The organism is Streptomyces sp. OZ13, from assembly GCF_052068155.1.
GTDB lineage: Bacteria > Actinomycetota > Actinomycetes > Streptomycetales > Streptomycetaceae > Streptomyces.
The window spans coordinates 1-55,545 of record NZ_JBQHCZ010000019.1 but is presented as its reverse complement, the minus strand read 5'-3'; the positions used below and the strand labels follow the sequence as shown (position 1 = coordinate 55,545).

At 72.5% G+C, this 55,545-nt stretch carries 49 protein-coding genes and 1 riboswitch (1 of these 50 only partly in view); of the genes, 24 read left to right on the top strand and 25 right to left on the bottom strand.

Features of this window, described 5'->3' with window-relative positions; genetic code table 11:
- Together ACTMTU_RS31095 and ACTMTU_RS31090 are read right to left on the bottom strand one after the other, a co-directional pair.
- Positions 1 to 482, bottom strand: the start of a protein-coding gene (locus tag ACTMTU_RS31095; RefSeq protein ID WP_441266760.1) for a zinc-binding dehydrogenase. Its footprint begins 514 nt before the window's first position; only the first 482 of its 996 coding nucleotides appear in the window; it begins with the start codon at positions 480 to 482; its stop codon lies off the left edge, out of view.
- Positions 483 to 528: 46 nt separating this feature from the next.
- On the bottom strand, positions 529 to 1,725 hold the full coding sequence (locus ACTMTU_RS31090; protein WP_441266759.1) for an FAD-dependent oxidoreductase: 1,197 nt from the start codon (positions 1,723 to 1,725) through the stop codon (positions 529 to 531).
- Positions 1,726 to 1,845: 120 nt separating this feature from the next.
- On the opposite strand from ACTMTU_RS31090, the gene ACTMTU_RS31085 reads away from it, so the two are divergent.
- Positions 1,846 to 2,514 (top strand): pentapeptide repeat-containing protein, encoded by a 669-nt coding sequence (locus ACTMTU_RS31085; RefSeq protein WP_441266758.1) that lies wholly within the window; start codon positions 1,846 to 1,848, stop codon positions 2,512 to 2,514.
- A 17-nt stretch (positions 2,515 to 2,531) separates the two neighbouring features.
- On the opposite strand, the gene ACTMTU_RS31080 is transcribed toward ACTMTU_RS31085, so the two are convergent.
- From ACTMTU_RS31080 to ACTMTU_RS31065, 4 genes are all read right to left on the bottom strand, one after another.
- The gene (locus tag ACTMTU_RS31080) at positions 2,532 to 3,032 is read right to left on the bottom strand and encodes a hypothetical protein (protein WP_441266757.1); all 501 of its coding nucleotides are present in this window, start codon (positions 3,030 to 3,032) and stop codon (positions 2,532 to 2,534) included.
- Between the two features lie 13 nt (positions 3,033 to 3,045).
- Positions 3,046 to 3,564 (bottom strand): hypothetical protein, encoded by a 519-nt coding sequence (locus ACTMTU_RS31075; protein WP_441266756.1) that lies wholly within the window; start codon positions 3,562 to 3,564, stop codon positions 3,046 to 3,048.
- A gap of 402 nt (positions 3,565 to 3,966) precedes the next feature.
- Positions 3,967 to 4,590, bottom strand: a complete 624-nt coding sequence (locus ACTMTU_RS31070; RefSeq protein WP_441266755.1) for a response regulator — start codon at positions 4,588 to 4,590, stop codon at positions 3,967 to 3,969.
- Positions 4,587 to 5,720 carry a sensor histidine kinase gene (locus ACTMTU_RS31065; protein WP_441266848.1) on the bottom strand — a complete coding sequence of 378 codons (1,134 nt, stop codon included), beginning with the start codon at positions 5,718 to 5,720 and terminating at the stop codon, positions 4,587 to 4,589. Before ACTMTU_RS31065 ends, ACTMTU_RS31070 begins: the two co-directional genes overlap by 4 nt.
- Before the next feature lie 369 nt (positions 5,721 to 6,089).
- Between ACTMTU_RS31065 and ACTMTU_RS31060 the strand changes: the two genes are divergently transcribed.
- Together ACTMTU_RS31060 and ACTMTU_RS31055 are read left to right on the top strand one after the other, a co-directional pair.
- The gene (locus ACTMTU_RS31060) at positions 6,090 to 6,629 is read left to right on the top strand and encodes a GlcG/HbpS family heme-binding protein (RefSeq protein ID WP_441266754.1); all 540 of its coding nucleotides are present in this window, start codon (positions 6,090 to 6,092) and stop codon (positions 6,627 to 6,629) included.
- 70 nt (positions 6,630 to 6,699) lie between these two features.
- A complete protein-coding gene (locus ACTMTU_RS31055; protein WP_441266753.1) occupies positions 6,700 to 8,109 on the top strand; it encodes a M1 family metallopeptidase in 1,410 nt (469 codons plus the stop codon).
- Positions 8,110 to 8,199: 90 nt separating this feature from the next.
- Here the strand turns inward: ACTMTU_RS31055 and ACTMTU_RS31050 are convergent, their stop codons facing one another.
- The gene (locus tag ACTMTU_RS31050; RefSeq protein ID WP_441266752.1) at positions 8,200 to 8,775 is read right to left on the bottom strand and encodes a TerD family protein; all 576 of its coding nucleotides are present in this window, start codon (positions 8,773 to 8,775) and stop codon (positions 8,200 to 8,202) included.
- Positions 8,776 to 8,971: 196 nt separating this feature from the next.
- Between ACTMTU_RS31050 and arfB the strand changes: the two genes are divergently transcribed.
- Positions 8,972 to 9,406, top strand: a complete 435-nt coding sequence (arfB, locus tag ACTMTU_RS31045; RefSeq protein WP_307707111.1) for an alternative ribosome rescue aminoacyl-tRNA hydrolase ArfB — start codon at positions 8,972 to 8,974, stop codon at positions 9,404 to 9,406.
- Positions 9,407 to 9,449: 43 nt separating this feature from the next.
- Here the strand turns inward: arfB and ACTMTU_RS31040 are convergent, their stop codons facing one another.
- Positions 9,450 to 9,950 carry a flavin reductase family protein gene (locus tag ACTMTU_RS31040; RefSeq protein ID WP_441266751.1) on the bottom strand — a complete coding sequence of 167 codons (501 nt, stop codon included), beginning with the start codon at positions 9,948 to 9,950 and terminating at the stop codon, positions 9,450 to 9,452.
- Between the two features lie 384 nt (positions 9,951 to 10,334).
- Here ACTMTU_RS31040 and cdgB point away from each other — a divergent pair, with 384 nt between their 5' ends.
- Positions 10,335 to 11,972 carry a diguanylate cyclase CdgB gene (gene cdgB / locus ACTMTU_RS31035; protein ID WP_441266750.1) on the top strand — a complete coding sequence of 546 codons (1,638 nt, stop codon included), beginning with the start codon at positions 10,335 to 10,337 and terminating at the stop codon, positions 11,970 to 11,972.
- Between the two features lie 163 nt (positions 11,973 to 12,135).
- Entirely contained in the window at positions 12,136 to 13,110 is a 975-nt protein-coding gene (locus ACTMTU_RS31030) for a carbohydrate-binding protein (RefSeq protein WP_441266749.1), read from the top strand.
- 94 nt (positions 13,111 to 13,204) lie between these two features.
- Here the strand turns inward: ACTMTU_RS31030 and ACTMTU_RS31025 are convergent, their stop codons facing one another.
- From ACTMTU_RS31025 to ACTMTU_RS31015, 3 genes are all read right to left on the bottom strand, one after another.
- Positions 13,205 to 14,140 carry a 1-phosphofructokinase family hexose kinase gene (locus tag ACTMTU_RS31025; protein ID WP_441266748.1) on the bottom strand — a complete coding sequence of 312 codons (936 nt, stop codon included), beginning with the start codon at positions 14,138 to 14,140 and terminating at the stop codon, positions 13,205 to 13,207.
- Positions 14,141 to 14,257: 117 nt separating this feature from the next.
- Positions 14,258 to 15,460, bottom strand: a complete 1,203-nt coding sequence (nagA, locus tag ACTMTU_RS31020; protein WP_441266747.1) for an N-acetylglucosamine-6-phosphate deacetylase — start codon at positions 15,458 to 15,460, stop codon at positions 14,258 to 14,260.
- The gene (locus ACTMTU_RS31015; protein ID WP_441266746.1) at positions 15,460 to 16,392 is read right to left on the bottom strand and encodes an ROK family protein; all 933 of its coding nucleotides are present in this window, start codon (positions 16,390 to 16,392) and stop codon (positions 15,460 to 15,462) included. Before ACTMTU_RS31015 ends, nagA begins: the two co-directional genes overlap by 1 nt.
- A gap of 333 nt (positions 16,393 to 16,725) precedes the next feature.
- On the opposite strand from ACTMTU_RS31015, the gene ACTMTU_RS31010 reads away from it, so the two are divergent.
- From ACTMTU_RS31010 to otsB, 3 genes are all read left to right on the top strand, one after another.
- Positions 16,726 to 17,952 carry an extracellular solute-binding protein gene (locus ACTMTU_RS31010; RefSeq protein WP_441266745.1) on the top strand — a complete coding sequence of 409 codons (1,227 nt, stop codon included), beginning with the start codon at positions 16,726 to 16,728 and terminating at the stop codon, positions 17,950 to 17,952.
- Between the two features lie 66 nt (positions 17,953 to 18,018).
- Positions 18,019 to 18,297, top strand: coding sequence for a DUF3263 domain-containing protein (locus ACTMTU_RS31005; RefSeq protein ID WP_441266744.1), 279 nt, complete (start codon positions 18,019 to 18,021; stop codon positions 18,295 to 18,297).
- A gap of 10 nt (positions 18,298 to 18,307) precedes the next feature.
- On the top strand, positions 18,308 to 19,162 hold the full coding sequence (gene otsB, locus ACTMTU_RS31000) for a trehalose-phosphatase (RefSeq protein WP_441266743.1): 855 nt from the start codon (positions 18,308 to 18,310) through the stop codon (positions 19,160 to 19,162).
- Positions 19,163 to 19,379: 217 nt separating this feature from the next.
- On the opposite strand, the gene ACTMTU_RS30995 is transcribed toward otsB, so the two are convergent.
- The 3 genes from ACTMTU_RS30995 to ACTMTU_RS30985 are packed head-to-tail and all read right to left on the bottom strand — an operon-like array spanning position 19,380 to position 22,384.
- Positions 19,380 to 20,837, bottom strand: coding sequence for an alpha,alpha-trehalose-phosphate synthase (UDP-forming) (locus tag ACTMTU_RS30995; protein ID WP_441266742.1), 1,458 nt, complete (start codon positions 20,835 to 20,837; stop codon positions 19,380 to 19,382).
- Positions 20,838 to 20,894: 57 nt separating this feature from the next.
- Entirely contained in the window at positions 20,895 to 21,377 is a 483-nt protein-coding gene (locus ACTMTU_RS30990; protein WP_441266741.1) for a hypothetical protein, read from the bottom strand.
- 38 nt (positions 21,378 to 21,415) lie between these two features.
- Positions 21,416 to 22,384, bottom strand: coding sequence for a glucosyl-3-phosphoglycerate synthase (locus ACTMTU_RS30985; RefSeq protein ID WP_441266740.1), 969 nt, complete (start codon positions 22,382 to 22,384; stop codon positions 21,416 to 21,418).
- Positions 22,385 to 22,557: 173 nt separating this feature from the next.
- Positions 22,558 to 22,685: riboswitch (SAM riboswitch) on the top strand.
- A 17-nt stretch (positions 22,686 to 22,702) separates the two neighbouring features.
- On the opposite strand from ACTMTU_RS30985, the gene thrC reads away from it, so the two are divergent.
- The 5 genes from thrC to ACTMTU_RS30960 all read left to right on the top strand — a co-directional run bounded on the left by thrC (position 22,703) and on the right by ACTMTU_RS30960 (position 28,720).
- A complete protein-coding gene (gene thrC / locus ACTMTU_RS30980) occupies positions 22,703 to 24,010 on the top strand; it encodes a threonine synthase (RefSeq protein ID WP_441266739.1) in 1,308 nt (435 codons plus the stop codon).
- Positions 24,011 to 24,059: 49 nt separating this feature from the next.
- A complete protein-coding gene (locus ACTMTU_RS30975) occupies positions 24,060 to 24,335 on the top strand; it encodes a MoaD/ThiS family protein (protein ID WP_441266738.1) in 276 nt (91 codons plus the stop codon).
- A gap of 436 nt (positions 24,336 to 24,771) precedes the next feature.
- On the top strand, positions 24,772 to 24,975 hold the full coding sequence (locus ACTMTU_RS30970) for a cold-shock protein (protein WP_005315736.1): 204 nt from the start codon (positions 24,772 to 24,774) through the stop codon (positions 24,973 to 24,975).
- Between the two features lie 387 nt (positions 24,976 to 25,362).
- The gene (groL, locus tag ACTMTU_RS30965) at positions 25,363 to 26,985 is read left to right on the top strand and encodes a chaperonin GroEL (RefSeq protein WP_005315739.1); all 1,623 of its coding nucleotides are present in this window, start codon (positions 25,363 to 25,365) and stop codon (positions 26,983 to 26,985) included.
- Positions 26,986 to 27,208: 223 nt separating this feature from the next.
- Positions 27,209 to 28,720 carry an alpha/beta hydrolase gene (locus ACTMTU_RS30960; protein WP_441266737.1) on the top strand — a complete coding sequence of 504 codons (1,512 nt, stop codon included), beginning with the start codon at positions 27,209 to 27,211 and terminating at the stop codon, positions 28,718 to 28,720.
- Here the strand turns inward: ACTMTU_RS30960 and ACTMTU_RS30955 are convergent.
- Positions 28,705 to 29,934: an MFS transporter gene (locus ACTMTU_RS30955; RefSeq protein ID WP_441266736.1), complete on the bottom strand. Its 1,230-nt coding sequence runs from the start codon at positions 29,932 to 29,934 to the stop codon at positions 28,705 to 28,707. The genes ACTMTU_RS30960 and ACTMTU_RS30955 overlap by 16 nt on opposite strands.
- A gap of 250 nt (positions 29,935 to 30,184) precedes the next feature.
- Here ACTMTU_RS30955 and ACTMTU_RS30950 point away from each other — a divergent pair, with 250 nt between their 5' ends.
- Both ACTMTU_RS30950 and ACTMTU_RS30945 read left to right on the top strand, forming a co-directional pair.
- The gene (locus ACTMTU_RS30950; protein WP_441266735.1) at positions 30,185 to 30,394 is read left to right on the top strand and encodes a hypothetical protein; all 210 of its coding nucleotides are present in this window, start codon (positions 30,185 to 30,187) and stop codon (positions 30,392 to 30,394) included.
- A gap of 270 nt (positions 30,395 to 30,664) precedes the next feature.
- Positions 30,665 to 31,450, top strand: coding sequence for a hypothetical protein (locus tag ACTMTU_RS30945; protein ID WP_441266734.1), 786 nt, complete (start codon positions 30,665 to 30,667; stop codon positions 31,448 to 31,450).
- A 2,311-nt stretch (positions 31,451 to 33,761) separates the two neighbouring features.
- Here the strand turns inward: ACTMTU_RS30945 and ACTMTU_RS30940 are convergent.
- Complete coding sequence (locus ACTMTU_RS30940; RefSeq protein WP_441266733.1) at positions 33,762 to 35,210, bottom strand: MFS transporter; 1,449 nt, start codon at positions 35,208 to 35,210, stop codon at positions 33,762 to 33,764.
- The gene (locus ACTMTU_RS30935; protein ID WP_441266732.1) at positions 35,207 to 35,884 is read right to left on the bottom strand and encodes a helix-turn-helix domain-containing protein; all 678 of its coding nucleotides are present in this window, start codon (positions 35,882 to 35,884) and stop codon (positions 35,207 to 35,209) included. Before ACTMTU_RS30935 ends, ACTMTU_RS30940 begins: the two co-directional genes overlap by 4 nt.
- Positions 35,885 to 36,146: 262 nt before the next feature.
- On the opposite strand from ACTMTU_RS30935, the gene ACTMTU_RS30930 reads away from it, so the two are divergent.
- Positions 36,147 to 37,607 carry an ABC transporter permease gene (locus ACTMTU_RS30930; RefSeq protein WP_441266731.1) on the top strand — a complete coding sequence of 487 codons (1,461 nt, stop codon included), beginning with the start codon at positions 36,147 to 36,149 and terminating at the stop codon, positions 37,605 to 37,607.
- A 49-nt stretch (positions 37,608 to 37,656) separates the two neighbouring features.
- Complete coding sequence (locus ACTMTU_RS30925) at positions 37,657 to 38,349, top strand: ABC transporter ATP-binding protein (RefSeq protein WP_441266730.1); 693 nt, start codon at positions 37,657 to 37,659, stop codon at positions 38,347 to 38,349.
- A gap of 390 nt (positions 38,350 to 38,739) precedes the next feature.
- Here the strand turns inward: ACTMTU_RS30925 and murQ are convergent, their stop codons facing one another.
- Both murQ and ACTMTU_RS30915 read right to left on the bottom strand, forming a co-directional pair.
- Positions 38,740 to 39,672 (bottom strand): N-acetylmuramic acid 6-phosphate etherase, encoded by a 933-nt coding sequence (gene murQ, locus ACTMTU_RS30920; RefSeq protein ID WP_441266729.1) that lies wholly within the window; start codon positions 39,670 to 39,672, stop codon positions 38,740 to 38,742.
- Between the two features lie 39 nt (positions 39,673 to 39,711).
- On the bottom strand, positions 39,712 to 40,626 hold the full coding sequence (locus tag ACTMTU_RS30915; protein ID WP_441266728.1) for a MurR/RpiR family transcriptional regulator: 915 nt from the start codon (positions 40,624 to 40,626) through the stop codon (positions 39,712 to 39,714).
- A gap of 56 nt (positions 40,627 to 40,682) precedes the next feature.
- Between ACTMTU_RS30915 and ACTMTU_RS30910 the strand changes: the two genes are divergently transcribed.
- Both ACTMTU_RS30910 and ACTMTU_RS30905 read left to right on the top strand, forming a co-directional pair.
- On the top strand, positions 40,683 to 41,039 hold the full coding sequence (locus ACTMTU_RS30910; RefSeq protein WP_441266727.1) for a hypothetical protein: 357 nt from the start codon (positions 40,683 to 40,685) through the stop codon (positions 41,037 to 41,039).
- Positions 41,036 to 41,302 (top strand): DUF4031 domain-containing protein, encoded by a 267-nt coding sequence (locus ACTMTU_RS30905; RefSeq protein WP_441266726.1) that lies wholly within the window; start codon positions 41,036 to 41,038, stop codon positions 41,300 to 41,302. Before ACTMTU_RS30910 ends, ACTMTU_RS30905 begins: the two co-directional genes overlap by 4 nt.
- Positions 41,303 to 41,414: 112 nt before the next feature.
- On the opposite strand, the gene ACTMTU_RS30900 is transcribed toward ACTMTU_RS30905, so the two are convergent.
- From ACTMTU_RS30900 to ACTMTU_RS30890, 3 genes are all read right to left on the bottom strand, one after another.
- The gene (locus tag ACTMTU_RS30900) at positions 41,415 to 42,617 is read right to left on the bottom strand and encodes a Cmx/CmrA family chloramphenicol efflux MFS transporter (RefSeq protein WP_441266847.1); all 1,203 of its coding nucleotides are present in this window, start codon (positions 42,615 to 42,617) and stop codon (positions 41,415 to 41,417) included.
- A gap of 89 nt (positions 42,618 to 42,706) precedes the next feature.
- On the bottom strand, positions 42,707 to 43,357 hold the full coding sequence (locus tag ACTMTU_RS30895; RefSeq protein WP_441266725.1) for an HD domain-containing protein: 651 nt from the start codon (positions 43,355 to 43,357) through the stop codon (positions 42,707 to 42,709).
- Between the two features lie 66 nt (positions 43,358 to 43,423).
- A complete protein-coding gene (locus ACTMTU_RS30890) occupies positions 43,424 to 45,682 on the bottom strand; it encodes a heavy metal translocating P-type ATPase (protein ID WP_441266724.1) in 2,259 nt (752 codons plus the stop codon).
- A 186-nt stretch (positions 45,683 to 45,868) separates the two neighbouring features.
- On the opposite strand from ACTMTU_RS30890, the gene ACTMTU_RS30885 reads away from it, so the two are divergent.
- Positions 45,869 to 46,567, top strand: a complete 699-nt coding sequence (locus ACTMTU_RS30885; protein ID WP_441266723.1) for a copper homeostasis protein CutC — start codon at positions 45,869 to 45,871, stop codon at positions 46,565 to 46,567.
- Positions 46,568 to 46,773: 206 nt separating this feature from the next.
- Here ACTMTU_RS30885 and ACTMTU_RS30880 read toward each other — a convergent pair whose 3' ends face one another.
- A complete protein-coding gene (locus tag ACTMTU_RS30880) occupies positions 46,774 to 48,804 on the bottom strand; it encodes a HelD family protein (protein ID WP_441266722.1) in 2,031 nt (676 codons plus the stop codon).
- A gap of 337 nt (positions 48,805 to 49,141) precedes the next feature.
- Here ACTMTU_RS30880 and ACTMTU_RS30875 point away from each other — a divergent pair, with 337 nt between their 5' ends.
- Positions 49,142 to 49,324, top strand: a complete 183-nt coding sequence (locus tag ACTMTU_RS30875; protein WP_441266721.1) for a hypothetical protein — start codon at positions 49,142 to 49,144, stop codon at positions 49,322 to 49,324.
- 189 nt (positions 49,325 to 49,513) lie between these two features.
- Here the strand turns inward: ACTMTU_RS30875 and ACTMTU_RS30870 are convergent, their stop codons facing one another.
- Positions 49,514 to 51,169, bottom strand: coding sequence for a DNA repair helicase XPB (locus ACTMTU_RS30870; protein WP_441266720.1), 1,656 nt, complete (start codon positions 51,167 to 51,169; stop codon positions 49,514 to 49,516).
- Between the two features lie 107 nt (positions 51,170 to 51,276).
- On the opposite strand from ACTMTU_RS30870, the gene ACTMTU_RS30865 reads away from it, so the two are divergent.
- Positions 51,277 to 51,840, top strand: coding sequence for a VanZ family protein (locus ACTMTU_RS30865; protein ID WP_441266719.1), 564 nt, complete (start codon positions 51,277 to 51,279; stop codon positions 51,838 to 51,840).
- Here the strand turns inward: ACTMTU_RS30865 and ACTMTU_RS30860 are convergent.
- Positions 51,806 to 54,265, bottom strand: coding sequence for a helicase-associated domain-containing protein (locus tag ACTMTU_RS30860; RefSeq protein ID WP_441266846.1), 2,460 nt, complete (start codon positions 54,263 to 54,265; stop codon positions 51,806 to 51,808). The two genes, ACTMTU_RS30865 and ACTMTU_RS30860, sit on opposite strands and share 35 nt — an antisense overlap.
- 149 nt (positions 54,266 to 54,414) lie before the next feature.
- Between ACTMTU_RS30860 and ACTMTU_RS30855 the strand changes: the two genes are divergently transcribed.
- Positions 54,415 to 55,452, top strand: a complete 1,038-nt coding sequence (locus ACTMTU_RS30855; RefSeq protein ID WP_441266718.1) for a hypothetical protein — start codon at positions 54,415 to 54,417, stop codon at positions 55,450 to 55,452.
- The last annotated feature ends 93 nt before the right edge of the window (positions 55,453 to 55,545 follow it).

Sequence of the window (55,545 nt, the reverse complement as noted above, 5' to 3'; positions counted from 1 at the left end):
ACGATCAGCGTGCCGATGCCGCCCGCGGCGGCGGGGACGATCACGATGTCGTCGGGCCCGAGGTCGGTGTACTGGAGGATGCCGAGCGCGGTCCTTCCGGTGCCGATCATGGCGACGGCCGCCGCCTCGTCGAGTTCTCCGGGGATCTCGTGGAGTCGGTCCGCGCCGGTGACGGCGAGTTCGGCGTAGCCCCCGGGCGCCATGCCGAGGTGGGCGACGACGCGCTTGCCGAGCCAGGCGGGGTCGGTGCCCTCGCCGAGGGACTCGACGACGCCGGCGACTTCGCGGCCGGGGATCGTCGGCAGTTCCACGGCGACCGGGTACGGGCCTTGCGCGCCCTCGCGCAGCGCGGTGTCGAGGAGATGGACACCGGCGGCGGCGACGGCGATCCGTACCTGGCCGGGGCCGGGTACGGGGTCGTCGGCCGTCTCGTAGGTCAGGTTCTCCGCGGGGCCGAAGGCGTGCAGGCGGACGGCGTGCATGGTGTGGGCTCCCTTGTGGTGGGGTCGTCGGGCCCACTCTTCAACCTCAAGCGCGCTTGACGTCAAGGCGGTTGCGGGTCGACCGGTGCGCGCTGCCGCTGCCGCTGCCGCGCAGCGCGAGCGAGACCGCCTCCAGCGCGCTGTTGAAGGACACCTCCGAGAGCAGCCCCGGCGCTGCCACCTGGTCCCCGGCGAGGTAGACGCCGTCACCGCGGTCGATGGCGGGACGGTCGCGCCAGGTGGTGCCGGGCAGGTCGACGGCGCCGGTACGGCCGTTGGCGAGCGCTTCGCGCCGCCACACGGTCCGCTCCCGCCAGCCGGGGAACCCGAGGTCGAGGAGGGCCTCCGCGTGGGCGGTTCCGTCGGCCTTGGACGCGTCGGGGGCGATGGGGAGCTGTCCCTGCACCAGCTGCTGCCCGGCAGGGGCGAGGGTCGGGTCCTGGGCGGTGAAGCGTTCAAGCCAACCGGGGGCGTCGAGGTCGGAGACCACGAACGCGTCGCCGCGCCGGGTCCGCAGCGCCAGGTCGACCAGGGTGGTGCGGCCGCTGGTCCAGCGCAGCGTGTCGTCGCCGAGGATGCGGCGGGCCGCGTCGAGGGTGGTGGCGACGATGACGGGGCCGTGCCCTTCGGGCAGGGCGTCGACGCGTGACGTGGTCTCGATGCGTACGCCCAGGTCCCAGGCGCGGGCGGCCATCCGCTCGACGACCTGCCCCCAGCCGCCGCGCGGGTAGTGGGCCTCCGGCGGCAGGGCCGTGGCACGTCGGAGGCGTTCGTGGACGAACGCGGCGGAGAGCGAGCCGGGGTCGTGGTGGAAGAGGGCGACGCCCATGTAGTGGGCGGCCGCCCGGGCGGCGTGCTCGTCCGCGACGGTCGTCGCCCAGGTCAGGAAGTCGGTGTCGACGGGGGCCGAGCAGGCGGGACGGCGGGCGAGCCTGAGCATTCCGAGGGGCGGGGTCCTGCGCAGCGCGCCGTCGCGGCGGAAGCGGAAGCGTGCTCCTTCGAGGGGAGGCAGGGGCGCGAGGGGGCCGAGCAGGTTGCGCTGCTTCAGCCAGGTCCAGTGAGGGCCGCGGTTGTAGAGGGCGTGGGGGCCGTCATTGGTCCGGTAGGGGCCGTCGCTGGTGCGGGCGCGTCCCCCGAGGGTGTGGTGGGCCTCGTACAGGGACACACGGGCGCCGGACTCGGCGGCGGTGATGGCCGCGGTGAGGCCGGCGAAGCCGCCGCCGATGACGGTGATCTCATGCATGGCTGTCTCTCCCGGGATGTTCGGCTCGTCGCTCTCACGGCTGCGACGGATCGGGGGCCGGGGGATGTGACATCGGACGGGCGCGAAGCCGTTGTCAGTGGCGCACGTCACCATGGGGGAATGGCGAAGGCGCGGAGAGCGGCAGTGGCGGCGGCGAGGGTGACCGAGGTGCGGCTGCCGCGGCTCGAGGAGTTCGGCGGCGGCGCACTGGAGCCGGACGGGGATTACGACGGGCTGCGGTTCGAGGGACTGGACCTGGGCGGTCAGCAGGGGGCGGGGGCCCGCTTCATCGACTGCGCGCTGACGGACTGCGTCCTGGACGGGACGCAGTTGACGCAGGCCCGTTTCGTGGACTGCGTGCTCGAAGGGGTCCGCGGGGTGGGGGCGGATCTCGCCGGGGCCTCGCTGCGTGACGTGGAGGTGCGTGAAGCGCGGCTGGGCGGGGCGCAGCTGCACGGGGCGTCGCTGACGGGGGTGGTGCTGCGCGGCGGCAAGATCGACTATCTGAATCTTCGGGAGGCGGGACTGACGGACGTCGTGTTCCACGGCTGCGTGCTGTCGGAGGCGGACTTCGGGGGCGCGCGGCTGGAGCGGGTGGAGTTCCGGGACTGCGTGCTGCGGCGGGTCGATCTGACCGGGGTGCGGATGAAGGACGTCGACCTGCGCGGGGCGGCGGAGCTGGACATCGCACGCGGGGTGGAGCGGCTGGCGGGGGCGGTGATCAGCCCGGGGCAACTGCTGGAGCTGGCACCCGCGTTCGCGGCGCAGATCGGTGTGCGGGTGGAGTAGCGGCCGGGCCCGGCCGGTCAGGCCGTGCGGGGGAAGCGGGCCTGGAGGTCCCAGATCACCGGGTTGTCGCCGAGGCCCTCGTGCATGTCGGTGAGGTCGGCGATCAGGTCGTGCAGGAAGTCGCGGGCCTCACGGCGGAGTTCGGCGTGGCTGAAGGTGATCGGCGGCTCGTCGCCGGGCATCCAGTCGGCCTCGACGTCGACCCATCCGAAGCGGCGCTCGAAGAGCATCCGGTCGCTGGACTCCGTGAAGTCCAGCTCGGCGTACCGGGGCTTCGACGCGCGGCTGCCGAGCGGGTCGCGGTCGAGCTGCTCGACGATGTCGCACAGGGCCCAGGCGAAGTCGAGTACCGGGACCCATCCCCAGGCTGTGGATACCTCCCGGTCCTTCTCGGTGTCGGCGAGATAGACGTCACCGCAGAAGAGGTCGTGGCGCAGCGCCTGTACGTCCGCGCGCCGGTAGTCGGTCTGCGGCGGGTCGGGGAAGCGGCGCGAGAGGGAGTAGCCGATGTCGAGCACGTGGTCGATGGTGTCATGCCCGGCGGCGCCTGCTGTACGACCAGGTGACGGCGGTCAGCAGGAAGGGGACGGCGGCGAGCGGCCCGAAGAAGAAGGCCCAGACGGTCTCGGCGGTGCCCGACATGTAGGTCCGGCTCTCCACGGTGAACAGGACCACCACCTGCCACAGCGCGAAGAGGACCGTCAGGGCGGACGCGGTCCAGGCGAGGGCGGCGAGAGTACGGGGGCGCAGCGGCTGCCACCGGTCGCTGACCAGGAGCAGGGGGAACAGGGCGGCGAGCTCGGAGACGACGGCGAGGCCGACGACGTAGGCGATGCCCCAGCCGGGGATGCCGAAGGCGTCGCGCAGGACCTGGTCGCTGTAGCCGACGTAGACACCGCTCGCCATGGCGATGCGCCACAGACCGGAGGGCAGGGCGCACAGGGCGATGGCGTGGGCGGCACGGCGCGCCCAGCGAGGAGCGGGGGCGAGCGCCGGCACGGTGGCGGTGGGCGGGTCCGACGGGCGGCAGGATGCGGTCGAAGCGGTCATGACAACCACGATGGCCGCGGGGGTTGAGGTGACGCTTCCTCCTGCGCGGCGGACCGTCTCCGCCGCACGGCGGAGACGACGGGGGCGGGGGTCGCAGCCGCGGCCGGTCCGGGGCCGGTTCCGGTGTCACCGCGGCGGTCGCAGCCGCGTCCGGTCCGGGGCCGCCACGCAGCCGCAGGCAGACCCGGAGTCGGAGCCGCAGCCGGCCGGAGTCGGCCAAGTCCGGTTCCGGTGTCGCCGCGGGGGTCGCAGCCGCGGCCGGTCCGGGGCCGGTTCAGGGGCCGCCACGCAGCCGCAGGCAGACCCGGTGCCGCAGCCGCCACCGCCGCAGGCAGCTCAAGCCCTAGCCGGTCCTGGCGGCCGCAGCCGCCGCGGCAGCGGGGCCGTCGCCGTCGCCCGGTGTCACGGCAGCAGGCGTTGTTCCTTCGCCACCGCCACCGCGCCCGCCCGGGTGTCCACGCCGAGCTTGGCGTAGATACGGCCCAGGTGGGTCTTCACGGTCGCCTCGCTGATGAACAGGGCGCGGGCGATCTCGCGGTTGCCGAGGCCGTGTGCCAGCTGGCCGAGGATGTCGCGTTCCCGGTCGGTCAGCGACGGGGCGGCGGCTCCGCGCATACGGTCCATGACCCGGCTCGCCACGGGCGCCGACAGCGCGGTGCGGCCCTGCGCGGCCGCGCGGATCGCCGCGAACAGCTCCTCGGGGCGTTCCGCCTTGAGGAGGTAGCCGGTCGCGCCGGCCTCGATGGCCCGGGTGATGTCCGCGTCCGTGTCGTACGTGGTCAGGACCAGCACATGGGTGCCGGGAGAGGCGATACGGCGGGTGGCCTCGACGCCGTCGATGCCGGCGCCCAGCTGGAGGTCCATCAGGACGACGTCCGGCTTCAGTTTGGCGGCCATCGCGACGGCCTCCTCGCCGCTGCCGGCCTCGCCGACGACCTCGATGTCGGGCTCGCTGCCGAGGAGCGCGAGCAGTCCGGCGCGGACGACGACGTGGTCGTCGCAGAGCAGGATCCGTACGGCGGTCATGAGCGGGCCTCCAACGGGATCGCGGCGGACAGCACGGTGCCTTCGCCGGGTGCGGACTCGACGGTGAGGGTGCCGCCGAGCTGTTCGACACGTGCCCTGATCGCGGGCAGACCGTGTCCGCGTACGCCGGGGGAGGAGCGGCCGGCGGCGGGGTCGAAGCCGCGTCCGTCGTCCGCGATGTCGAGGACGACCTGGTCGCCCATGAGCGTGAGGGTCAGCGTGGCGGCGGTGGCACCTGCGTGCTCCCGTACGTTCGCCAGCGCGCCCTGGGCGATACGCAGCAGCGCGGACTGGACCCGGTCGGGCAGCGGTGCGGGCGGGCCGTCGAGGTGGAAGCGGACGGGGAGGGCGTCGGTGGACTCCCGGGCGGCGAGCGCCCGGAGTGCTTCTGGGAGGCTTCCGCCCTCGGCGAGGTCGGCCGGGGCCAGGTCGTGGACGAAGCGGCGGGCCTCGGCGAGGCTGCGCTCCGCGATGGACTCGGCGGTGCGGACATGGCCGCGGGCGGCGGACGGGTCGCTGTCCCAGGTGCGGTCCGCGGCCTGGAGCAGCATCTGCTGACTGGACAGGCTCTGCGCGAGGGTGTCGTGGATCTCCATGGAAAGCCGCTGCCGTTCGGCGAGAGTGCCTTCACGGCGCTCGGTGGCGGCGAGTTCGCGGCGGGTGCGGACCAGGTCGTCGATGAGTGCCCGCCGGCGGTCGGCGAGCCGTTCCGCGTGGACGAAGACGGCCGTGGCGACGGCTGCGACGGCGGGCGGCGCGATGACCAGGTTCGGGTCGAAGCCGCCCTGCGCGAGTTGAAGCTGCGCGGCGACGACGAACACCGTGAGCAGGGCGACCATTGCGATCGCCGCTCGGGTCGGCAGCGCGCGCAGTCCCGTGTAGAGGAGGGGCACGGCGCACCAGGCGAAGCTCGGGGCGAGGAGGACGAGGACCACCCAGACGGCCACGACGGTGACCAGCCACATCAGCCGGCGGGGGGTGGCGCGCGGGCCGAACACGGGGCCCACCGTGTAGAGGACGGCGAGGGTCACCGAGAGCCCGATGATCCACGGGGACCGGAACTCCCAGGGGTGGCGGAGCAGATAGCGGACGAGCGAGGCGCCGAGCAGCAGGAAGAACGCCGCGTGCATCACACCGGCCAGCCACCGGGCGTCGGGGTCCTGCTCGCCGTGCTGCCCGCCCGCGGGCCCGCCGTGCCGGTCCGGCACCCGCGGGCGGGTCCGCTCCCGGGGCCGTACCCGCTCCGGGGCTCCGCCCCTGCCCTGTTCCTCGTCCACCGTCGTCTCCTCGACCGACCAGGCCCCTGACCTGGGCCTGCTTCTTCATGGTGGCCCGGCGGACCCATGGAGGCATCAACCGATCGGCTGACACGCCCGTCGTCCATCATGCGCGCCAAGGGCAGCCGGAGCGTGGACCGTACCGGGCACTTGGCGGCCGGAGGATCGATGGCAGAGCGAGAGCCACGGCGGAACAGCCGCCCGCATGAAGGAGCCACCCGGATGAAGAAGACCCTGATCGGTGCCGCCACCGCAGCCGTTGTCGCCGCCGGCACGTTCGGCGCCGTAGCGGCGAACGCCTCCGCCCCGGCCGCGGAGACCAAGGCCGCCGTCACCGCCGACGTCTCGTCCCGCAGCCTTCAGCAGTCCACGCACCTGACGATCGACGCGGCCACCAGGGCCGCGCAGGCCGCTCTCGACGCCGCGGAGCAGGAGAACCAGCGCGTCACCGTCGCGGTCGTCGACCGGAACGGCAACACGATCGTCACCCTGCGCGGCGACGGCGCGGGCCCGCAGTCGTACGTGTCGGCGGAGAAGAAGGCGTACACCGCGGTGTCCTGGAACGCCGCCACCTCCGAGCTGGTCAAGAGGCTGGAGCAGGCCCCGAACCTGAAGGACATCCCGGGGACGCTGTTCCTCGGCGGCGGGGTGCCGGTGCAGGCCAAGGGCGCTCCGGTCGCCGGCATCGGTGTGGCGGGCGCGCCGAGCGGCGAACTGGACGAGAAGTTCGCCCAGGCAGGCGCCGCCGCGCTCGGCCGCTGACCGGGCGGGCCGCCCCGGGGCCGGCCTGTTCGGGACCCGCCCAGGGGTGCCGCCTGCCTAGGATCTCGGGGTGGACCCGCACCTCTCCCGCCGCCCCGCCCTTCTGCGTACCGCCCTCGCCCTGTTGCTGGTCGCGGCCGCCGCCATGGGCTGCTCCGGTGACGGTGCGGGCGTGCGCGGAACGCCGGGCGCCGCGGGGCTCCGTGATCCGTACTTCCCCCGGCTCGGCAACGGCGGTTACGACGTCCGGCACTACGGACTCACCCTCGGCTACGACCCCCGCGACGGCCGCCTCCGGGGCACCGCGGAGCTCACGGCGCTCGCCACCCAGGACCTGAGCGCATTCCACCTCGACCTGCGCGGGATGACGGTGGAGCGTGTGACGGTCGACGGCGCGGAGGCCGCCGTCAACCGGGCCGGTACGGAACTGACGGTGCGTCCGCGCCGGGACATCGACAAGGGCGCCGAGTTCCGTACCGTCGTCCGGTACACCGGGGTCCCGCAGACGGTCACTGACGCCGACGGCTCCAAGGAGGGCTGGCTGCGTGCGGCTGACGGTGACGCCCTCGCGGTCGGCCAGCCGGTCGGTTCCATGGCGTGGTTCCCCGGCAACCACCACCCGGCGGACAAGGCCGCGTACGACATCACCGTCACCGTTCCCGACGGCTACGAGGCGGTGTCCAACGGCGAGCCGGCGGGTGAGCGCACCAAGGGCGGCCGGACCGTTTTCACTTGGCGTTCCGAGGAGCCGATGGCGAGCTTCCTGGTCCTGCTCGCGGTCGGCGACTTCCGTACGGCGACCACCCGCACGGCTGCCGGGCTGCCCGTCGTGACGGCCGTCGATCCGGCGGCGACGGAGCAGAGTGCGGCGCTGCTGCGCCGGCTCCCGCGGATCGTCGAGTGGGGGACGGAGAAGTTCGGGCCGTACCCGTTCTCGTCGGCGGGAGCGGTCGTCGTGCCCGCAGGGGAGGTCGGGTACGCGCTGGAGACGCAGAGCCGGCCGGTCTTCCCGCTGGACCGGTTCGACGAGGAGACCCTCGTCCATGAGCTGGCCCACCAGTGGTTCGGCAACTCGGTGACGCCGGCGTCCTGGCGGGACATCTGGCTGAGCGAGAGCTTCGCCACCTACGCCGAGTGGATGTGGCTGGCGGAGGCCGGGGACACGCCGGTGCGGGAGAGCTTCGAGGACGCCTTCGCGGACCAGGAGAACTGGGCCTTCGCCCCGGCCGTGCCGCCGCGCGCCGAGGACATCTTCGCGGCGCCGGTCTACGGGCGCGGGGCGATGGTGCTGCACAAGCTCCGCGAGGCCGTCGGCGACGACGTGTTCTTCAAGATCGCGCGCGGCTGGGCGCGGAAGTACCGTCACGCCAACGCCTCCACCGGCGACTTCACCGCCTATGCGGAGGCGAGGTCGGGCAAGGACCTGACGGAGCTGTGGAAGGTGTGGCTGTACGGGGACGACAAGCCCCGGAGCCCGTGAGCGCGACAGGGCCCCGGCTCGCGGCCGGGGCCCTGTCGAACGACCGTGTCAGGACGTCAGGCCGTACGCCGACGCCGAAGTGACGTCAGGTCAGAGGTTGACGCCGAAGTCGCGGGCGATGCCCTCGAGGCCGGAGGCGTAACCCTGGCCGACCGCGCGGAACTTCCACTCGGCGCCGTTGCGGTAGAGCTCGCCGAAGACCATGGCGGTCTCGACGGCGGCGTCCTCGCTGAGGTCGTAGCGGGCGATCTCGGTGCCACCGGCCTGGTTGATGATGCGGATGTAGGCGTTGCGCACCTGGCCGAAGTTCTGGCTGCGGGAGACGGCGTCGTAGATCGAGACGGGGAAGACGATCTTGTCGACGTCGGCCGGCAGGCCCGCGAGGTTGACGTTGATCTGCTCGTCGTCGCCGCCGCCCTCGCCGGTGCGGTTGTCGCCGGTGTGGACGATGGTCTGGTCCGGCGTCGCCTTGTTGTTGAAGAAGACGAAGTGGGCGTCGGAGGCGACCTTGCCCGCGCTGTTCACACCGATCGCGGACGCGTCGAGGTCGAAGTCCGTGCCGGTGGTGGTGCGGACGTCCCAGCCGAGGCCGACCGTGACGGCGGTGAGGCCCGGGGCCTCCTTGGTGAGCGAGACGTTGCCGCCCTTGGACAGGCTTACTGCCATTGGGAAGTCCCCTTCAATTCGGATCTGCGGGCTACGGGTCCTCCCGAAGCTACCGTCACAGGTCATAACGCGGGCAGGGGACTGTCAGGTTCCATCCCCCGGGGGCCGGTTCCACGCACCGCGAGCGGGGCCGGACGCGGACGCGGATACGGTCGGGGAGAAAAGAGGGTGACGGGCGTGTCCGGGGCGCGGGACGATGGATGACATGTCCGGGCCCTACATCATCCGCGGCTCCGTCTCCCTGCCGGAGGCCGAGCTCATGTGGCGTTTCTCGAGGTCCTCGGGGCCCGGTGGCCAGCACGTCAACACCAGCGACTCGCAGGTGGAGCTCCGCTTCGATCTCGCGAGGACGGAGGCGCTGCCGCCGGTCTGGAAGGACCGCGCGCTGGAGCGGCTCGCGAGCCGGATGGTGGGCGGTGTGATCGCCGTACGCGCCTCGGAGCACCGCTCTCAGTGGCGGAACCGTGAAACCGCGGCGGTACGGCTGGCGTCCCTGCTCGCCGAGGCGACCGCCCCGCCCCCGAGGCCCCGCCGGGCGACGAAGATCCCGCGCGGCATCAACGAGCGCAGGCTGCGGGAGAAGAAGCAGCGCGCGGAGACCAAGCGGGGCCGCTCCGGCCGCGACTGGTAGCGCGCCGCGCACCACCTCGACCGGCGCGCGCACCTCGGCGCGTTCAGCCCAGGTGCCGGTACCGCCCCCGGAAGTACGTCAGGGGCCCGGCGACCACGTCGGAGAGGCCCACCTTCAGGACATGACCGATCACCAGTGTGTGATCGCCGGCCTCCACCCGCCGCTCCGTGCGGCATTCGAGGGTCGCCAGCGCGCCCTTCACCAGAGGCGCCCCGCAGATCTCGCCGCGTTCATGGGGCAGGTCGTCGAAGAGCAGGCGGTCGCTGAGCCGGCCCTTCATGGCGAACCGGCCGGCGATCTGCCGCTGGCCCTCGGTGAGGACCGAGACGCCCCACAGCGGCTGTTCCGCGAGCAGGTCGTCCATGCGTGAGCCGTTGCGCAGGCTGACGAGCACCAGTGGCGGGTCGAGGGAGACGGACATGAAGGCCGTCGCCGTCATGCCGGCGTCCTCGCCGCGAGGCCCGTGGTCGGCGTCGTGCGCGGTGACCAGCACCACGCCGGCGGCCAGACGGGACATGGCGGCACGGAATTCCTCATTGCTCACCCCCTCAGGATGGGGGATGGCGGAAGTGGCGGGAGCGGGGGTCGTCTGCAACACACAAGGAACGCTAGTGTCGGCCGTTCCGCCGCCGCATCGGGCTCCGGGACCAGCCGGGTCCTAGGACCGCGGGCCGACCACCATGAGTAACCATGGGTACGTCCCGATGGTTTTGCATTCAATAATTGACTTCAAGAAAGCTACGGTGTGTCCGACCGGTCAGCATCTGACCCTTCATCACCTGATGTGACTTGAGTCACAGAGCCCAGTATTTGTTGACCCTGTGTACCGGGTGAGCTGCTCGCTGTGATTCAGTGGCCGGGATACCGCTACAAGTACGCCAATCAGACGCCCTGGAGTTTGCTGTCGAGGTCTCGGGGAGAGCGAGCGATGGAGACCGAGTCGGAGCCCTATGTCCGTCTTGCGACCCTGCGGCAGCTGCACCGGGTCGTCGCGGACCTCAACACGGCCCGCAGCCTGGCCGACACCCTGCAGACCGTCGCCGACGGAATCGTCGCCGGACTGGGCTACGAACTGGCCTGCGTCAACCTGGTGCGCCCCGACGGTGACCTCGTCGTCGCCGCCTTCGCCGGCAGCGCCGCCGCCGAGGCCCTGATCACCGGCCGGGTCGGCTCGCGTACTTCCTGGGACCGCCGCCTGTCCATGGGCGAAGCCTGGGGCGACCTGCGCTTCATCCCGCACACCGAGGGCTGGGTCCTCATAGAGGACGACGTGCCCCAGTGGCACACCGACGGCCCCGAGCCCCGCTTCGACGACGAATGGCACCCGCAGGACCGGCTCTACGCCCCGATGTACGCGTCCGGCGGCGGGCGCGAACTGCTCGGCGTGATCTCCGTGGACCGCCCGCGCAACGGCCGCCGTCCCGGCCCCTGGGGTCAGGAGGCGTTGCAGATGTACGCCTCCCAGGCCGCGATCGCCATCAGCAACGCACGACTTCGAGCCAATATGCAGCGCGCCCTGGTCCGCCTCGAGCGCGAGCAGCAGGCACTGCGCGCGAGCGAGGAATCCTTCCGTCAGGCGTTCGAGTACGCGCCCAGCGGCATGGCCATCGCCGAGATGGGCGGCGACCAGCACGGCCGCCTGCTGCGCACCAACGACGCCCTGTGCCGGCTGCTGGGTCGCCCCGCCTCCGCGATGCGCCGCTACTCCTTCGCCGACCTCGTCCACCCCGAGGACGTCGGCACCCTGCTGCGCACCTCCGCCGAGGGCGGACGCGCGGAGATCAGGCTGGGCCGCAGGGACGGCAGCTATGTATGGGTGTCGCTGCGGAACTCGGTCGTCGCCGACACGGCGGACGGGCCCCGCTTCCTCCTCACGCACGTCGAGGACATCGAGGACCGCAAGCGCCACGAGCTCCAGCTCGCCCACCGCGCCTCGCACGACGCGCTCACCGGCCTGCCCAACAGCGCGGAGCTGCGCGCCCGGCTCAGTTCGCGCCTGTGCGAGCGGCCGCACGCGACGTACGCGACGGACATCGAGGCGCTCGACGCCGCGTACGAGACCGACCGCGGCTTCCGGAGCGACGGCTTCGACTTCGACACGGTCGGCGGGCGGCCCTACGACCACCACATCCACACCGTCGCGCCCGACAGCGAGATCGACGACGGCGCCAAGGGGCTCGCGGTCCTCTTCTGCGACCTTGACGGCTTCAAGTCGATCAACGACCGCTTCGGGCACCAGACCGGTGACGCCGTTCTCGTCGAGGTCGCGCGCCGGCTCACCACCGGGGTACGGGACGGTGACACGGTCGCCAGGCTCGGCGGTGACGAGTTCGTCGTCCTCGCCGACGGCCTCGGCGCGGCGGACGCCGCCGATCTCGCCGTACGCCTGCGGAACGCGATCATCCTGCCCATCCGGGTGGGCGGCCGCGGGGTGCGGGTGGGTGCCAGTTTCGGCATCGGCTGGGCGAGCTGCGGGATGTCCGTCGAAGAGGTCCTGCAATCCGCGGACCAGCGGATGTACATCGAGAAGCGGTCCCGTTCGAAGGTCCACCGCAGGGCCGGCTGATCACCCGTTGGGCCGGGTGACCTATCACACCCGGCCGCGACCGGCCTGGTGACCGGCCGCGGTCCCACCGGATGAGGCCCACGACACCCGATGGGGTGAGTGGAACCGGGTAGGCTCGCCTCGCGTCAGCGTTGTGCTGACGAGATGGTGAGGAGTGACTGGGATGACGGCCGGGAACAACGGCGCGAGCAAGCCCGAGGACGACGACCCGTTCGGCTACCTGTACGCCGACGGGCAGCAGGCAGGCGCCACGCCGCCGCGCCAGGGCGGCTACGGCTACCCCGGTCCGGCCGCGCAGCCCGGGGTCCCCCGCACCTCGTACAACCAGGTCCGGACGGTCGGTGAACGGCAGTACGGCCAGCAGGTCCCGCACCAGCAGGCGTACGGCCAGCAGCCCGGCTACGGCCAGCAGCCGACGGCCGCGTACGCAGCACCGGAGACGTACCCCGGGGCTTCCGCCCAGACGCGTCAGGTCCCGGCCCAGCCCGGCGGCCACGGCGGCGGACGCGGCGGCGGCCCCAACACCAAGGGTCTGCTGATCGGCGCGATCGCGGTCGTCGCGGTCGTGGTGATCGGCATCGCCGCGGCGCTGATGACCAGCAACGGCGACAAGGACGACACGGCCGGCCAGGGCGGCGGGGGCACCACCCCGTCCGCGGGCGAGACCGTCCAGGAGAAGCCGTCGCCGACCGAGAACGAGTCGGAGCCGCCCGTCGAGCTGCCCAAGCAGGACGCGGCGACGCTGACGCTGGGTCCGCCGGCGGCGCTCGCCAAGGACGTGCCCGGTGCGAAGGGCGCCGACGGCGCGTACGTGATGTTCAACGGTGTCGGCGGTTCCGCCGGCTGGTCGGTGGACGTCCCGGAGGCCGGCGCCTACACGATGTACATCACGTACAGCGTGCCCGGCAAGGACGCCAAGACCTCCCTGACGATCAACGGCGGACAGCCCCGCGAGCTCAACATGTCGAACTTCGCGAAGGCCGCGGAGGGCGACTGGGAGAAGGGCTGGACCAACACCTACGCCTTCGTGAACCTGGAGAAGGGCAAGAACGACCTCAAGATCTCCTGCGAGCAGGGGAACCAGTGCGAGGCCTATCTCGACCAGGTCTGGCTGGAGGCCGGCCAGAGCAAGAGCTGACCGCGGGCCCACTCTCGGCCCGTACGCCCGTCACCGTCCCGGCCGCGCCCCGCGCGAGCCGGGACGAGTCGTTTCCGGTCCGGCTCCCGCGCCGTCACTTCCCGGGTGCGGACGGCGCGTGCTCGACGACGGTGACCCTCGGCAGCAGCCGCTCGTACGCGGCCGCGTCGAACTCGCCCGCGGCGGGCGCCAGCACGGTCGCAGTGGAGAGGGCCACCGCCCGGGACAGCCGCTCCGGCCAGGAGAGCCCCGCGACCAGTCCAGAGAGCAGGCCGGCGACCGCCGAGTCGCCCGCGCCCGTCGGATTGCCCTTCACCGGCTCCGGCGGGGCCGCCTGCCAAATGCCGTCCGGGGTGGCGGCGAGCAGACCGTCCGGGCCGAGCGAGGCGACCACGGTGTGCGCGCCGCGGCGGCGGGCGTCGCGGGTGGCGCGGAGCGGTTCCCGTGAGCCGGTGAGCTGCGCGAGCTCGTCGGCGTTGGGCTTGACGAGATCAGGCCGGGCGGCGATGCCGCGGCGCAGCGGTTCGCCGCTGGTGTCGAGGAGTACGGGCACCTCGGCGGCGCGCGCCCGGCGCACCAGCTCGGCGTACGCGCCGACATGGATGCCCGGCGGCAGGCTGCCGCACAGCGCGACCGCGTCGGCCTCGCGCAGGAGGGAGTCGTACGAGGAGAGGAAGGCGGCCCACTCCTCGGGCAGGACGGTGGGTCCCGGCTCGTTCAGCTGCGTGGTGTCGCCGTCGGCGCTGTCGGTGACGGCGATGGTGCGGCGGGTGGTGCCGGAGATCTCGACGAGCGCGTCGTGCGGTGCGAGCGGGGCGAGCATCCCGCGCAGCACGGCCCCGGTCGCTCCGCCCACGAAGCCGGTGACGACGCTCTCGTGGCCGAGGGCCGCGAGCACGCGGGCGACGTTGAGGCCCTTGCCGCCGGGACGCTCCACGACCTCGCCGACCCGGTGCGTGGTGTGCGGGGTGAGGGCGGCCACCCGGTAGGTGATGTCGAGGGCGGCGTTGAGCGTGACCGTAAGGATCACCCGTGGACACCCCCGAAGAACGCGTTTGCCGTGCTCGTACGGGTCCTGATCATGCCAAACGGAAGGCGGTTGGCCCAAGACCCGGTGTCCAACCGCCTGCCGCGAGGTGCCGCGCCGTCAGCCCACTTCGGGGCGGACGACCCATTCGCCGCGACGCATCACGCCCTTGAGGGCGAAGTCGGCGTCGAGGACCACCAGGTCCGCGTCCTTGCCGGGGTCGAGGGAGCCGACCCTGTCATACGCGCCGAGGAGCTTCGCCGGGTTGGCGGAGATCGCCGTGACGACGTCCTCCACCGGGATGCGGTCGACGGTGACGGCCCGCTTGAAGGCGGTGTCCAGCGTGAGTGTGGAGCCCGCGATCGAATGGCCCTCCACGAGCCGCGCGACACCGTCCTTGACCTCGACCTCGAGGGGGCCCAGCTGGTAGCGGCCGTCGCCGAAGCCCGCGGCGTCCATGGCGTCCGTGATGAACGCGACCCGGCCTGCGCCGGCGCTGCGGAAGGCCAGTTCGAGCGCGGCAGGATGGAGATGCGTGCCGTCGTTGATCAGCTCGACGGTGATCCGCTCGTCCTCGAGCAGCGCCGCGATCGGGCCGGGGGCCCGGTGGCCGAGCGCCGGCATCGCGTTGAACAGGTGCGTGGCGACGGTGGCGCCGGCGTCGATGGCCTCGCGGGTCTGCTCGTACGTCGCGTCGGTGTGGCCGATCGCGGCGATCACTCCGTGCTCGGCGAGCAGCCGTACGGAGTCGATGCCGCCGGGCAGTTCGGTGGCGAGGGTGACCATCTTCGCGGTTCCGCGCGCGGCGTCGATCAGCTTGCGGACCTCGGCCGGGTCGGGGTCGCGGAGCAGTTCCTCGCTGTGGGCGCCCTTGCGGCACGGGGAGATGAACGGCCCCTCGAAGTGGATGCCCGCGAGGTCGCCCTGTTCGACCAGTTCGGACAGGAAGCCGGCCCGGTGGGCGAGGAAGTCCATGTCGCCGGTGACGGTGGAGGCGACCAGTGTGGTGGTGCCGTGCCGCCGGTGCGTCATGACGCCGCGCAGGACGTCCTCCGCGGTGCCGGAGGTGAAGGAGGCTCCACCGCCGCCGTGGTTGTGGATGTCGACGAAGCCGGGGACCACCCAGTGGCCGGAAAGGTCGTGGACATGCGCCTCCGCGGCGGAGGCCTCCGTGACGATCTTCGTGCCCTCGACGACGACGCGTCCGTTGTCGACGGTCCCGGTCGGCAGCACCACCCGGGCACCGGCCAGGACTGTGCTCGGCGGATGGTGCGGGCTCCTGGCGTGGACCGTGCTCGTGGCGCGAGCGGCGCTGGCGGCCATCAGGCGGTTACCTCCGTGGCGAGTAGATCCCAGGCGAGCAGCCCTGCGCCCAGGCATCCGGCGGTGTCCCCGAGGGCCGCCGGGACGATCGTGGGCAGCTTCTGGAACGTCACGCGTTCCTCTACGGCCGCCCGAAGGGGTGAGAACAAGGTTTCCCCGGCCTCGGCGAGTCCGCCACCGATGATCAGCGTGCGGGGGTCCAGCAGGGTGAGCGCCGTGACGAGGCCGTCGGCGAGTGCGTCGACCGCCTCCTGCCACACCCTGGTCGCCGCCTTGTCGCCCGCCTCGACCGCCCTGGCGCAGTCGGCGGCGTCGGCGGTGGGGTCGCCGGCGGCGCCGGCCCAGGCCCGGGTGACCGCGGCGGCGGAGGCCAGCGTCTCCAGACAGCCGCGCTGCCCGCATCCGCAGGCGGGGCCGCCGGGCCGTACGACGATGTGGCCGATCTCGCCGGCGCAGCCGTGGGCGCCGGCCTCGATGGTGCCGTCGATGCCGATGGCGCCCGCGATGCCGGTGCCGAGCGGTACGAACAGGAACCGGTCGGTGCCCCGGCCGGCGCCGATGCGGCCCTCCGCGAGGCCGCCGGTGCGGACGTCGTGGCCGAGCGCCACCGGAACGCCGTCGAGCCTGCGGCTCAGCAGTTCCCGCAGGGGGACGTCCCGCCAGCCGAGGTTGGCGGCGTAGACGGCGATGCCGCGCTCGGCGTCGACGATCCCGGGCACGGCGACGCCCGCGGCCTCCGCGGCCTGCCCCAGGTGCTTCTGGCCGTGGGCGCGGAGATCGGCGGCGAAGCCGAGGATCGACTCCACGACGGCGTCGGGCCCGCGCTCGCGCCCGGTGGGCCGCCGTGCCTCGTGCAGGAGCGTGCCGTCCGCCCCGACCAGGGCAGCCTTCATACCGGTGCCGCCCACATCGAGGGCGATGACGTGTCTCACGGGAACAGTCTGGCGCGTACAACGGGTAAAGGTCTAGTCCACTCGCCGAGATTGTTGCCACGCCATACAAACCGCGTGGGCCGGGCGCGAGGCCCGCCACGGGCGCCCCCCGCGCGCCGCGTACCCCGCGCGGGGCTGTGCGGGCGTTGTGAAAGTGAGACCGCAGTGGTGTAGACCTTGTACGCCGGATGGGGAAAGATCGCTCCCTATCTCACAGGACGTCGCGGGGGACCGACTGGGACAAACGGACAACACGTACTAGGTAGCAGAGGGTGGGGAAGAGCTGTGCAGCGGCGCTTCTTGGGTCTGACAGCGGCTGTCGCCGCACTCGGAATGACGGTTTCGCTCGCGGGCTGCGGCAGCTCCAGCGGTTCCGGGGACGGTGTCACCCTCAAGCTGGTGGCCGCCGACTACGACGTCGCCGGCGGTGAGAGCAGCAAGAAGTACTGGGCCGATCTGACGGCCGCCTTCGAGGCGGAGAACCCCGGCATCAAGGTCGACGTCCAGATCGAGTCCTGGAACGACGTGGACCGCAAGGTCGCCGAGATGGTCAAGGCGGGCAAGGCCCCCGACATCGCGCAGATAGGCGCCTACGCCGACTACGCCGCGGCGGACAAGCTGTACTCCGCCGACCAGATGCTCTCCATCCCTGTCCAGTCCAACTTCCTTCCCCCGCTCACCGACGCGGGCGAGATGAAGCGCACCCAGTACGGACTGCCGTTCGTCGCCTCCACCCGGCTGCTCTTCTACAACAAGGACCTCTTCGAGGACGCCGGGATCAGCGGCGCCCCCGGGACGTGGGAGGAGCTGAAGGAGGACGCGGAGCTGCTCGAGCAGAACACCGACGTCGACTACCCCTTCGCCCTGCCGCTCGGCCCCGAGGAGGCCCAGGCGGAGACGATGATGTGGCTGCTCAGCGGCGGTGGCGGCTACACCGACGAGCTCGGCAGGTACGCGATCGACTCCCAGCAGAACATCGCCACCTTCGAATGGCTGAAGGAGAACCTGGTCGACGAGAAGCTCACCGGCCCGGTCGCCCCCGGCAAGCTCAACCGCAAGGACGCCTTCGCCGCGTTCACACGGGGTGAGGTCGGCATGCTCAACGGCCACCCCTCGCTGCTCCAGGCCGCGGAGAAGGCGGGCATCGACGTGGGCAAGGTCGCGCTCCCCGGCAGGAACGGCGCCGCCGACACGACGATGGGCGTCGCCGACTGGATCATGGGCTTCAAGCAGAACGGCCACCGCGCGGAGATCGGCAAGTTCCTGGACTTCCTCTTCACGGACGAGAACGTCCTGGAGTTCGCCGGGCAGAACGATCTGCTGCCGGTGACGGTCTCCGCCCAGGAGGAGATGAAGAAGGACCCGGACCACGCGGACCTCAAGGAGTTCCTGGAGGTGCTGCCGGGTTCCGTGCTGCCGCCGGTGGGCAAGACGTCGTGGGCCTCGGCCAGCGAGAACATCAAGAAGAACATCGGCGACGCCGTGGGCCCGGGCGGCAGCCCCGCCCGCACGCTGGACCGGATCTCCCAGGACGCCAGGGCGGCCGAGAGCGCGGAGTGACTCCGCGCGCCGGGCGTCGTCCACAGGGCGGTCCGGGCGTCGGTGGGCACCGATATGTTGGATCGTATGACCGACGACCAGGCGCCTGAGGAGCAGCGGACCGGCGACCGGCCCGGGGCCCGGGAGCTCTCCGAGCGGGACCGGGCCGTCCTCGCCATGGAACGCCGTTCCTGGCCGGGCCCCGGTGCCAAGGAGCGGGCCGTCCGGGAGCAGCTCGGCATCTCCCCGGTCCGCTACTACCAGCTGCTCAACGCCCTGCTCGACGACGCCCGTGCCCTCGCCCACGACCCGGTCACCGTCAACCGGCTTCGCCGTGTGAGGGACGCGAGGAGAAGTCGCCGCTAGGGTCGAAGGCATGGGCAGCTCCCCGTTTGCAGAAGCCGAAGACTCCATGCCGACGCCGTCCACGCCCGCAGGCCGTGAAGGCCTCGCGGCACTCCTCGAACGGCCCGGGCAGGCCGTGATCGCACTCGACTTCGACGGCACGCTCGCCGAGATCGTGCCGGACCCCGAACAGGCCCGCGCCCATGAGCGCGCCGTCCCCGCGCTGGCCGCGCTCGCGCCGAAGGTGGCGTCGGTCGCGGTGATCACCGGCCGGCCGGCCGGGGTCGCCGTCCGCTACGGCGGCTTCTCCGGTGTCACCGGTCTCGACCATCTCGTCGTCCTCGGCCACTACGGCGCGGAGCGCTGGGACGCGGTCACCGGGACCGTACGCGCCCCGGCCCCCGACCCCGGGGTCGCGGCCGTGCGGGCCGAGCTCCCCGGTTTCCTCGACCGGATCGACGCCTGGCAGGGCACCTGGATCGAGGAGAAGGGCCGCGCCGTCGCGGTGCACACCCGCCGCGCCGAGGACCCCCAGGCCGCCTTCGACGCCCTGCGTGAGCCCCTGGCCGCGCTCGCCTCCCGGCACGGCCTGATCGTGGAGCCGGGACGCATGGTCCTCGAGCTGCGCCCGCCCGGCGTCGACAAGGGCGTCGCGCTGTCCGAGTACGTGCGGGAAGTGGGCGCCGGGTCCGTGCTGTACGCGGGCGACGACCTGGGCGACCTCGCCGCCTACGGCGCCGTCGAGAAGCTGCGCTCCGACGGTGTGCCCGGACTGCTGCTGTGCAGCGGCAACGAGGTCCCCGAACTGGCCGACCGCGCCGACCTGGTGCTCCCGGGACCGGCGCAGCTGGCGGACTTCCTGGCCTCCCTGGCCCGGCGCGTTTAGGGCCTCTCGTTTGGATCATGCCGGGCTCGCGTGGTCTGGCACGCACTCCCCCGTAGCCCTCCGGGCACGGGAGGTGCCCCCACGCCGCGTTGTCGTCGGTCGGCATGGCTCCGCCATGCCTCCCTCCTCCGCCTTGCGATCGCACGCACCAGACCCCGCTCCCTGATCCGGCCTGATCCAAACGAAAGACCCTCGGTCCTGTCCGCCCGGGCAGGGCCTAACCCTCCTCGCGCAAGGCCCGGAGCTGGTCGAGGAACCACTGCCGCGGCGGCAGCGCGGTCGCTGCCGCCGCCAGGCGCTTGGAGCGCTCGGCCCGCTCGTCGGCGGACATGGTCAGCGCCTCGTGGAGCGCCGCCGCCGTCCCGCTGATGTCGTACGGGTTGACGGTGATCGCGTCTTCGCCGAGCTCCTCGTGGGCGCCGGCCTCCCGTGACAGGACCAGGGCGCAGCCGAGGTCGGTGACGACGGGTACCTCCTTGGCGACCAGGTTCATGCCGTCCCTGATCGGGTTGACCAGGGCCACGTCGGCCATCCGGTACGCCGCCAGCGAGCGGGCGAAGTCGTCCTTGACGTGCACGACGACCGGCGTCCAGCCGGCCGTGCCGTACCGGGTGTTGATCTCGTCGGCGAGCCGGGAGACCTCCGCCGTGTAGTGGCGGTAGACCTCGAGGTCCTGGCGTGAGGGATAGGCGAGCGCGATGTGCACGACGCGTTCGCGCCACTCGGGGTGCTCCTCCAGCAGCTCCTGGTAGGCCTGGAGGCCGCGCAGGATGTTCTTGGACAGTTCCGTGCGGTCGACGCGCACGATCGTCCGGCGGCCCTCGCCGGCCTGTTTCCGCAGGGCGGTCATCCGCTCGTCGACATCGGGGCGCGCGGCCCGCTCACGCAGGAAATCGGCGTCGGCACCCAGCCCGTGGACCCCGAGCCTGGTCCGGTGACGGCCGCGGCCGGGCATGCGGAACTCGAAGCTCGGTTCCTGGTCCTTCGGCCACAGCGACGTCCCGTCGTACGGCGCGAGGACGGCGGCGGCACAGCTCTGGAACGCCCGCATCCACCGCTTGGTCAGGAACCCGAGCCGGTCGGCGCCGAGCATGCCGAGCAGCAGTTCCTCCGCGATGTCGCCGGGCAGCATCGCGAAATACTCCGGGGGCGCCCACGGGGTGTGCGAGAAGTGGCCGATCCGCAGGTCGGGACGGAGTTCGCGGAGCATTCCCGGCACCAGGGCCAGGTGGTAGTCCTGCACGAGAACAACGGCGTCGTCGGCCGCCTCCGCGGCGAGCGCCTCGGCGAAGGCCCGGTTGTAGATCCGGTAGGCGCCCCACTGGCGCCGGAACTCCCGGCCGAAGGCGGGCTCGAGGGGCGTCTGGTACAGCATGTGGTGGACGAACCACAGCACGGAGTTCGCGATGCCGTTGTACGCGTCGGCGTGGACGCCGGCGTCGATGTCGAGCATCCGCACACCGGGTTCGCCGACCCCGCGCCGGACCGCTTCGCGGTCGCCGTCGCCGAGGGCCGCGCACACCCACAGCGACTGCGCGTCCGAGCCGATGGCCGACAGGCCGGAGACGAGTCCTCCACCGCCGCGGCGGGCGTCGAGCTCTCCGTCCTCGTTCAGCTCGTAGGAGACAGGGCCGCGGTTGGACGCGACGAGGATCTGGGCTGCGTCGGAGACCATGTGCCGAAATCTAGCCCGTACCGCAAAAGCTCAAACGTGCGTACGGCGCCTCGCAGGTCAGTGGTCGCGGCGGCCGCGGGTGGCGGCCACGGCGATGATGCCGGCCGCCGTCAGGCTCAGCGCGACGCCGCCCAGCAGCCACAGCTGCTCCGCCGTGCCGCCGGTGCGGGCCATCTCCACGTGACGGACCGGTTCCCGGCCCTGGAGGCCGTCGGTCCCGCCGGCGGACCCCTCCGGGCCGCCGGCGTCCGAGGCCGCGGCGGGCGCGTCCTCGGCGTGGCCGTCCGTCCGCTGCTCGGCCGCGCCGGGAGCGGTCCGGGCCGCCGGCTGCTCACCGGGGAGCGTTCCCGGCATCGCCGGCCCGGCAGGCACCGCCATCGCGGGGACGGCCGGTCCGAACACGGCGGCTGCGGTGACCGCCAGGGTGCCGAGGAGCCGGGTCAGCCGTTCCGTGCCGCCGGAGGGCGTCTCCTTGCGGTGCCTGCCGCGGCCGCCCGGAGATCCGGGGAACGACAGAACAAGAAATCCCATAAGTCCCATACATGGGAAATGTAGGCAAAATGACCGGTCGGTCCTGCTTATGCGGCGCGACGCGCCGCGTACTCACTGATCTCGAGCATCGGCGGGCGCTCCTCGGTGTCCACCGGGTGGGTCACCGGCACGAAGCCGTTCCCCACACGCTCGAACTGCGTGATCGACGGGCGCACCAAATGCGGGCGGGCGAGCCTCAGTTGGGCGGTGCGGTAGATCGTCGCGGCCATTCTGCCGAGCGCCTGCCCGTCCTGGTGGCGGTGCTTGCGGGTGCCGACGTCGACCTGGGCCAGCGCGTCCAGGCCCACCAGGTTCAGGGAGTCGACGAGCAGCCCGAGCTCGACGCCGTATCCGACGGGGAAGGGCAGCCGCTCCAGCAGCGAGCGTCGTGCCGCGTACTCGCCGCCCAGCGGCTGCACGAACCCGGCGAGCTGCGGCCAGTGCAGGTTCAGCAGCGGCCTGGCCATCAGCTCGGTCACCCGCCCGCCCTGGGCCGGGGTGCCGTCCGGGCCCGGTGCGGCGCCCCCGCCCAGCGGACGGTCGTACATGGCCTTGACGAACTGGACGTCGGGCTCGGTCAGCAGCGGGCCGACGATGCCGGAGACGAAGTCCGCGGAGAAGTCCCGCAGGTCCGCGTCGCAGAAGCAGACGATGTCACCGCCCGTCGCCATCAGCGACCGCCACAGCACCTCGCCCTTGCCGGCCACCGCAGGCAGGCCGGGCAGTATCGCGTCCCGGTGCACCACCCGGGCGCCGGCGGCCGCGGCCACCTCCGACGTGCGGTCGGTCGAGGCCGAGTCGATGACGACCAGCTCGTCGACGAGCGGGGTGTTCTCCATCAGCTCCCGGCGGATGATCGTGACGATCTCTCCGACGGTCGCCTCCTCGTTCAGCGCGGGGAGCACGACGCTGACGGTCGTGCCCTGCCTGGCCTTGGCGGACATCAGCCTCTCGAGGGAGCGATCGGACGCGGACCAGGAGCGCCGGCTCAGCCAGCGGGCCACCTCATCGAGCACTTCGCGTCTCCCTTGACAGTCGATCGACAGTCGGTCGTGTGATCCATCTCGCGGGTCGGACGACTATCTCAAGCGTCCGGGGCTTCGGTTACAGTCTTGAGCAACGCGAAGGACCCTCGCATCTCGGGGGGTCCCGGCACACAAACGCCCGGACCGCACGTCCGGAGCCATACCGCTCATCCAGAGGGGCAGAGGGAACGGCCCGTTGAAGCCCCGGCAACCCTCCCGCCGACCGCGAGGTCACGGTGGGGAAGGTGCCAATTCCGTCTCGTGGCGAAGTGCGTCACGAGGAAGATGAGGAGAAAGGGCCTCGCCATCATGGCTGCGCAGACCGTCGCAAGCACCAGCACCTCCGCCACCTCGTCCACCGCCGTGGACCTCGGCCCCGCCGCCGCACTTTCGTGCCGCGAGTGCGGACAGCGTTTCGAACTCGGTCCCATCTTCGCCTGCGCCGAGTGTTTCGGGCCGCTCGAAGTCGCCTACGACCTGCCGAGCGGCAGCCCCGAAGAGCTCCGGAAGCAGATCGAGGCGGGCCCGGCCAACATCTGGCGTTACGCCCCGCTGCTGCCCGTCCCGGCCGACGTGGCCGACAAGCCGAACCTGAACCCGGGCTGGACCAAGCTGGTCAAGGCCGACAACCTCGCCCGCGAACTGGGCGTCACCGGCGGTCTGTTCGTCAAGGACGACTCCGGCAACCCGACGCACTCCTTCAAGGACCGGGTCGTCGCCCAGGCCCTCGAGGCCGCCCGTGCCTTCGGCTTCACCACCCTGTCCTGCTCCTCCACGGGCAACCTCGCGGGCGCGGTCGGCGCCGCCGCCGCGCGGGCCGGCTTCCGCTCCTGCGTGTTCATCCCGCACGACCTCGAGCAGGGCAAGGTCGTCATGGCCGCGGTGTACGGCGGCGAGCTCGTCGGCATCGAGGGCAACTACGACGACGTGAACCGCTTCTGCTCCGAGCTCATCGGCGACCCGCTGGGCGAGGGCTGGGGCTTCGTCAACGTCAACCTCCGCCCGTACTACGCGGAGGGCTCCAAGACCCTCGCGTACGAGATCTGCGAGCAGCTGGGCTGGCGGCTGCCGGACCAGCTGGTCGTCCCGATCGCCTCCGGCTCCCAGCTCACGAAGATCGACAAGGGTCTTCAGGAGCTGATCAAGCTCGGGCTCGTCGAGGACAAGCCGTACAAGATCTTCGGCGCCCAGGCCGAGGGCTGTTCGCCGGTGTCGACCGCCTTCAAGGCCGGCCACGACGTCGTGCGGCCCCAGAAGCCGAACACCATCGCCAAGTCCCTCGCCATCGGCAACCCGGCCGACGGCCCGTACGTGCTGGACATCGCGCGCCGCACGGGCGGGGCCGTCGAGGACGTGAACGACGAGCAGGTCGTCGACGCGATCAAGCTGCTGGCCCGCACCGAGGGCATCTTCGCCGAGACGGCCGGTGGCGTGACGGTGGGTGTGACGAAGAAGCTGATCGAGGCGGGCCTGCTCGACCCGGCGCTCACCACCGTCGTGCTCAACACCGGCGACGGTCTCAAGACCCTCGACGCCGTCGCGGAGACCTCGCAGGCGACCGCCGTCATCCGCCCGAGCCTGGACGCGTTCCGCGACGCGGGCCTGGCCGCCCACTGAGAACCTTGCTCCGCACTGCCACGCCGTACTCCGCCGAGAGGTGACGAACATGAGCGTCAACGTCCGCATCCCCACCATCCTCCGTACGTACACGGGCGGCCGGGCCGAGGTCCCGGCGGAGGGCACGACCCTCGCCGAGGTCATCGCGGACCTGGAGAAGAACCACACGGGCATCGCCGCCCGCGTCCTGGACGACCAGGGCAAGCTGCGCCGGTTCGTCAACGTGTACGTGAACGACGACGACGTCCGCTTCGAGCAGGGCCTGGAGACGGCCACGCCGGACGGTGCGGGCGTGTCGATCATTCCCGCCGTCGCCGGCGGCTGACGGATACAGGAGGAGCGGCCGCTGAGCTCTCCCCAGAGATTTACCCGCAGTTACTGAAATTGCCCCCTCCGCGAGAGAAGCGGAGGGGGCAATTCTGCATGGTTGAGCGCGGTAGAGTTTGGGAAGCCCCCTTCGCCGGCCGCTCGAGAATGCCTTCAACTTCCGCAAGAATGCGGCCGAACCATGCGATCGAATTGCCACTTAGGCGTTATTTGCCGGGCCCGACTTGCCCCGGAATTCCATGAATTGACACGGATCGGTCGTTCGGTACTGCCCAGATTTCTCGTCCGATTGACCTGTTGCAGAGGGCAGTTGGGCAGATACATTCAGCCGCGGTCGACGCGTTCCGGCGCACACCCCTCCTGCTGGGGTGGAGGTCTGACCCGGGTCCGCGAAGTGCGGTCCTGCGCAAGGGCCAGTAATAGGGGAGTTAGGCATGGCTCAGGGCACCGTCAAGTGGTTCAACGCGGAGAAGGGGTACGGCTTCATCGCGGTCGACGGTGGTGCGGATGTTTTCGTCCACTACAGCGCGATCCAGATGGACGGTTACCGCACCCTTGAAGAAGGTCAGCGAGTCGAATTCGAGATCTCGCAGGGCCAGAAGGGTCCGCAGGCGGACATGGTCAAGCTCGCCGTCTGATCCAACTGATCGAGGCGCGATCGGCCACCGACGCACTCACGCATGAGGGGCTCGCCTCCCGGCCACCGGGAAGCGGGCCCCTCACGCGTGTCCGGACACTGCCGCGGGCGCCGGCGCCGGCCGCGGCGTCCCTCGAGGAAGCCTGGGCCAACCCCTCGCCCGACCGCCCTCCACCGGGCGGCCTTGCTCGAAGGCGCTTGCACTCTCATGGGTCGAGTGCTAATCATTGGCGTTAGCACTCTCCCAGTGAGAGTGACAGAACTTGGATCGGGTCGGTGAGGCCCGCGAGCCGGGTGGGGCAAGGAACCACAAGGCGCGCAGGCCGTCCGTCGCGGGCGCCGGATGCGATCCGAAGCAATCCACCCCAGTCCGGGAGGACCACTTCACATGGCCAAGATCATCGCGTTCGACGAGGAGGCACGGCGCGGTCTCGAGCGCGGGATGAACCAGCTCGCCGACGCCGTCAAGGTCACCCTTGGCCCCAAGGGTCGCAACGTCGTCCTCGAGAAGAAGTGGGGCGCCCCCACGATCACCAACGATGGTGTTTCCATCGCCAAGGAGATCGAGCTCGAGGACCCGTACGAGAAGATCGGCGCCGAGCTGGTCAAGGAAGTCGCCAAGAAGACGGACGACGTCGCCGGTGACGGTACGACCACCGCGACCGTTCTCGCCCAGGCGCTCGTCCGTGAGGGCCTGCGCAACGTGGCCGCCGGCGCCAACCCGATGGCCCTGAAGCGCGGCATCGAGAAGGCCGTCGAGGCCGTCTCCGGTGCCCTGCTCGAGCAGGCCAAGGACGTGGAGACCAAGGAGCAGATCGCCTCCACCGCCTCCATCTCCGCCGCTGACGTCCAGATCGGTGAGCTCATCGCCGAGGCCATGGACAAGGTCGGCAAGGAAGGCGTCATCACCGTCGAGGAGTCCCAGACCTTCGGTCTGGAGCTCGAGCTCACCGAGGGTATGCGCTTCGACAAGGGCTACATCTCGGCGTACTTCGCCACCGACATGGAGCGTATGGAGGCGTCCCTGGACGACCCGTACATCCTGATCGTCAACTCCAAGGTCGGCAACGTGAAGGACCTCCTTCCGCTGCTGGAGAAGGTCATGCAGTCCGGCAAGCCGCTGCTGATCATCGCCGAGGACGTCGAGGGTGAGGCCCTGTCGACCCTGGTCGTCAACAAGATCCGCGGCACGTTCAAGTCCGTCGCCGTCAAGGCCCCGGGCTTCGGCGACCGCCGCAAGGCCATGCTGAACGACATCGCCATCCTCACGGGCGGCACGGTCATCTCCGAGGAGGTCGGCCTCAAGCTCGAGAACGCCGGCCTGGACCTGCTGGGCCGCGCCCGCAAGGTCGTCATCACCAAGGACGAGACCACGATCGTCGACGGTGCCGGTGACAGCGACCAGGTCCAGGGTCGCGTCAACCAGATCCGTGCCGAGATCGAGAACAGCGACTCGGACTACGACCGCGAGAAGCTCCAGGAGCGCCTCGCGAAGCTGGCCGGCGGCGTGGCCGTCATCAAGGCCGGCGCCGCGACCGAGGTCGAGCTCAAGGAGCGCAAGCACCGCATCGAGGACGCCGTTCGCAACGCGAAGGCGGCCGTCGAGGAGGGCATCGTCGCCGGTGGTGGCGTGGCCCTGCTCCAGGCCTCCTCGGTCTTCGAGAAGCTCGAGCTCCAGGGCGACGAGGCGACCGGCGCCAACGCCGTGAAGCTCGCGCTGGAGGCCCCGCTCAAGCAGATCGCCGTCAACGGTGGTCTCGAGGGCGGCGTCATCGTCGAGAAGGTGCGCAACCTGCCTGTCGGCCACGGCCTGAACGCCGCGACCGGTGAGTACGTCGACATGATCGCCGAGGGCATCATCGACCCCGCGAAGGTGACCCGCTCTGCTCTGCAGAACGCGGCCTCCATCGCGGCGCTGTTCCTGACCACCGAGGCCGTCATCGCCGACAAGCCGGAGAAGGCCGCCGCGGCCGCTCCGGGCGGCATGCCGGGCGGTGACATGGACTTCTGATCCGCTCGCGGATCGGCAGACCGGTTTCACACCGAGGGCGGCACCCCTGCACGGGGGTGCCGCCCTCGGGCGTTCCCCGGCGGCGCACGGGCAGGACGTACGCCCACGACCGCCGCCGGAGCCGACCTGGGGGTGACCGGCCCGAGCGGGTGGGGCAAACCCCCTGCCGGATACGGGAGTTGGTCCCGTGGGGCCGGGCGCGCGGATCCGGGAGGGTCGTGCCATGGCAATCACTCGAACGTTCCGTCTCCGGCCCGCCGTCACCGTCGCGCTGACGCTGCCCGCCCTCGCGACCGCGCTGGTCGCCCTCCCCGCGCCGTCCGCAGAGGCGACCGCCCGGCCGGCGTCGGCAGTCCGGTGGGGCCCGTGCCCCGGGACCGGGCTCGACCCGCGCCAGGAGTGCGGGACGGTGTCCGTGCCGCTGGACCACGCCGAGCCGCGCGGGCCGCACATCACGCTGGCCGTGTCCCGGCTGCGCAGCGAGAAGCCCGAGGCCCGGCGCGGCACGCTGCTGATCATCCCCGGCGGACCGGGCAACCCCGGTCTGCACGAGCCCTCCCGGCGGGGGAAGGCCCTTCCGCAGTCGGTGCGCGACGCGTACGACGTCGTCAGCTTCGACCCGCGCGGCGTCGGCCGGTCCGCACCCGTCAGCTGCGATCTCCCGCACGACGACCTCGCCATGGAGCGGCTGCGCCCCTGGCCGGCGCCCGACGGCTCCGTCGACCACAACGTCGCCGCCGGCCGTCGCCTCGCCGACGCCTGTGCCGAGAACGGCGGCGAGGTCCTGCGCACCGTCAGCACCCGCAACGAGGCGCGCGACATCGACCGCGTCCGGGAGGCGCTCGGGGAGCGGAAACTGTCCGCGTGGGGCGTCTCGTACGGCACCTACGCCGGCGCCGCCTACGCGCAGATGTTCCCCCACCGCACCGACCGCTGGATCCTCGACAGCAACGACGACCCCGACCCGGAGCGGGTCGCGCGGGGCTGGCTGGCGAACTACGCGGTCGGCGTCGAGGACGTCTTCCCCGACTTCGCCGCCTGGGCCGCCGATCCCGCCAACCCGGACCGGCTGGCGGCGACACCGGAGGAGGTGCGGCCCCTCTTCCTCGCCCTCGCCGCCCGCCTGGACCGCGCGCCGATCCCCTGGCCGGGCGCCAACCCCGAGGAGCTGAACGGCAACGTGCTGCGTCAGACGCTGCTCGACAGCCTCTACTCGCCCAGGCGTTTCCCGGTCGTCGCCCGCCTGATCGCCGCCGCCCGCTCCGGGGCCGCGCTGCCGGCCCCGAACACGCTGCCGGACGAGGCCATGCAGAACACGGTGGCGGCGTCGGCCGCGACCATCTGCAACGACGTGGACGCCTGGGGGGACGACCAGGCCTCCTACGAGAAGGCCGTGGCCGACAGTCGTGAGCGCCACCCGTTGACGGCCGGGATGCCCGTCAACGTCATGCCGTGCGCCTTCTGGGACCTCGGCCCCACCGAGCGGCCCGTCCGCGTCACGCCGCACGGCCCGTCCAACGTCCTCCTCGTCCAGAACGACCGTGACGTGGCCACCCCGCTCGCGGGCGCGAAGAAGATGCGGGCGGCCTTCGGGGACCGTGCGCGGATGGTCGTCGTCGACGCGGCCGGCCACGGGTCCTACGTCGACAACGGCAACGAGTGCGGCGACGCGACCGTGACCCGCTTCCTGCTCACCGGGGAGCGCCCGGCGCGGGACCGCTACTGCGCCTCCTGACCGGCCGGGGCCGGCGCCGGACGCGGCCGGCCCATCACGGCGGCCACCAGCAGGTACGGCACGGCCAGCAGCGCGAAGACCCTGCTGTGGGAGGCGTACGGCGACAGTGCCGCGTACGTGCCGTACGCCAGCAGCGAGGCGATGTTGGTGCCGAGGCCCGTCAGCGAGGTGATGGTCGCCCGGCTCCTGCCGGTGATCGCGGCCTGGAGGCGTACGTCGGCCAGCACGTCCGCGAGCTGGAAGACGAGGAACGCGACGGCGAGCAGGGCGAATCCGGCGGGCGTGCCCGACAGCGCGCCCGCCGCGAGCGCCACGGCCGCGGCCGCGACCAGCGCCCCGGTCGCCCGGACCGACAGCCGTTCGCCGGCCGTCACCAGCAGCGAGCCGAGCGTCACGCCCACCCACACCACCAGCACCAGCAGGGGGACGGTCTCGGTCGCGACACCCGTGGCGGCGGCGAGCAGCGGCACGTACTCGTCCAGCACGCCCCAGATCGACGTGATCACCACGGCGAGGACCATCGCCCGCCGGACGGGACGGCTGCCGCGCACCTCGGCCAGCCCGGAACGCAACGTGGCGAGGTAGCCCGGCCGTTCGGCGGTGTCGTGGTGGGCGGTGGCGCGGTGCTCGGGGAGCGTCGAGCCGGCCGCCGCGCACAACAGACAGGCGCCGATGCTCCCGGCCCACACCAGCGCGTCGCCGCCGAAGGCGAGCGCCGGCGCGGCGGCGGCCGTGGCCGCGGCGGTCGCGGCCATGCCGAAGGCGGCGGCCCGGCCCATGATCCGGCCGTAGCGGTCGGCCGCGCCGAGCCGTTCGAGTTCGTCGTGCACGAGCGCTTCCATGGAGCCGGAGCGCAGGGAGCCGCCGACCGCCCAGAGCGTGAAGCCGGCGGCGTAGGCCGCGTAGGAGGGGGTCAGCGCCCACAGCGCGAATCCGACGGCGGTCAGCAGCGGGCCGGCGACCAGCGTGACGCGGCGGGACACCGCGTCGGCCCAGACGCCCGACGGCACTTCGACCAGCAGGCCGACGACGCACCAGATGGCGAAGAGGGAGGAGATCTCTGCGGTGGTCAGGCCGTGTTCGGCGAAAAGCAGGGCGTAGAGGGGGTAGAGGAGGACGAAGTCCTCAAGACCCGCGTAGGCGTAGAGCCTTCGCTCGAGCCGGCGGACGCCGCGGACGCCGGGGTCCGGCGGGCATGACGAAACGGTGAGCATGCGTGTGGTCCTTCTGCGGAACGGACGGGGGACGCCGGGTGCTCACCCGCGCGGCGGCCCGCGACAGCCCGTTCCAGGACCCGCTGCGGTGGATCAATGTCGTCGTCGGCTCATGCGGCCCAGTTTACGCCCGGGGCCGTCGTCGAGCGGGTTGTTATCAACTTGCTCCGGAAGGCCGGGCCGCACCCGGACACGCGGGGTGAGGAGATCGGGATACCCGGCGGTTGCGCGGCGCGGAGGTGTGGTGCTCATGGCAGCAGTGGTGCGGTCCGCCGACAGGCCGCGGTCTTCGGCGGGGTCGCGGACGGCGGACCGGTCGCGGATCGCCGAGGAGGCGGTGGCCCGGCTCGGGGAGGGCCTGGCGGGGGTGTCGGTGACCCTGCCGTCGCTGGGTGTGGATGTGGTGTCGCCGGCCCGCCATGTGCCGGGCTGTGCACGGCAGTTCGCTCTCCTGGAATGATCGGCGGACCACTCCAGGAAGGGCGCAGGCGTGACATTCGGGGGACAGGATCCGTACCGGCGGGCGGGGCAGCCGCATCCGGGAGTACCGCCGCATCCGGGGGTGCCGCCGCAGCCCGGGCCGTATCGGGGGCCGGGTCCGTATCCGGGGCCGCCGCCTCATCCGGGGCCGTACCCGTACCCTCCCTACGGTCCGCCCCCGTCGCTGTGGCAGCAGTTCCGCCAGGACGAATGGCCGCCGCTGGGCGAGGTGTTGCGGCATGTGCGCCGGATGCCCGGCTGTCTCTGGGTGATCGGCCTGCTCTGTGTGTGGCCGGCTCTGATGGTGCTGCTGGGCTACCCGCTGGCCAGGTCCGCCCGCCGTCGGGCGAGGCTGCGGTTCCCCGCGCACAGCCACCGGCGGTACCAGGACCCCGAGGTGTGGCGCGTGCAGAAGACCAGGGCCTGGGTGGCGCTGGTCGCGTCCTTCCTGATCCTCGCCGCCTACGGGACCGAGGCGGACTGGGCACAGGTGCAGGATCAGTATCTTTTCCGGCTGGTCGTCACGCCGTGGCTGCTGCTCCTCACCGCTCCCGTGGTGATTTTCGTCCTCTTCCGGCTCGCGCCGCCGCACGCACGGCCCGGCATGCGGGCCAGGCTGCGGCCGGCGGTCCGCTCGGTGCTCTGGTACTTCGGCGCCTTCACGGCCGTACCACTGCTCTTCGCGGGCGTGATGCTCCTCGGCCGGAGCTACGAGGGCAGCCGTCTCAGCCCGCTGATCACACTCGCGCTGTTGCTGCCGGTGCTGTGGGTGCTGTTCTTCGTCGTCTTCGCGTCGACGACGGCGCTGCGTACCGCTTTCAACACGGCCGACGCGCACGCGGCTCTCCCCGCCCTGCTCACCGGCGTCCTGGTGTGGGAACTCGCGGCGATCAACCTGGCCATGGCCGGGGCGCCGCCGGGGCCGCCGGTCGTCCAGTTCTGCGCGGTCCTCGGCGGCCCGGCGTCGGTGACAGCGGTGGCGTGGTGGGAGATCGCCCGCCTGCGCACCAGGTACGGAGTGACGCTGCGCGGCTGAGGCGGCCGACGCCTCGGCGCGTGCCGTCTCGCACGGTCTCAGGTTCTCGTCATCGGACAGGGGGAAGGTCCTCTCCCGACGGACCGGCCACGGCTCGCCGTGCGCGGGCGAAAACAGGGGGAGCGACATGTCATTGACCAGAGGACGCACCGGACCGCGGGCTCTGGCCGCGTCCGTGCTGATGCTCGGGCTGTTACTGGGCACCGGCGGCGGCTCCGCGGAGGCGTCCGCCGGGGCGCAGACGCAGTCGCCCGGCCACACCCGCAACCTCACGGCCGACGGGGGGAAGAAGGAGCGCAAGCCCGCTCCGTCCGGGAGATCGCTGACCCGGATCGAAGGCGACTGGTACAGCGACCCCCTGGGACACCGGTCCTACGTGCACCGGCAGGCGGTGTGGGGCCACCGGTCGCAGCTCGACGGCGGCAAGAACCCGCGTCGGATCGACGGGAGCCGGAACGTCGCGATCGGGTTCGTGGACATCACGGGACTCGACGACGTGGACACCCGGGGCCTGGAGGTGGTGGAGACCGCCGCGTTGAAGCACGACGACCCGGCGCTGTACGAGCGGTTACGCATGGACGAACGCCCCGGGATCGAGAAGTTTGCCGTAGTCCCGCACGCCAACGAGGCCTCGGCGGAAGCGGCAGGCAACCACTCCGAACTGAACATCCTCGTCTGGGACCTGGCTTTCCTGAGCCAGGATGTGCGGAAACCGGTGCCCCGGGACCGGCTCTTCGTGATCTACAGCGACCGTTCGCCGTGCAAGGCTCGGTGCGCCGGCCGGATCCCGGCCACCACCGATGTCATCTACGCCGTCGTGAACGGCAAGGGGGCGGCCGACGAGCTCAACGGGCTGATCGACAGCGCGAAGGCGAGTGCCCGCGCCGAGAAGACCACCGTCGCCCGGGAGGTGGCGGCACGGAAGACGCTGATCAAGGAGCGCAAAGCGGCGGAGAGTCAGCGCCTGGCGCAGACCAGGAAGGAGAACCGCTTCTTCCGGAACCCCCGCGCCGCCGAACCGTGTGACGGCCAGGCCCTCGGCCTCCGCTCCCGGCTGACGACCGTCGCGCTGACCGCTCCGCGCAACGCCCCGCAGGCGGCCGACCCGTGCGGAGAGAACGACACCGCGAACGACACCGCGGACGGCCTGACCCGGGCACTGACGCAACCGGTGCCGGAGGCGCCCGGCGGGATCGACTTCTCGTCCCTGCAACTGCGCTATCTCGCCGACCCCGGCGACGGCAGCGGTCTGCAGTACTCCTTCCAGGCACCCCTCTCCGCCGACGGCGGCAGTTCTCCGGGAGCGGGCCTCGACGCCGCGGAGGGCAGCTCGGACGCTTTCTTCGTCTGGCTCTCCCTCGACCCGTCGGCCTTCTGGGTCAACCTCAATCCCGACGAGCCGGACCGCATCGTCGACGACCGGCTCGGACGTACGGACGCCGGACGCGCCCTGCTCGAGGCCGATCTGCAGATGAAGAAGACGATCGGCAAGCTCATCCACCCCCACTCCGCACGAGGCCGGACGTTCTGGGACGGCATCCAGGGCAACTGCATGTCCTACCGGACGTGGATCCTGCCCGCACCCGCATCGGTCCGCCAGGACGGCGACAAGCTCTACATCCTCGACGCGCCCCTCGACGTCAAGATGGAGACCCAGTACCTGAAGCAGCGGGGCGAGTCCGCCACCGGTACATGTCCCCAGCAGAGCAAGGCCACCGAGGACCACAACGAGCAGCACTTCCGCGGCCTGATCCTTCCCGAGCTCAAGAAGGCCATCAACACCGCGCCCGAGTACGCAGAACTACGCCGCGTCTACCTCGCCCGGGTCGCCGCCGAGTGGTACCGCGACCTGAGCCGCAGCAAGGACACCACCTACGGCGACCTCATCGACACGGGCGACATCGACAACTGGCGGAGCGACGGCCGCTGGAAGCCCACCGACACCTTCGACCGGTTCGTCGACTCGTACACCAAGGGCGAGTTCAAGGTCACCGACAGGACCACCGAAGGCGGGACCACCTATGTACGCAGCTATGTCTACGGTGGTGTCGACTTCACGAGAATCCCCGTCACGCAGGTCTCGGGCGACCGTTTCACCGCGGCCCACGCGAACCTTCCCGAGAAGGTCGACCGCTCGCTGAGCGCGCCGTCCGCCGACGGCGACGGAGCGATCTGGCTCGGCGCGCCCACACCTCGCCAGGCGGCCGACCGCGAACCGCAGGCCCCCGCACCGCGTCGGGCGGCCGACCGCGATCCGCAGGAAGAACCCTCGACCGTCGGCGCGTCGGCCCTGCGTCTGCTGCCCGTGGGCCTAGCGGCAGCCGCATTGCTGCTCTGGTGGAGACGACGCCGGCTGAATGCCGCCGCTGTGGCGAGCCCTCGGCGCGGCGACGCGGCTCCCGCAGCACGGGACGGGTCCCGACCCGGACGCGGTCAGGACGACTTCTTCTGAGGGAAGGACGGGCGACGGATGCGCGGCGGTGGCGGGCTTCGCCCGGCGGGTCCACAGCAGTGCGCCGAGCAGCAGTGCGGTCGCGCCCACCAGCCACGGCAGCGGGCCGACCGGCAGGGAGCCGGCCACGAGGCCGGTCAGCGCGGCGACCGACTGGAGCGCCAACGACTTCACGGACAGGGCGGTGGCGCGGACCGTGCTGTCGACGCGACGGTGCAGCAGGTCGTTCTCGTTCGGACCCGCCGCGCCGAGACCCAGATAGACGAGGGCGTATCCGAGGGCGGCCAGGGCGAGCGGTGCCGGGCCGCCGTCCCAGGCGGCCGTCACACCGAGGAGCGCGAGTCCGGTCGTGCTCACACCGAGGGCGGCGAGCACCGCGTGCTCGCTGCTCCCCGTCAGCCGCGCGGTCAGAGGTGCGCAGTGGCTGCCGACCGCGGTGCACAGGAAGCCGGCGCAGGCGAGTGCGGCGTAAAGGACAGCGCCGGACTCGGGGGCGCCCGTGAGCCGGGCGGCCCGGCCGGGGGTGAGGAGCTCGACGGCGGCGAGCGCCGCGCCGGCGGCGGCCGCGGTCAGCAGGACCCGGCGGACGAGCGACTCCGTGACGCCGAGCCGAAGCCCGCCCAGCATCGTCGCCGGGACGCCGCGGAGCACGCCGCGCAGGGTGGCCGGCGGGCGGGGCGGCTCCGGCAGGGCGGTGAGGACGTACGCGACGAAACCGACGCCGACGGCCGCGCCGAGCAGGCCGGGTACCGACAGCGGGAGTACGAGGCCGCCGGTGGCGCCGGCCAGTCGGGCGCCCGGGTCGGGGCCGAGGCCCAGCAGGAGCGGCAGCGCCCCGCCGAGGAGGGTTCCGGCGGCGAGCGCGGCGGCCGAGGCGGTGTTGCCGCGCGACAGGCCGGTGCGCAGTTCGGCGCCCGCGCCGGAGTGGGCCTGGACGGTGTCCACGTACCAGGCCTCCGCGGGGCCGCTGGACAGGGCGCGGCCGGAGCCCATCAGGAACATGGCGACGGCGAGCGCCCACACGGTGGTTCCGAGCGCCATCAAGGTCAGGGCGCACAGATTGAGCAGGCCCGCCGCGGCGAGGACGGACCGGCGGCCGAGGACGTCGGACAGTCCGCCGGTGGGCAGCTCCATGAGGGACACGGTGAGGGAGTGGACGGCGAAGAGTCCGGCGACGACGGCGAGGCTCATGCCGCGTTCGGTCAGGAGCAGGACCTGGGACGGTATGTAGAGGCCGACGGGGAGCCAGAAGAGGAACGTGACGGTGACGAATCGGCGGCGGGCGGCGTGGGGGTCCAGCAGCTTCATGAGCCGTCCTCCGTGGCCGACTTCTTCTCCGTGACGGCCTTGGCGCTGTCTGTTCCCGCGTTCGGCCCTGTGTCGCGCGCCCCGGTTTCCGGGGCGAGTGCCAGCCCGGCCGTGAAGAGCACGACCTGTTCGGCGCGGGCGTCGCCCTCGTCGCGGGCGGCGAGCTCGTTCACGGTGCGCTCGAACGCCGCCCACAGTTCCGTGAGCGACTCGGGCGTGAGGCGGGCCACCAGGTCGGTGAAGCCGGACGGCTCCAGCCACTCCCCGTCGAGCCTGCCGGTGTCGAGGTCCTCCTGGTGCCGGGCCAGGGAGCGTTCCAGATGGTCGAGTTGGGCCCGGCGGGCCACGTCGACGAACGCCCGCGCCTCTTGTGAGCCGGCCATCGCGGCGTTGCTCCAGCTGGTGACCTCGTGGACGGACTTCCAGCGCCGCTCGCGGCCGTCGCGGTGCTCGGCCTCCGCGATGAACGCGTACTTGGCCAGCACCCGCAGGTGGTAGCTGGTCGACGCGGACGACTCGCCCGTCCTGACGGCGAGTTCGCTCGCGGTGGCCGGTCCCTCCATGCGCAGCAGGCCCAGCAGCCGGATCCTCAAGGGGTGGGTGAGCGCCTTGAGGGCGGCGGCGTCCTGACGGGGATCGAGTACGCGGCGGCGGTGTTCGTGGTCATCGGTCACCGGGCGAGCGTAGACCGGGCGCGGGGTTCTGCAAAAGAAGTTTTGCAGAATTTCTTTGGTGAACTTGCCCCGGGGTTGGCCTGCAGTGCTGAGCCGCGGCCCGCCCGTGCCCCGAGCCGGCGAGGGCGCGCCGGCGGCGGGCTGCGGCAGCACAACGTGCCCCAGTGCCTTCGCCCTCGACGGTCAGGTCTCGATCGGAACACTCATGGGGCTCTCATCGTCGCCTTAACTCCTCATCACGCCGCGTCCATACCGTCACGCCATGTTCTTCACCTACCTCCGGCGTGAACTCCGCCGCCGCAGAAAAGCGGCGCTCGTCGTCGCCTCGGGGCTCGCCCTCGGGATCGCGCTGGTCATCGTCGTCAACTCCGTGTCGTCCGGGATGAACCGCGCCCAGGACAAGGTCCTGGAATCGCTGTACGGACTCGGCACCGACATGACCGTCACCAAGGCCGCCGAGCCGCCCGGTGAGGGCGAGACGGTGCGGCGCCCCCGCTTCCGGTTCGACGCCAAGGACGAGGGCGACGACGCGGAGCAGAGCAGCGACATCGTGATGGTCCAGGGCTTCGAGACCCTCGCCTCCTCGACCGTCGCCGAGGTCGCGAAGCAGGACGGCGTCGCGGGCGCGGTCGGCGGGCTGAGCGTCAACGTCATGAAGGTCAACGGGGAGTTCAAGCGCGGGGCGGTGCAGCAGAAGCCAGGCCAGGGCGGGCCGGGTGCGGGCGGCGGCGCCGTGCGCGGCGGCGGGGCCGACTTCGACGTCGACTCGTACACGGCGTACGGAACGGACGTCGCCCACCAGGAACTCGGACCCCTGACCTCCTCGACGATCACCTCCGGGCGGACCTTCAAGGAGAACGAGACCGACGCGCGGGTCGCCGTCCTCGACAGCGCCTACGCCAAGGAGAAGGACCTCGGGCCGGGCAAGAAACTCACCGTCTCCGGCACCGACTTCGACATCATCGGCATCGCGACCGCGGACAGCGGCGACGCCGCGGCCAACGTCTACCTCCCGCTGGCCCAGGCGCAGGAACTCGCCGACGCCAAGGACAAGGTGACCACGGTCTACGTCCAGGTGACCGACTCGCAGCAGATCGACGGCGTCAAGGAGACCATCCAGAAGAACATCTCCGGTACGACCGTGACCACCTCCGCCGACCTCGCGGAGACGGTCTCCGGGTCGCTGTCCACGGCGTCCGACCTGGCATCGGGCGTCGGCAAGTGGCTCTCCGTCCTCGTGCTGGCCGCGGCGTTCCTCGTCGCCGGACTGCTGACGTCCTCGGCGGTCAGCCGGCGTGTACGGGAGTTCGGCACGCTCAAGGCGCTCGGCTGGCGCAGCGGCCGGGTGACACGGCAGGTCGCGGGCGAGGCCCTGGTCAACGGGCTCGTCGGCGGCGCGCTCGGGATCGCCCTCGGGCTCGCCGGGGCGTGGCTGATCACCACCTTCAGCCCGACGCTCACCGCTCAGCTCGGCGGCGGCGCCGGGGCGGGCGCGCCGGGCGGAGGGGGCGGCCTCCGGGTCGCCGGTCCCGGCGGCGGTGGCGGACCCCTGCGGGACTCGGCCGACCGCGCCCTCGACATCGCGCTCACCGCGCCCGTCTCGCTCACCACGATCGGCCTCGCCGTGTCCCTCGCCGTCGCCGGCGGTCTCGTCGCGGGCGGCTTCGGCGGCTGGCGGGCGTCCCGGCTGCGGCCCGCCGACGCGCTGCGCCGCGTCGAGTGACCCGGCCAGGACCGGGCCCCTTCTCTTCCACGTACAACAGGAGTTGATGATGTACCAGCTCAGTGGCGTCACCAAGCGCTACCGGCGGGGCAAGGACAGCGTGAACGCTCTCGACGGCGTCGACCTGACCATCGAGGACGGCGGCCGGCTCGTCATCCAGGGCCCCACGGGAGGCGGCAAGTCCACGCTGCTGCAGATGCTCGGCGGCCTCGACCGGCCGAGCGAGGGCAGCGTGGTCCTCGACGGGACGGATCTGGCGACCCTGCCGGAGGCGAGGCTGACGCGGGTGCGGGCGGAGAAGATCGGCTTCGTCTTCCAGAGCTTCAACCTGATTCCCACGCTGACCGCGCAGGAGAACGTCGAGACGGCGCTCGTGCCGTTGCCGGGTCTGAAGGCGCGCGAACGCAGAGAACGCGCCGCGGAGGCGCTGGCGTCCGTCGGTCTCGGCGAGCGGCTGCGGCACCTGCCCGGTGAGCTGTCCGGCGGCCAGCAGCAGCGGGTCGCGATCGCGCGTGCGCTGGTGAAACGGCCGGCGGTACTGCTCGCGGACGAGCCGACGGGAAACCTGGACGAGTCGATGCGCGACGAGATCATGGAGGTGCTGGAGGCGCTGTGGGAGGAGCACGCCTTCACGTTCGTGATGGTCACCCACGACTCGGCGCTGGCGCGCCGGACGAGGCGGATCGCGACGATCCGCAAGGGGCGGGTGACGGTGAAGGAACGAACGGCGGACGCGGCGTAGCACGTCCCGGCCGCCGGGGCTCTGCCCCGGGCCCCGCGCCTCAGTCGCCGGTGGGGCTGGGTGGGCCCGGGCACAGGCGGGCTGCAGGTGCGCCTCGATGACCGGTGGGGCTTGAAGTGGCGCGGGCGCGGGCGGAGTCGGGTTTCGCAGAGCGGGCGCTTGAGCCCGTCCGGCGATTGAGGACACGCCCGGAGGGCGTGCTGTGAGTTCCGGTGGGCGGCTGGAGACGTGGCGTGGCCCGGTCGTCGGGGCTCTGCCCCGGGCCCCGCGCCTCAATCGCCGGCGGGGCTTGAAGTGGCCCCGGCACCGGCGGGGCCGTGAGGTGTGCCCCGGCACCGGCGGGGCCGTGAGGTGTGCCCCCCGGCGTCGGCCGGGCGGGGCCGGGGTGGGTCAGGTGGCGGATGAGGCCGTGAGGGCCGCGCGCAGGTGGCCCGAGGTGCGGGAGAGGAGGGTGGCCGCCGTCGGGGCGTCGACGTCGCCCAGGATGACCAGGATCGCGTTCTTCACCTCGCCGTCCGTCGCCTCCAGGGCCGCCTCGATCTCCTCGTCGGACGCCCCCGTCGCCAGCGCCACGATGCGGCGGGAGCGGGCGCGGAGTTTGTCGTTGGACGCGCGGACGTCGACCATCAGGTTCCCGTAGGTCTTGCCGAGGCGGATCATCGTGATCGTCGAGATCATGTTGAGCACCAGCTTCTGCGCCGTGCCCGCCTTCAACCGGGTGGAGCCGGTGAGGAGTTCGGGCCCGGTGACGACCTCGATGCCGTGTTCCGCGGCCGCGGCCAGCGCGCTGTCCGCGTTGCAGGAGAGCCCGATGGTGAGCGCGCCCAGCGCGCGGGCGTGTTCCACCGCGCCGATGGCGTACGGGGTGCGGCCGGACGCCGAGATTCCGACCACCGTGTCGTCGGCCGTGAGCTCCAGGCCGTCCAGGTCCGCCGCGGCCAGCTCCTTGCTGTCCTCCGCGCCTTCGACGGCCTTGACCATCGCGGTCGGGCCGCCCGCGATCAGGCCGAGGACCTCCGACGGGTCGGTGTTGAAGGTGGGCGGGCACTCGCTGGCGTCGAGCACGCCCAGCCGGCCCGCCGTGCCGGCCCCCGCGTAGATCAGCCGGCCGCCGCGGGACATCCGCTCCGCGGTGCCGTCGATCGCGGCGGCGATGGCGGGCAGTTGCGCGGCGACGGCGGCGGGGACGGTCGCGTCCTCGCCGTTCATGATCCTGGCGATCTCGAGCGTCGGCAGCCGGTCGATGTCGGCGAGCTCGGGTCGGAACGCCTCGGTGGTGAGAGTGGCCAGCTGGGCGCGGAGTTCACCGTAGGTGGAGGTCATGAAGAGCGGCTCGGCTTTCTTGGTACGCGGGGGGTTCGGTCAGCGGGTGCGCGGGCTGTGGCGGTGCGCGAGGGCTTCGTACGAGGCGGCGAGGGCAGGGGCCGCCGACTCGTACGTACGCTGGGCCACGCCTATGAACAGGCAGTCCACGACGAGCAGTTGGCTCGTGCGGGACGACATGGCGGCCGGCCGCAGCTCGCTCTCGCGGGCGGTCGACGTCGTCAGCACATGGTCGGCGTACTGCGAGACCGGACCGTCGGGGCGGCCGGTGATGGCGATCGTCGTCGCGCCGCGGTCGAAGGCGACCCGCAGCGGCTCGATCACGTCGCCGGTGGAACCGGAGTGGGTGATCGCGATGGCCACGTCACCGGAGCGCAGCTGCACGGCGTTGGTGACGGCGAGGTGCGGGTCGGCGTGGGCGTGGGCGATCAGGCCGATGCGGAGGAGTTTCTGCGCGAGGTCCATGCCGACGAGCGAGGACGCGCCGACGCCGTAGATGTCGATGCGGCGGGCGGTCGACGCGGCGGCCACCGCGGCGCCGAGCTGGACGGTGTCGAGACCGGCGGCGGTGTCGGCGAGGGTCTGCTGCTCGTCGTAGGCGAGCTTGGCGACGACGTCCGCGATGGGATCGTCGACGGCGATGTCGGTGGTGATGGCAGGCGCCCGGCCGGATTCCTGGTGGGCGGCGAGACCGGCGAGCGCCAGGCGAAGGTCGCGGTAGCCGGGGTAGCCGAGCAGGCGGGCGGTGCGGACCACGGTGGCCTCACTGGTGCCGGTGAGCTCGGCGAGGCCGGTGACCGTGAGGGCCGCGCAGCCGGCCGGGTCGTCGGCGACGGCTTCGGCGACCCGCTGCATGGAACGGGTCATGGACGGCGAGAGCGTGCGCACCTTGGCCGCGAGGGCGGCGGGGGCGGGAGCGTCACCGCTGAAAATTTCCTTCACTGGATTGGTCACACTTGAAAGGTATTTTCGCGTTTCGGGTGGCGTCAAGACCCGGAGACAATGGGGGCATGGACGACTCGAACCCACTGGAACAGGCTCTGCACCGGGCCCGGGCCCTGGTCATCGCCGATCTGGCCGCCCGCGGCGTGGCCGACGCAGGAGTCGTCTCCATGGTCGAGGACGCGGTCACCCACCGCCGCTGGTGGGTCGAGCAGTGGCCGGAGGGCGTCGAGTACGTCGCCGGTCTGGTCGCCCAGGACGTCCAGGACTCGCTGCTGGAGCGGCACGGCCGCTGGCCGCTGTGCCCGGTGTGCGACGCCGGCGACCCGCACGCCCTGGAGATCCAGCCGGAGCTCGGGCCGGACCCGCACTGGGTGTGCGGGAAGGCGGGCGTGGTGGTGGCCCCCATAGGTGGCCTGACGTGACGGTCTACATCGACCCGCCGACCTGGCCGGGTCACGGCCGGATGTGGTCCCACCTGGTCAGTGACGTGTCGTTCGACGAGCTCCACGCCTTCGCCGCAGCCATCGGCTGCCCGCCGCGCGCCTTCGAGCGCGACCACTACGACGTTCCCTCGCACCGTTACGCGGACGCTGTCGCGGCTGGCGCGGTGGAGGTGGGCTCGAAGGAGCTCGTACGCCGGCTCACGGGCGCGGGGCTGCGCCGGCCCAAGGGGCGTTCCGTCTGAGGCGTCCGAGCCGGACGGGATCCGCCCGGCTCGGACGTGTTCTTCCGCTCGAGCGCGGTGTCCGCTCGACGCGTTCTTCCGCTCGGCCGCGGTTCGCGAAGACGTGCCCCGGTCAGACGCGTTCCGCCGAGACGGATCGCTCGCCGGGGACCGACTGGGACACCACTCGTGAGCTGCCGTGGAGCCGCATCGCCACCGCCACGAGGACGATGGCGACGACCATCATGGCCGCGCCCGCCCAGGCCGTCGACGGGAAGCCGAGGTCCGCGTCGATCACCACACCGCCGAGCCAGGGCCCGCCGGTGTTGCCGAGGTTGAACGCCGCGGTGGTCGTCGCACCGGCGAGCGTCGGCGCCGCGCCCGCGACGTTGAACATCCGGGCGTTGAGCGCCGGGGCGGTGAAGAACGAGGAGAAGCCGAGCAGGAACGAAAGTGCCACGGCGGCCGCCGCGTACGAGGCGAACAGCGCGATCGCCGCCAGCAGCACCGTCGACCCGGCTATGCCGCTGAGCATCACGCCGAACAGGTGCGCATCGGCCACCCGGCCGCCGATCGTCGAGCCGGCCAGCGCGCCGATGCCGAAGAGCGCGAGCACGGTCGGCACCCAGCCGGCGTCCAGCCCCGCCACATCGGTGAGCAGCGGGCTGAGGTAGGTGAACAGGCAGAACACGCCGCCCGCAGCCAGCGCGGTGATCGCCACGGCCAGCCAGACCTGGCGGTCCCGGTAGATCGTCAGCTCCTTCCGCAGTTGCGGCTTCTGCTCCGGCAGCGGGATGTGCGGGATCCGCATCAGGACGCCGACGAGCGCCACGGCGGACGCCGCGCCGACCGCCCAGAACGCCGACCGCCAGCCCAGGTGCTCGCCGAGGAACGCGCCCGCGGGGACGCCGAGGACGTTGGCGATCGACAGTCCGCCGATCATGACTGCCATGGCCCGGGCCCGCGAGGTCACGGGCACCATCGCGATGGCGACGGCCGCGCCCACCGCCCAGAAGCCGGCACAGGCGAGCGCGCTGATGACCCGGGAAGCGAAAAGGATCTCGTAGGTGGGGGCGAGCGCGCCGGCGACCTGGCCGACGCCGAAGACGGAGATCAGCGTGATCAGAGTGGTCCTGCGGGGCAGTCGTAGCGTCGCGACGGCGAGCAGCGGTGCGCCGACCACCATGCCGACCGCGAACGCCGAGGTCAGCAGCCCGGCCCGGGGAATCGACACGTCCATGTCCGCCGCGATGGGCGGCAGCAGCCCCGAGAGCATGAACTCGCTCGTGCCGAGGGCGAAGACGGAGAGGCCGAGGATGTAGACGGCGAGCGGCATACGGGCGCGGGCGGAGCGTTCGGAAGGGTCGGGCATGACAGATGCCAACAGGTGGTTGAAGCCTGGAATTCCCAGGCCGGGCCGCGGGATCAGGAGGCGGCGAGCAGCTCCAGCTCCACGGTGAGGTTGTGGCGGGCCTTCCGTTCCCACTCCTGCCGGCCGTGCGGTGTGCGGAACAGCAGCGGCAGGGCCAGGAGCTGCCGGAGCACCGCGGCACGACCGTCGCGGAAGGCCTCGTCCGGGACGAAGGCGTACTCCTCGCGCACCGCCGCGGCGTACGCGGCGTACACGTCGGGGGCGGCGGCCAGGATCGCCAGGTCCGCGTCGCACAGCACCTGGCCGTTGCGGTCGCCCTCGTCGGGGGCGTGGGTGGTGGTCAGGCGCACCAGCCGGGCCACCTCCGCGGTCGCCCGCTCGCTCAGCCCGGCCTCCGGGAGGGCGCGCTCGGCGAGGCGGGCGGAGCGCTCCTCGTTCTCCGAGCGGTCAGGGAGGTACACGGCGTCGTGGAACCAGGCGGCCAGCCGTACGAGGTCGGGATCGTCCGCGTGAACCGCGAGAGTGTCGATGTGGTCGAGGACCGCGACCAGATGGCCGGTCGTGTGGTACCGCCGCTGCGGCTCGGCCCAGCGCGCGAGCAGGTTCTCCCCGTACGGCAGCGGGTCGGGGCCGCTCGCTTCCCCCCGGGCGCCGAGGAGCGCGTCGGTCCAGCGGGCGCGGAGGTCGGCGGATCGGTCGGTCATGGCTCATATTGTGCCCGCACGCGCGAAGGGCCCCGGGGCGGGTGCCCCGGGGCCCTTCGCGCCTCTTCACGCGGCCTTGAAGCTGCGCAGGCGCAGCGAGTTGGCGACGACGAAGACGGAGGAGAAGGCCATGGCCGCTCCGGCGATCATGGGGTTGAGGAGACCGGCGGCGGCGAGGGGGAGGGCGGCGACGTTGTAGGCGAAGGCCCAGAACAGGTTGGACTTGATGGTGCCGAGGGTCTTGCGGGAGAGGCGGATGGCGTCGGCGGCGGCGTTGAGGTCGCCGCGGACGAGGGTGAGGTCGCCGGCCTCGATGGCGGCGTCGGTGCCGGTGCCCATGGCGAGGCCGAGGTCGGCCTGGGCGAGGGCGGCGGCGTCGTTGACGCCGTCGCCGACCATGGCGACGCTGCGGCCTTCGGCCTGGAGGCGCTTGACGACGTTCACCTTGTCCTCGGGCATGACCTCCGCGATCACGTCCTCGGGGGAGATGCCGACCTCGGCGGCCACGCTCTTCGCGACGGCCTCGTTGTCGCCGGTCAGGAGGATGGGGGTGAGGCCGAGGGCGCGCAGGCGGCCGATGGCTTCCGCGCTGGTGTCCTTGACGGCGTCCGCGACCTCGAGGACCGCGCGGGCCTCGCCGTCCCAGGCGACGGCGATCGCGGTGCGGCCGGCGGCCTCGGCCTCGTGCCGGGCGCGGGCCAGTCCTGCGGGCAGTTCCATCGCCCACTCGCTGAGCAGCTTCTGGCGGCCGACGAGGACGGCGTGGCCCTCTACGATGCCCTGGACGCCCAGGCCCGGGATGTTCGCGAAGTCCTCGGGGGTGGGCAGGCCGCCGAGCTTCTCGACGGCCCCGGCGGCGACGGCCTGGGCGATGGGGTGCTCAGAGGCGTTCTCCAGCGCACCGGCCAGCCGAAGCACCTCGGCCTCGTCGGTGCCGTCCGCGGTGTGCACGGCGAGCAGAGTCATCCGGCCGGTGGTGACGGTGCCGGTCTTGTCGAGGACGATCGTGTCGACCTTGCGGGTGGTCTCCAGGACCTCGGGCCCCTTGATCAGGATGCCGAGCTGCGCGCCGCGGCCGGTGCCGACCATCAGCGCGGTCGGGGTGGCCAGGCCCAGGGCGCAGGGGCAGGCGATGATCAGGACGGCGACGGCGGCGGTGAACGCGGCGGTCAGTCCTGAGCCGTTGCCGAGCCAGAAGCCCAGGGTGCCCAGGGCGAGTGCGATGACGACCGGGACGAACACGGCGGAGATCCTGTCGGCGAGGCGCTGGGCGGCGGCCTTGCCGTTCTGCGCGTCCTCGACCAGCTTCGCCATCCGGGCGAGCCGGGTGTCGGCGCCGACGCGGGTGGCCTCGACGACGAGGCGGCCGCCGGCGTTCAGGGTGGCGCCGGTGACGGTGTCGCCGACCGAGACCTCCACCGGGACGGACTCGCCGGTGAGCATGGAGGCGTCGACGGCGGAGGCGCCCTCCACGACCGTGCCGTCGGTGGCGATCTTCTCGCCCGGCCGGACCAGGAACCGGTCCCCGACCTTCAGGGCGGACGTCGGGATCGTCTCCTCCCGGCCGTCACGCAGTACGGTCACGTTCTTGGCGCCCAGCTCCAGCAGGGCCTTCAGCGCCGCGCCCGCCCGGCGCTTCGAGCGGGCCTCGAAGTACCGCCCGGCGAGGATGAACGCGGTGACACCGGCCGCCGCCTCCAGGTAGATGTTCCCCGCCCCGTCACTGCGGGCGATCGTGAACTCGAAGGGATGCGTCATGCCGGGCGTGCCGGCGGTGCCGAAGAACAGCGCCCACAATGACCACAGGAACGCCGCCGACGTACCGACCGAGATCAGCGTGTCCATCGTCGCCGCGCCGTGCTTCGCGTTCGTCCACGCCGCCCGGTGGAAGGGCCAGGCGGCGTAGGTGACGACCGGCGCGGCCAGGGTCAGGCTCAGCCACTGCCAGTACTCGATCTGCAGGGCCGGGATCATCGCCATGGCGACCACCGGCACCGCGAGCACCACCGCGGCCACCAGACGCTGCCGCAGTGGGGTCAGCCCGTCGTCCGCCGGGGCCTCGTCCGGCGCCGCGGGCCCGCCCTCGACGGGCGGTGGCGCCGGCTCGGCGGCGGTGTAGCCCGTCGCCTCCACGGTGGCGATCAGATCGGCGACGGCGGTGCCCTCGGTGAAGGTGACCTTCGCCTTCTCGGTGGCGTAGTTGACGGTCGCCTCCACACCGTCCATGCGGTTGAGCTTCTTCTCGATCCGAGCCGCGCAGGAGGCGCAAGTCATGCCACCGATGGCGAGCTCTACGGAGCGGGATTCGGTCGCGGTCTGCGGCATGGTGTCTCCTCGGCCTCTTCTTGATACCCCTGGGGGGTATCTATCTTGGCTCCATGTATACCCCCGCCCCGTACCGGAGGCAAGTCCGCTTCACGGGAAGGATCAGGGGTGTGGCTGCCGCCCGGCTCGCCGAGCATTAGGCTGGCCAATGGACTAGACCTGTCGGAGCCTGGAGGAATGGGTCCCATGAGCAACCGTGTACTCCTGGAGGTGATCGCCCTCGACGCGCGGGACGCGGTCGCCGCCCAGTCCGGAGGGGCCGACCGGCTGGAGCTGGTCACCGACATGGCGGCCGACGGGCTGACGCCGCCGGTCTCCACCTTCACGGCGATCCGCGCGGCGGTCGACATCCCGCTGCGCGTGATGCTCCGCCTCTCCGACGGCTTCGCGGCCGGCGGCCCGGCGGACGTCGACGCCCTGGTCAGGGCCGCGGAAGCCCTGCGTGAGGCGGGGGCGGACGAGTTCGTGCTCGGCTTCCTCGACGACCACGGGCAGCCGGACCTCGTCACGATCGAACGGCTGCTGGCCGTCGTCGACGACTGCCGCTGGACCTTCCACCGCGCGATCGACCACGCGGCGGACCGGGACGCCCTGCGCAAGCAGCTGGCGGACCTGCCCGGACTCGACACGTATCTGACGGCCGGCTCGGCCGCGGGCGTCGACGACGGCATGCGCACGCTTCTCACCGAGGCCGCGCGGCACGGCGAACCGGGCTACGAGCCGCAGCTCCTGGTCGGCGGCGGTCTGCGCCTGGACCACGTCCCGCGTCTGCGCCGGGCGGGCCTGACGGGCTTCCACATCGGCGGCGCGGCACGGCCCGGCGGCTGGTCGGCCCCCGTGGACCCGGCAGCGGTCCGCGACTGGCGCACCGCGCTCGACGCCTAGCGCGCGCAGCGCGCGAGGGCACGCGGGGCCGGCCCGGGCCCGCCCCGGGACGGCCGCCCGGTTCTGGCCCCGGCCTGATGCTGGCGGGCCCGCCCCCGTGCGAGGTCCGGTCTACAGGGCCCGGCCCCGGCGCGGGCCCTGCGTGATGCGGCGGCGTCGGGGGCCCGATCGCGCCCGCCTGGCCTGCGGCGGGGCCGACCGGGTGGTCAGGTCAGTTGGGGCGGGAGCGGGGACGCGTGGAGGACCGTGAGGCCGGAGACCGCGCGGGTCAGGGAGACGTACAGGCGGCGCAGGCCCGTGCGGAGGTCCGGTTCGTCGCCGATGACCGACGCCGGTTCGTCGAGGACCACGTAGTCGTACTCCAGGCCCTTCGCCAGCGATGCCGGGACGAGCGTGAGACGCGCCTCCGCGGTGGTCTCCTCACCGGGGGAGAGGTACGGGAGGCCCGCCGCGGCCAGCGCGGCCGCGATCGCGGGGACGCGGGAGTCCGCCGCGATCAGCCCGATCGAGCCCTCGTTGCGGAGGGACTCCACACACGCCGCGACGACCGCCGTATCGAGGTCCGCGACGTCCGCGACCGCGCGGACCTCGAGGGAGCCGGGGGACTCGCGGACCGACGAGACCGGCGCGAGGCCGGGGGACATGTGCGGGAGCAGACGCGACGCGTAGGCGATCACCTCGCGGGGAACGCGGAAGCCCGCGGTCAGCTCCTCGACGACCGCCTCCGGCTTGCCGAGGTGGGACAGCGCCTCGGCCCACGACGCGGTCGCCCAGGGCGTCGTCCCCTGGGCCAGGTCGCCGAGGACCGTCGCCGATCCGGTGGAGCAGCGGCGGCCCACCGCGCGGTACTGCATCGGGGACAGGTCCTGCGCCTCGTCGAGGACGACATGGCCCAGCGACTGGGTGCGCTGCACCAGGTCCGTCGCCTCGTCGATCAGCACCGCGTCCGCCGCGGACCACTTCGCGGACCGCACGCTGCGCGCGGGCTTCGGCAGCAGGATCGTCGCCTGTTCCTCGGCGGTGAGGACACCCTCCGCGTGCGCGGCGAGGAACTCCGCGTCGGAGAGCAGCCGCAGTACGAGCTTCGCCGGATCGACCGGCGGCCAGATCGCCTTGACCGCCGCCTTGACGGCGGGGTTGCGGGCGACCGCGTCCTGGACCCGGTCGTCGGGCGCCTCCCCCGCCTCTTCCATACGGACCAGCACGGTGTGCGCGATCCGCTGGGGGAGGGCGTCGCGGGCGGCGCCGTAGCGGATGTCGCGGTCGAGCAACTCGCGGACGATCTCCTCGAGTTCGTAGGCCGGGATCCGCCAGCGCCGTGATCCGCGCACGACGACCACCGGCTCCGTCGGCATCGTGACGTGCGAGCGGACCGCGCGCCGCAGGACCTGCGCCATCCTGGCGTCGCCCTTGACGACGGCCGCCGCCGCGGTGTCCCGGCCGCTGACCTCCACGTGTCCGACCAGGTCGTCGACCGTGGCCTGCTTGACCTCCAGCTCTCCGAGGGCGGGCAGGACCTGCTCGATGTAGTGGAGGAAGGAACGGTTCGGCCCGATGACCAGGGTGCCGGTGCGCGCCAGGCGTTCCCGGTGCGCGTAGAGGAGGTAGGCGACACGGTGCAGGCCGACGGCCGTCTTCCCGGTGCCAGGCCCGCCCTGCACGCACACCGTGCCCGACAGGCCGCTGCGCACGATCTCGTCCTGCTCGGGCTGGATCGTCGCGACGATGTCCCGCATGGGGCCGACGCGGGGCCGCTCGATCTCCGCCTGGAGGAGCCTGGAGGTCTGCTCGGTCTCCGACGGGTCGGTGAGGTGCTCGTCCTCGTACGCCGTCAGGTCCCCGCCGGTGTAGCCGAAGCGCCGGCGCAGACCGACGTCCTGCGGGTCCTTTCGGGAGGCCCGGTAGAAGGGCTGCGAGACCGGCGCACGCCAGTCGATGACCATCGGGTCGCCCGCGGCGTCGTGGACGTGGCGGCGGCCGATGTAGAAGCGGCGGCCCTCCTGTGTGGTGGGCAGGTAGTCGAGGCGGCCGAAGAAGAGCGGGGTGTGGGACAGGTCGGCGAGCGCCTTGATGCGGTCCTCGATCTGCGACTGGAGGACGGCGGCGTTGACCCAGTTCGCCGTGACGTCCTTGATGTCGAGGGACTGGACGTCCTCGCGCATCGCGCGCAGGGCGGACCGCGACGCGGCGAGGTGGGCCCGCTCGCGGGAGAGCGGGTCTTCCCCTTCGGTGGCCACGGTGACGGTGGATACGTCGGGTACAGGGGCGTGCGCGGGCACGGGTTGCCTCCGGCTGGGCTGCGTGATCACGGCATGGCGGACCGGCCGGTTTCCGTCCGGGCGGCGGCTCTCCTCTGGGGAGGCGGGGAAGGCCCCTGGCTGCGGACAGGCGACCTGGGGCAAGCCCGCGATTGTAGTGGGGGCGCTGAAGGGACGCGAACGGTTTTCTCGCCGTCAGGGGCGGCGACGTCATTCCCGTAGGGGACGCGCTCTGTCTGGAGTAGTACGCGGAGCGCCCACCGGTTCACCCCGCAGCCCGATGCTCCGACCGGGTGACGCGCAGCACCATGGACGCATGACCACAGCCATCCTCACCCCGGGAACCACCCGCCACGTCGCCGCCCCGGGCGGTGCCGGTGACAGCAGGCACCACCGCGTGGGCAGTGCCCTGCGCGCGGTCAGGGTCTTCGCGGGCGCCGTCTTCAGCGTCGCCGTCCTCGGCGAGTACGCGGAGGAGGCCGGCGTCCGCCGCCGCTGACCGCGGCGGCGGCGCGCGTGGGGTCTGTGCCCGGGGCCGTTCCCCTGCCCTCCCGAAACCGGGCATGCCCCGGGCCCCGTACCGCCCTGCGGGCGGCGTACCGCGCTTCGCGCGGTGCCCTCAAACGCCGGGCGGGCTGGATTTCGCCGGGCGGGGTGGGGACCACACCTGCCCGGCGGGAGCGGGGCGTCAGCGTACGGGGTCCTCGCCCGCCAGCAGATCGTCCGCGTCCATGATCCGGTACGCGTAGCCCTGCTCGGCCAGGAACCGCTGGCGGTGCGCCGCGAAGTCCTGGTCGATCGTGTCCCTCGCCACCACCGAGTAGAAGTGCGCCTTGTGGCCGTCCGCCTTCGGCCGCAGCACCCGGCCGAGGCGCTGTGCCTCCTCCTGGCGGGAGCCGAACGTCCCGGACACCTGGATCGCGATCGTCGCCTCGGGCAGGTCGATCGAGAAGTTCGCGACCTTGGACACCACCAGCACGCTGATCTCGCCGTTGCGGAACGCGTCGAAGAGCTTCTCGCGCAGGCTGTTCGGCGTCTCGCCCTTGATGACCGGTGCGTCCAGGTGCTCGCCGAGCTCGTCGAGCTGGTCGATGTACTGGCCGATGACGAGGGTCTGCTGACCCGCGTGCTTGTGCACCAGCTGCTCGGTCACCCTGCGCTTGGTCGCGGTCGTCGCGCAGAAGCGGTACTTCTCCTCCTGCTCGGCCGTCGCGTACGCCAGCCGCTCGGAGTCGGTCAGGTTGACCCGTACCTCCACGCAGTCCGCCGGTGCGATGTAGCCCTGCGCCTCGATCTCCTTCCACGGCGCGTCGAAACGCTTCGGGCCGATGAGGGAGAAGACGTCCGACTCCCGGCCGTCCTCGCGCACCAGCGTGGCCGTGAGGCCCAGCCGGCGGCGGGCCTGGAGGTCGGCGGTGAACTTGAAGACCGGCGCGGGCAGCAGATGCACCTCGTCGTAGAGGATCAGGCCCCAGTCGCGGGAGTCGAAGAGCTCCAGGTGGGGGTAGATGCCCTTCCGCTTGGTCGTCAGCACCTGGTAGGTGGCGATCGTGACCGGGCGGATCTCCTTCTTCGTCCCGCTGTACTCGCCGATCTCGTCCTCGGTCAGCGAGGTGCGCTTCACCAGCTCGTGCTTCCACTGGCGGGCCGAGACGGTGTTGGTGACCAGGATCAGGGTGGTGGCCTTCGCCTGGGCCATCGCACCCGCGCCGACGAGGGTCTTGCCCGCGCCGCAGGGGAGGACGACCACGCCGGAGCCGCCGTGCCAGAAGCCCTCGACCGCCTGCTTCTGGTACGGGCGGAGCGCCCAGCCCGACTCGTCGAGCTCGATGGCGTGCGCCTCGCCGTCGACGTAGCCCGCGAGGTCCTCGGCCGGCCAGCCGAGCTTCAGCAGCGTCTGCTTGATCTGGCCGCGCTCCGAGGGATGCACGGCGACCGTGTCCGGGTCGATGCGGGCGCCGACCAGCGGCTGGACCTTCTTCGACCGCAGGATCTCCTCGAGCACCGGCCGGTCGGTGGAGGTGAGGACGAGCCCGTGGGTGGGGTGCTTGGACAGGGTGAGCCGGCCGTAGCGGGCCATGGTCTCCGCCACGTCGACGAGGAGGGCGTGCGGCACCGGGTAGCGGGAGAACTCGACCAGCGCGTCGACGACCTGCTCGGCATCGTGGCCGGCGGCCCTGGCGTTCCACAGGCCGAGCGGCGTGACCCGGTAGGTGTGGATGTGCTCCGGCGCGCGCTCCAGTTCGGCGAAGGGCGCGATGGCGCGACGACAGGCGTCCGCCTGCTCGTGGTCCACCTCGAGCAGGAGCGTCTTGTCGCTCTGGACGATCAGCGGTCCGTTCAACGCCACACCCTTTCGGTCGGGCCGGTCCGTCCGTCCCGGACACGGCCAAACATCCAGTGTCCCGCATCGCGGGCCTGTCCGGGCTGCGCGCGGGTAGCCGGGTTGTCATGACCACAGATGAACGGCCCCGCGAGTGGGGCAGAACCCTCCTCCGCGCAGGTCTGATCGTCTGCGCCTTCGCCGCCCTGGTGCTGTTCTCCGCCGTCCTGGCCCGGCTGACGCTCACGCCGTCGCACGCCTCCGAGGGCGTGGCGACGGCGAACCTGCGCCCCGGAGCGTCCCTGCGGCAGTACGCCGAGGAGTACACGTTCCTGGCGGCCGCCAAGCAGGCCGGCGGCAATGTGCTGCTCGGCGTGCCCTTCGGCGTGCTGCTGCCGGTGCTGGTGCCGCGGTCGATGCGGCTGCTGCGGGTGATCGTGCTGACGGTCGTGGTGATGGCCCTTGTGGAGCTGGCGCAGGGCGCGATCGTCACCGGCCGGGCCTTCGACGTGGACGATGTGATCCTCAACACCACGGGCGCGCTGATCGGTTACGTCCTGCTGGGGCGCAGGCTGGGCCGCGCGTGGCGACGGCGGCGCGGCGAGGCGGAACCGGACGAGCCCGCGACCGGACGCTCCCGTCTTCTCGGCGGGCGGCTCAAACGTCGTCGGCCAGTTCCGCCACGCCCGTGATGCGGTGCAGCGGATACGTCCTCACCTCGTCCGCGGTGTGGTCGAACGCCGTCACGAAGCCGCCCTCCACGCGGACCGGCGCGATGACGCGCTGGCTGGCGGCGCCCTCCGCGTTGACGTAGCCGATCCACACCGCGGATCCGGTGAGCGCGGCGGCCTGGACGGTGGCCAGGGTCTCCGCCGACGAGGTGCGGGGCAGTTCACCGGCCTGCGGCCGGTCGTCGTCGGTGGCGGGCTTCCGTACGACGCCGGCCGCCATGTCGCCCGCCCTGATCGCCTTCACGGCCGCGCCGAGAAGCGTGCCGTCCGGTACCGGCGGCCCCTCCGGTACGGGGGCGGGCGGGGTGCGCGGCGGGGTGCGGCGGGCATGGGCGCGGGTGATCACCACGTCGCCCTCGGTGGACTCGGCGGCCGGTGCGTACCCCATCGCCCGCAGGCCCTCGAGCAGCGTTCCCGGATCGCTCTGGGCGGCGAGCACGGTCGGCCCCAGGCGGCGCAGCCCGAGACCCTGCGAACGCTTGTCGGCGAGGATCTCGCCGAGGAGGGCGTCGTCGTCGCAGCGCACATAGGCGGAGGCGGCGCCGATGCGCAGATGGCCGTGGCGGCGGGCGACGTCGTCGACGAGGTAGCTGAGCGGCTGCGGCACGGGCGTCCGGGAGTGCGCGGCCAGGAAGGCGTGCACGTCGGAGGCGGCCATGCCGGCGTCGAGTGCCCGTCGCACCGAGCCGGGTGTGAAGCGGTAGACGGTGGCGCCGCCCTTGGACTCGATCTCGGCGAGGACGGCGAGCGTCTCCGCGAGGGGACGGTCGAGGGGCCCCGGCGCGACCGCCGTGAGATCGGCCTGGAGCAGGACGTGGTCGAGCGGCTCCGGCAGGAGCGGCGCGAGCGAGGTGACGGCGCGGGCGCGCCGGCCGGCGAGCGTGCCGTCGTCTCCGGCCCCCTCCCCGCCGAGGAGCGCGCGGCCGTGCGCGGACAGCGCGCCCCTGCCCGTCACGCCGAGCAGCTCCGCCTCCGACAGGGTCCATGCCGCGACCCGTGCCCGCAGGTCCTTCGTGGAGCCCGCCGCCTCGGCGCGCAGCGGCCGCTCCCAGCGCAGCCGGGACAGCAGCGACTCGGGGGCGGGGGCGGTGCCGTGCGGAAGCTCCGCCGCCAGTTCCAGGACGCGCCGGCGCACCTCCACGGCGGCCGAGCGGTCCAGGTCCGGGCCGAGGACGGAGAGCGTGCGGCCCTTGGCGTCCTGGCTGCCGACGAGGCCCGGCGTGCGCGTCGCCGTCAACCAGGCGACGGCCAGTTCACCCCACCGCTCCGCCGTCGGGCGTTCGAGCCACTCGTCGTACGCCGGTGTCGGCGCGTACCGCTCGTCCGCCTCGGCGTCGGAGGCCAGCAGCCCCGCCGCGTAGGCCAGTTCGATCCAGAACGCGGCGAGCTGCTCGCTGGTGTCCAGCGCCGCGGCCGTCCGCTTGAGGTCCCGCACGGCCAGACCTCCGGCGCGCAGCACCGGCGGGCCGCCCTCGTGCCAGTCCTTCAGCAGGTCCTCGACCGTGGTCAGCGCCGTGTACGCCTGCCCGGCCGCCGCGCTGTCCACAGCCTGTGGACCGTATTCCGCGGCGGGCGTGACGGCCGGCGGAACGGGCTCCGGCACCCGGTGCGCACGACCCGCCCGCAGATGCAGCGCCACCTCCCGCGGCAGCACCACGGTGCGCGCCGACGCCGGCAGCAGCAGACCGCGGTCCCTCAACCAGCGCACGGGCGGCGTCGGATCGGCCGCCACCTCCCCGTACGGAGGCCCCCACACCAGCCGGTCCAGGACCGCGAGCGCGTCGGAAGGGGCCGTGTCCAGCAGCGTCGCCATCCGCGTCCGGTCCGTGAACAGGGCGGTCAGCGACGCCACCGCCGACACCGGGTCGTGCGTCGTCGGCAGGCCCGCCGCCGCCACGATCTCCTGGAGCCGGCCGGGCGACATCCCGGCCGTCGCCTCCGTCACCGAGGGACCGAGCCCGGTCGGCGAGGGACGGGTCGGCGACGGCGCGAGCAGCTCACGTGCCGTGCGCACCAGCCGAAGCCGGTCGTCGCCGCCCCACACCAGGGCCTGTCGGCGCAGCACCTCCAGAGCGTCGGGGAGGGCCGCTTCGACGTCCGCGTCGCCGTCGTCGCCCGCCATCAGCGCGAGCAGGGTCCCGTACGGCGCCGGGTCCGGCGCCACCGCCAGCGCCTCCGCGGTCTGCAGGGCGAACCGGTCCAGCCGCTCCAGCGCCCGGACGACCGAAGCGCGGGTACCGGCCCGGGTGGCGAGCTGGGTGACGTCGTTCGGCACCGGGCTCAGCAGATCGGGGCGGGCGCGCAGCAGCGCGGCCAGCTCCTCGTCGTCGCGGGCGCGCAGCGCCTCCGCGAGCGTGCGCGGGCTGCCGCCGCGTTCTTCGGGCATGGTCCCCATCCGCCCCACGTTAGCCCCTGGAGCGCTACCGTCGGGGACGGGACGGCCCGGGAAGGCGGGCCGGCTCTTGGCGTCCGCCGGCCTGCGCACGGGAACACCGGGGAACGCCGGGCACACCGGGAACGTCAGGGGAACCGTCGGTGGGGATCGAGAGCGACCAGCTGGTCTACGACTATCTGAGCCGTGTCGGCGACCTGGCCCAGCAGGCCCAGCTTCCGTCCGGCGAACGCATGCGGCTCGTGACGACGCTGCGGACGGAGATCGAGAAGCAGCGGACGAAGTTCGGAGGGGACAGCCCGGCGGGCGTACGCCGCATCCTCGGTCGGCTCGGCACGCCGGACGAAGTGGTGGCGTCGGCGACGTCGGCCCCTGCGGCGTCGGCTCCCGCGACCTCGGCCACCGCACGGGACGCCGACGGGGCGCAGCCGGCGCCGCGTCAGGCGGCCCCGGTGGAGGGGGACATGGCGCGTCCGCGGGGACGGCGTCGCGTGCCGCGGCCGCGTACGGGGGACGCGCCCGCGCCAACGCCGTTGCCGCGTGAGGCAGCTTCGCCGCCGCACCTCGCCGGCATGGACGAACTGGGCCCCTCCGGCTCCGAACCGGACTGGTGGCGTATCGATCCGGCGCCGTTCGGCGCGGGCGATGCCGTGGCCGGGTTCGTCGGCGGTGTGGAGATCCCCGAGATACTGAAGCCACCGCCGTCGGAGGACGAGAACGAGGCCGAGGACTGTGACCCCGAGGGCGAGGACGCCGGTGCCGGGGCGGGCGGACGCCGCCGTTCGCTCAGGCGGCTGCTGCGCCGCCGCGCCGCCGACGCCGACACCTCCGCCGGGCCCCGGCCCGGGCTCGGCAGCCCGATGCTGCTGCTCGCCGCGGCGCTGCTCGTCGCCGGTGCGATCCTCGGCTCGCTCGTCGCGCTCGGCCTCGGCTGGCTCCTCGCATACGGCTCTCGCCGGCTGTCCCGCACGGAGATCAAGTTCGCCGTGCTCGGCCTGCCGGGCGCGGCTGTGGCGGGCGGTGCGCTGTGGCTGTGGGGCCGCATCAACGGCCACTGGGGCGAGGAGATTCCCGAGAACGGGATGCGGGACGCGCTGACGGGGACGTGGCCGTGGGTGGTGAGGGGGGCGGCGGTGGCCTCGGCGGTGTTCTTGGTGTGGCGGTCGAGGCGGCTGCGGTGACGCTTGCGGCGCGCCTTTCCCCTACCCGCCCCTTCCCGAAACCGGGCTCCGCCCGGACCCGCCACCGCGCTCCGCGCGGTGTTTCGGGGGCTC

What these genes read in the sequence shown, in the direction of transcription:
- ACTMTU_RS30955 (WP_441266736.1), bottom strand. Translation starts at nt 29,934, where the DNA reads ATGCTCACCGTTTCGTCATGCCCGCCGGACCCCGGCGTCCGCGGCGTC.
- ACTMTU_RS30975 (WP_441266738.1), top strand. Translation starts at nt 24,060, where the DNA reads ATGAGCGTCAACGTCCGCATCCCCACCATCCTCCGTACGTACACGGGC.
- ACTMTU_RS30960 (WP_441266737.1), top strand. Translation starts at nt 27,209, where the DNA reads ATGGCAATCACTCGAACGTTCCGTCTCCGGCCCGCCGTCACCGTCGCG.
- arfB (WP_307707111.1), top strand. Translation starts at nt 8,972, where the DNA reads ATGGATGACATGTCCGGGCCCTACATCATCCGCGGCTCCGTCTCCCTG.
- murQ (WP_441266729.1), bottom strand. Translation starts at nt 39,672, where the DNA reads ATGACCTCCACCTACGGTGAACTCCGCGCCCAGCTGGCCACTCTCACC.
- ACTMTU_RS31010 (WP_441266745.1), top strand. Translation starts at nt 16,726, where the DNA reads ATGACGGTTTCGCTCGCGGGCTGCGGCAGCTCCAGCGGTTCCGGGGAC.
- otsB (WP_441266743.1), top strand. Translation starts at nt 18,308, where the DNA reads ATGGGCAGCTCCCCGTTTGCAGAAGCCGAAGACTCCATGCCGACGCCG.
- ACTMTU_RS31060 (WP_441266754.1), top strand. Translation starts at nt 6,090, where the DNA reads ATGAAGAAGACCCTGATCGGTGCCGCCACCGCAGCCGTTGTCGCCGCC.
- ACTMTU_RS31090 (WP_441266759.1), bottom strand. Translation starts at nt 1,725, where the DNA reads ATGCATGAGATCACCGTCATCGGCGGCGGCTTCGCCGGCCTCACCGCG.
- groL (WP_005315739.1), top strand. Translation starts at nt 25,363, where the DNA reads ATGGCCAAGATCATCGCGTTCGACGAGGAGGCACGGCGCGGTCTCGAG.
- ACTMTU_RS31070 (WP_441266755.1), bottom strand. Translation starts at nt 4,590, where the DNA reads ATGACCGCCGTACGGATCCTGCTCTGCGACGACCACGTCGTCGTCCGC.
- ACTMTU_RS30860 (WP_441266846.1), bottom strand. Translation starts at nt 54,265, where the DNA reads ATGCCCGAAGAACGCGGCGGCAGCCCGCGCACGCTCGCGGAGGCGCTG.
- ACTMTU_RS30890 (WP_441266724.1), bottom strand. Translation starts at nt 45,682, where the DNA reads ATGCCGCAGACCGCGACCGAATCCCGCTCCGTAGAGCTCGCCATCGGT.
- ACTMTU_RS31065 (WP_441266848.1), bottom strand. Translation starts at nt 5,720, where the DNA reads ATGCACGCGGCGTTCTTCCTGCTGCTCGGCGCCTCGCTCGTCCGCTAT.
- ACTMTU_RS30875 (WP_441266721.1), top strand. Translation starts at nt 49,142, where the DNA reads ATGACCACAGCCATCCTCACCCCGGGAACCACCCGCCACGTCGCCGCC.
- ACTMTU_RS30865 (WP_441266719.1), top strand. Translation starts at nt 51,277, where the DNA reads ATGACCACAGATGAACGGCCCCGCGAGTGGGGCAGAACCCTCCTCCGC.
- cdgB (WP_441266750.1), top strand. Translation starts at nt 10,335, where the DNA reads ATGGAGACCGAGTCGGAGCCCTATGTCCGTCTTGCGACCCTGCGGCAG.
- ACTMTU_RS31005 (WP_441266744.1), top strand. Translation starts at nt 18,019, where the DNA reads ATGACCGACGACCAGGCGCCTGAGGAGCAGCGGACCGGCGACCGGCCC.
- ACTMTU_RS31050 (WP_441266752.1), bottom strand. Translation starts at nt 8,775, where the DNA reads ATGGCAGTAAGCCTGTCCAAGGGCGGCAACGTCTCGCTCACCAAGGAG.
- ACTMTU_RS30990 (WP_441266741.1), bottom strand. Translation starts at nt 21,377, where the DNA reads ATGGGACTTATGGGATTTCTTGTTCTGTCGTTCCCCGGATCTCCGGGC.
- ACTMTU_RS30970 (WP_005315736.1), top strand. Translation starts at nt 24,772, where the DNA reads ATGGCTCAGGGCACCGTCAAGTGGTTCAACGCGGAGAAGGGGTACGGC.
- nagA (WP_441266747.1), bottom strand. Translation starts at nt 15,460, where the DNA reads ATGGCCGCCAGCGCCGCTCGCGCCACGAGCACGGTCCACGCCAGGAGC.
- ACTMTU_RS31030 (WP_441266749.1), top strand. Translation starts at nt 12,136, where the DNA reads ATGACGGCCGGGAACAACGGCGCGAGCAAGCCCGAGGACGACGACCCG.
- ACTMTU_RS31075 (WP_441266756.1), bottom strand. Translation starts at nt 3,564, where the DNA reads ATGACCGCTTCGACCGCATCCTGCCGCCCGTCGGACCCGCCCACCGCC.
- ACTMTU_RS30900 (WP_441266847.1), bottom strand. Translation starts at nt 42,617, where the DNA reads ATGCCGCTCGCCGTCTACATCCTCGGCCTCTCCGTCTTCGCCCTCGGC.
- ACTMTU_RS30925 (WP_441266730.1), top strand. Translation starts at nt 37,657, where the DNA reads ATGTACCAGCTCAGTGGCGTCACCAAGCGCTACCGGCGGGGCAAGGAC.
- ACTMTU_RS30930 (WP_441266731.1), top strand. Translation starts at nt 36,147, where the DNA reads ATGTTCTTCACCTACCTCCGGCGTGAACTCCGCCGCCGCAGAAAAGCG.
- ACTMTU_RS30945 (WP_441266734.1), top strand. Translation starts at nt 30,665, where the DNA reads ATGCCCGGCTGTCTCTGGGTGATCGGCCTGCTCTGTGTGTGGCCGGCT.
- ACTMTU_RS30885 (WP_441266723.1), top strand. Translation starts at nt 45,869, where the DNA reads ATGAGCAACCGTGTACTCCTGGAGGTGATCGCCCTCGACGCGCGGGAC.
- ACTMTU_RS30895 (WP_441266725.1), bottom strand. Translation starts at nt 43,357, where the DNA reads ATGACCGACCGATCCGCCGACCTCCGCGCCCGCTGGACCGACGCGCTC.
- ACTMTU_RS30995 (WP_441266742.1), bottom strand. Translation starts at nt 20,837, where the DNA reads ATGGTCTCCGACGCAGCCCAGATCCTCGTCGCGTCCAACCGCGGCCCT.
- ACTMTU_RS30950 (WP_441266735.1), top strand. Translation starts at nt 30,185, where the DNA reads ATGGCAGCAGTGGTGCGGTCCGCCGACAGGCCGCGGTCTTCGGCGGGG.
- ACTMTU_RS30940 (WP_441266733.1), bottom strand. Translation starts at nt 35,210, where the DNA reads ATGAAGCTGCTGGACCCCCACGCCGCCCGCCGCCGATTCGTCACCGTC.
- ACTMTU_RS30910 (WP_441266727.1), top strand. Translation starts at nt 40,683, where the DNA reads ATGGACGACTCGAACCCACTGGAACAGGCTCTGCACCGGGCCCGGGCC.
- ACTMTU_RS31085 (WP_441266758.1), top strand. Translation starts at nt 1,846, where the DNA reads ATGGCGAAGGCGCGGAGAGCGGCAGTGGCGGCGGCGAGGGTGACCGAG.
- thrC (WP_441266739.1), top strand. Translation starts at nt 22,703, where the DNA reads ATGGCTGCGCAGACCGTCGCAAGCACCAGCACCTCCGCCACCTCGTCC.